Annotated in this window: 44 protein-coding genes and 1 pseudogene (2 of these 45 running past the window's edge); 9 read left to right on the top strand and 36 right to left on the bottom strand. The window is 45.5% G+C overall.

The features are described from left to right. From A6049_RS05205 to A6049_RS05190, 4 genes are all read right to left on the bottom strand, one after another. A protein-coding gene (locus A6049_RS05205) for a sugar O-acetyltransferase (RefSeq protein WP_063563581.1) crosses the window boundary here: on the bottom strand, positions 1-346 show its 5' portion. The gene continues 242 nt to the left of window position 1, outside the view; the window shows 346 of its 588 coding nt (coding positions 1-346); the start codon lies at positions 344-346; its stop codon lies beyond the left edge, outside the window. 41 nt (positions 347-387) lie between these two features. Next, the gene (locus A6049_RS05200; RefSeq protein WP_162842424.1) at positions 388-963 is read right to left on the bottom strand and encodes a sugar O-acetyltransferase; all 576 of its coding nucleotides are present in this window, start codon (positions 961-963) and stop codon (positions 388-390) included. A 241-nt stretch (positions 964-1204) separates the two neighbouring features. After that, positions 1205-2368, bottom strand: coding sequence for an MFS transporter (locus A6049_RS05195; protein WP_063563580.1), 1164 nt, complete (start codon positions 2366-2368; stop codon positions 1205-1207). Positions 2369-2474: 106 nt separating this feature from the next. Next, positions 2475-3233 (bottom strand): TrmB family transcriptional regulator, encoded by a 759-nt coding sequence (locus A6049_RS05190; protein WP_063563579.1) that lies wholly within the window; start codon positions 3231-3233, stop codon positions 2475-2477. A 210-nt stretch (positions 3234-3443) separates the two neighbouring features. On the opposite strand from A6049_RS05190, the gene A6049_RS32465 reads away from it, so the two are divergent. Further along, entirely contained in the window at positions 3444-3572 is a 129-nt protein-coding gene (locus tag A6049_RS32465) for a DUF4023 family protein (RefSeq protein ID WP_036664828.1), read from the top strand. A 133-nt stretch (positions 3573-3705) separates the two neighbouring features. Here A6049_RS32465 and A6049_RS05185 read toward each other — a convergent pair whose 3' ends face one another. Then, positions 3706-5742, bottom strand: a complete 2037-nt coding sequence (locus A6049_RS05185) for a catalase (RefSeq protein WP_371129217.1) — start codon at positions 5740-5742, stop codon at positions 3706-3708. A 233-nt stretch (positions 5743-5975) separates the two neighbouring features. Here A6049_RS05185 and A6049_RS05180 point away from each other — a divergent pair, with 233 nt between their 5' ends. Beyond that, a complete protein-coding gene (locus A6049_RS05180; protein ID WP_063563578.1) occupies positions 5976-6239 on the top strand; it encodes a hypothetical protein in 264 nt (87 codons plus the stop codon). A gap of 82 nt (positions 6240-6321) precedes the next feature. Here the strand turns inward: A6049_RS05180 and A6049_RS05175 are convergent, their stop codons facing one another. Genes A6049_RS05175 through A6049_RS05165 form a run of 3 tightly spaced genes read right to left on the bottom strand, consistent with a single transcriptional unit; the run spans position 6322 to position 9835 of the window. Further along, positions 6322-7935 (bottom strand): type 2 periplasmic-binding domain-containing protein, encoded by a 1614-nt coding sequence (locus A6049_RS05175; RefSeq protein ID WP_063563577.1) that lies wholly within the window; start codon positions 7933-7935, stop codon positions 6322-6324. Positions 7936-7974: 39 nt separating this feature from the next. Further along, a complete protein-coding gene (locus tag A6049_RS05170) occupies positions 7975-8871 on the bottom strand; it encodes a carbohydrate ABC transporter permease (RefSeq protein WP_063563637.1) in 897 nt (298 codons plus the stop codon). Between the two features lie 40 nt (positions 8872-8911). Continuing rightward, a complete protein-coding gene (locus tag A6049_RS05165) occupies positions 8912-9835 on the bottom strand; it encodes an ABC transporter permease (RefSeq protein ID WP_063563576.1) in 924 nt (307 codons plus the stop codon). A gap of 335 nt (positions 9836-10170) precedes the next feature. Between A6049_RS05165 and A6049_RS05160 the strand changes: the two genes are divergently transcribed. Beyond that, on the top strand, positions 10171-11922 hold the full coding sequence (locus tag A6049_RS05160) for a sensor histidine kinase (RefSeq protein ID WP_063563575.1): 1752 nt from the start codon (positions 10171-10173) through the stop codon (positions 11920-11922). Next, complete coding sequence (locus A6049_RS05155; protein ID WP_063563574.1) at positions 11903-13513, top strand: response regulator; 1611 nt, start codon at positions 11903-11905, stop codon at positions 13511-13513. The genes A6049_RS05160 and A6049_RS05155 overlap by 20 nt, the downstream gene beginning before the upstream one ends. A 71-nt stretch (positions 13514-13584) precedes the next feature. On the opposite strand, the gene A6049_RS05150 is transcribed toward A6049_RS05155, so the two are convergent. From A6049_RS05150 to A6049_RS05125, 6 genes are all read right to left on the bottom strand, one after another. After that, entirely contained in the window at positions 13585-15228 is a 1644-nt protein-coding gene (locus A6049_RS05150; protein ID WP_063563573.1) for an extracellular solute-binding protein, read from the bottom strand. A 118-nt stretch (positions 15229-15346) separates the two neighbouring features. Next, entirely contained in the window at positions 15347-17005 is a 1659-nt protein-coding gene (locus A6049_RS05145; protein WP_063563572.1) for a response regulator transcription factor, read from the bottom strand. Positions 17006-17009: 4 nt separating this feature from the next. After that, the gene (locus tag A6049_RS05140) at positions 17010-18761 is read right to left on the bottom strand and encodes a sensor histidine kinase (protein ID WP_091000676.1); all 1752 of its coding nucleotides are present in this window, start codon (positions 18759-18761) and stop codon (positions 17010-17012) included. Positions 18762-18837: 76 nt separating this feature from the next. Further along, the gene (locus A6049_RS05135; protein WP_063563570.1) at positions 18838-19728 is read right to left on the bottom strand and encodes a carbohydrate ABC transporter permease; all 891 of its coding nucleotides are present in this window, start codon (positions 19726-19728) and stop codon (positions 18838-18840) included. Positions 19729-19743: 15 nt separating this feature from the next. Further along, entirely contained in the window at positions 19744-20649 is a 906-nt protein-coding gene (locus tag A6049_RS05130; protein ID WP_063563569.1) for an ABC transporter permease, read from the bottom strand. Positions 20650-20816: 167 nt separating this feature from the next. Further along, complete coding sequence (locus A6049_RS05125) at positions 20817-24668, bottom strand: alpha-L-arabinofuranosidase C-terminal domain-containing protein (RefSeq protein WP_063563568.1); 3852 nt, start codon at positions 24666-24668, stop codon at positions 20817-20819. Between the two features lie 387 nt (positions 24669-25055). Here A6049_RS05125 and abnB point away from each other — a divergent pair, with 387 nt between their 5' ends. Then, positions 25056-27470 carry an arabinan endo-1,5-alpha-L-arabinosidase AbnB gene (gene abnB, locus A6049_RS05120; protein ID WP_063563567.1) on the top strand — a complete coding sequence of 805 codons (2415 nt, stop codon included), beginning with the start codon at positions 25056-25058 and terminating at the stop codon, positions 27468-27470. Positions 27471-27572: 102 nt separating this feature from the next. Here abnB and A6049_RS05115 read toward each other — a convergent pair whose 3' ends face one another. From A6049_RS05115 to A6049_RS05095, 5 genes are all read right to left on the bottom strand, one after another. Next, positions 27573-28280, bottom strand: coding sequence for an MBL fold metallo-hydrolase (locus A6049_RS05115; RefSeq protein ID WP_063563566.1), 708 nt, complete (start codon positions 28278-28280; stop codon positions 27573-27575). A gap of 15 nt (positions 28281-28295) precedes the next feature. Further along, positions 28296-29453 (bottom strand): FAD-dependent oxidoreductase, encoded by a 1158-nt coding sequence (locus A6049_RS05110; RefSeq protein ID WP_063563565.1) that lies wholly within the window; start codon positions 29451-29453, stop codon positions 28296-28298. A gap of 230 nt (positions 29454-29683) precedes the next feature. After that, entirely contained in the window at positions 29684-30775 is a 1092-nt protein-coding gene (locus tag A6049_RS05105; RefSeq protein ID WP_205411988.1) for a sensor histidine kinase, read from the bottom strand. Beyond that, positions 30772-31449: a response regulator transcription factor gene (locus A6049_RS05100; RefSeq protein ID WP_063563564.1), complete on the bottom strand. Its 678-nt coding sequence runs from the start codon at positions 31447-31449 to the stop codon at positions 30772-30774. Before A6049_RS05100 ends, A6049_RS05105 begins: the two co-directional genes overlap by 4 nt. 90 nt (positions 31450-31539) lie before the next feature. Next, complete coding sequence (locus tag A6049_RS05095) at positions 31540-32094, bottom strand: helix-turn-helix domain-containing protein (protein WP_063563563.1); 555 nt, start codon at positions 32092-32094, stop codon at positions 31540-31542. Positions 32095-32228: 134 nt separating this feature from the next. Here A6049_RS05095 and A6049_RS05090 point away from each other — a divergent pair, with 134 nt between their 5' ends. Then, the gene (locus tag A6049_RS05090; RefSeq protein WP_063563562.1) at positions 32229-32810 is read left to right on the top strand and encodes a LysE family transporter; all 582 of its coding nucleotides are present in this window, start codon (positions 32229-32231) and stop codon (positions 32808-32810) included. Positions 32811-32874: 64 nt separating this feature from the next. On the opposite strand, the gene A6049_RS05085 is transcribed toward A6049_RS05090, so the two are convergent. Next, positions 32875-33846: an MBL fold metallo-hydrolase gene (locus tag A6049_RS05085; RefSeq protein ID WP_063563561.1), complete on the bottom strand. Its 972-nt coding sequence runs from the start codon at positions 33844-33846 to the stop codon at positions 32875-32877. A 266-nt stretch (positions 33847-34112) separates the two neighbouring features. Here A6049_RS05085 and A6049_RS05080 point away from each other — a divergent pair, with 266 nt between their 5' ends. Further along, a complete protein-coding gene (locus A6049_RS05080) occupies positions 34113-35093 on the top strand; it encodes an alpha/beta fold hydrolase (RefSeq protein ID WP_240321308.1) in 981 nt (326 codons plus the stop codon). Between the two features lie 109 nt (positions 35094-35202). Here the strand turns inward: A6049_RS05080 and A6049_RS05075 are convergent. The 4 genes from A6049_RS05075 to A6049_RS05055 form a co-directional block, all read right to left on the bottom strand. Continuing rightward, positions 35203-36347 (bottom strand): IS3 family transposase gene (locus tag A6049_RS05075; protein WP_095205971.1). Its coding sequence is split into 2 segments (ribosomal slippage): positions 35203-36074 and positions 36074-36347, totalling 1146 coding nucleotides; the frame shifts between segments, so codons are not numbered across the junction. Positions 36348-36479: 132 nt separating this feature from the next. Continuing rightward, on the bottom strand, positions 36480-37133 hold the full coding sequence (locus A6049_RS05065; protein ID WP_063563559.1) for a protein kinase family protein: 654 nt from the start codon (positions 37131-37133) through the stop codon (positions 36480-36482). Between the two features lie 285 nt (positions 37134-37418). Further along, a complete protein-coding gene (locus A6049_RS05060) occupies positions 37419-38900 on the bottom strand; it encodes a DHA2 family efflux MFS transporter permease subunit (protein WP_063563633.1) in 1482 nt (493 codons plus the stop codon). Between the two features lie 63 nt (positions 38901-38963). Further along, entirely contained in the window at positions 38964-39551 is a 588-nt protein-coding gene (locus tag A6049_RS05055; RefSeq protein WP_063563558.1) for a TetR/AcrR family transcriptional regulator, read from the bottom strand. Positions 39552-39792: 241 nt separating this feature from the next. Here A6049_RS05055 and A6049_RS05050 point away from each other — a divergent pair, with 241 nt between their 5' ends. Further along, on the top strand, positions 39793-40722 hold the full coding sequence (locus tag A6049_RS05050) for a LysR family transcriptional regulator (protein ID WP_063563557.1): 930 nt from the start codon (positions 39793-39795) through the stop codon (positions 40720-40722). A gap of 49 nt (positions 40723-40771) precedes the next feature. Here the strand turns inward: A6049_RS05050 and A6049_RS05045 are convergent, their stop codons facing one another. The 8 genes and pseudogenes from A6049_RS05045 to A6049_RS05010 form a co-directional block, all read right to left on the bottom strand. Further along, on the bottom strand, positions 40772-41536 hold the full coding sequence (locus tag A6049_RS05045; protein WP_063563556.1) for an SDR family NAD(P)-dependent oxidoreductase: 765 nt from the start codon (positions 41534-41536) through the stop codon (positions 40772-40774). A 58-nt stretch (positions 41537-41594) separates the two neighbouring features. Next, complete coding sequence (locus A6049_RS05040; RefSeq protein ID WP_063563555.1) at positions 41595-43301, bottom strand: M28 family peptidase; 1707 nt, start codon at positions 43299-43301, stop codon at positions 41595-41597. After that, positions 43294-44547, bottom strand: coding sequence for a M20 metallopeptidase family protein (locus A6049_RS05035; RefSeq protein WP_063563554.1), 1254 nt, complete (start codon positions 44545-44547; stop codon positions 43294-43296). Before A6049_RS05035 ends, A6049_RS05040 begins: the two co-directional genes overlap by 8 nt. A 15-nt stretch (positions 44548-44562) precedes the next feature. Further along, positions 44563-45552, bottom strand: a complete 990-nt coding sequence (locus tag A6049_RS05030) for an ABC transporter ATP-binding protein (RefSeq protein ID WP_063563553.1) — start codon at positions 45550-45552, stop codon at positions 44563-44565. After that, complete coding sequence (locus A6049_RS05025; RefSeq protein WP_063563552.1) at positions 45530-46546, bottom strand: ABC transporter ATP-binding protein; 1017 nt, start codon at positions 46544-46546, stop codon at positions 45530-45532. The genes A6049_RS05030 and A6049_RS05025 overlap by 23 nt, the downstream gene beginning before the upstream one ends. After that, positions 46524-47447 (bottom strand): ABC transporter permease, encoded by a 924-nt coding sequence (locus A6049_RS05020; protein WP_371121291.1) that lies wholly within the window; start codon positions 47445-47447, stop codon positions 46524-46526. The genes A6049_RS05025 and A6049_RS05020 overlap by 23 nt, the downstream gene beginning before the upstream one ends. 16 nt (positions 47448-47463) lie before the next feature. Next, a pseudogene (locus A6049_RS05015) lies at positions 47464-48413 on the bottom strand (ABC transporter permease). A gap of 91 nt (positions 48414-48504) precedes the next feature. Beyond that, on the bottom strand, positions 48505-50112 hold the full coding sequence (locus A6049_RS05010; RefSeq protein ID WP_063563551.1) for an ABC transporter substrate-binding protein: 1608 nt from the start codon (positions 50110-50112) through the stop codon (positions 48505-48507). 255 nt (positions 50113-50367) lie between these two features. On the opposite strand from A6049_RS05010, the gene A6049_RS05005 reads away from it, so the two are divergent. Beyond that, complete coding sequence (locus A6049_RS05005; RefSeq protein WP_063563550.1) at positions 50368-51870, top strand: carboxypeptidase M32; 1503 nt, start codon at positions 50368-50370, stop codon at positions 51868-51870. A gap of 107 nt (positions 51871-51977) precedes the next feature. On the opposite strand, the gene A6049_RS05000 is transcribed toward A6049_RS05005, so the two are convergent. The 4 genes from A6049_RS05000 to A6049_RS04985 form a co-directional block, all read right to left on the bottom strand. Further along, positions 51978-53195, bottom strand: a complete 1218-nt coding sequence (locus tag A6049_RS05000; RefSeq protein ID WP_063563549.1) for an MFS transporter — start codon at positions 53193-53195, stop codon at positions 51978-51980. Positions 53196-53422: 227 nt separating this feature from the next. After that, the gene (locus A6049_RS04995; RefSeq protein ID WP_063563548.1) at positions 53423-53737 is read right to left on the bottom strand and encodes a hypothetical protein; all 315 of its coding nucleotides are present in this window, start codon (positions 53735-53737) and stop codon (positions 53423-53425) included. Positions 53738-53967: 230 nt separating this feature from the next. Next, positions 53968-57210 (bottom strand): bifunctional cytochrome P450/NADPH--P450 reductase, encoded by a 3243-nt coding sequence (locus A6049_RS04990; RefSeq protein WP_063563547.1) that lies wholly within the window; start codon positions 57208-57210, stop codon positions 53968-53970. 263 nt (positions 57211-57473) lie between these two features. Then, positions 57474-57671, bottom strand: partial view of an NAD(P)/FAD-dependent oxidoreductase gene (locus A6049_RS04985; protein ID WP_063563546.1) — the end only. 732 nt of this gene lie beyond the right edge of the window; only the last 198 of its 930 coding nucleotides appear in the window; its start codon lies off the right edge, out of view; its stop codon occupies positions 57474-57476.

Here is a 57671-nt window from a genome sequence, read left to right as displayed (position 1 = left end):
AAGGATGACCAGCAGTGTAGAATCCACAGTTCGGAGCAACAAAAACGTTGTCACCAAACCGGATTTTAGCTCCATCCAGCATAACTATATTATGATTGCTATAGAAGTTCTCGCCAATTTCAATGTTATAGCCGTAATCACATAAAAATGGCTGCTCAATCAGGAAACGATCCGTCGTTTTTCCAAGCAACTTTTTGATCAATACTTCTCTCTCAGTGATCTTACCTGGGTGAAGTTGATTATACTCGTAACAAAGTCCCTTCGCGTACAACCGCTCATCAATTAATTCTTTGTCGTAATTCGCATTATACAGTAGTCCCAGTTGTGATTTCTCTTTTTCTGTCATGAATTCTTATGCCTCCAACTCTTCTGTCCAAAATGAATAGATTAAAGCTCTATCTCTCTAATGATTCTAGCAGGATTTCCACCAACAATCATGTTATCCGGGACATCTTTTGTGACTACCGCACCGGAAGCAATAACGACATTGTTACCAATGGTGATCCCTGGATTAATGACTGCCCTGCCTCCGATCCATACATTATTCCCTATGGTTACTGGCTTGCCATATTCTGCACCTGTTATCCGTTCAAATGGATTCAAGGGATGAGTAGCGGTATATATGTGAACATCAGGTCCCATTAAACAGTTATCCCCAATGCGCACTTCACATACGTCAAGTATCGTACAGTTAAAGTTGGTATAGAAATGCTCTCCAACATGAATGTTGTATCCATAGTCAAAATGAATGTTCGGTTCCATGCTCAGGTGTTCACCCGTTGAACCCAATAGCTCTTTCAATACTTTTGTACGGAGCTCACCATCTGTTTCTGTAGTCTGATTGTACATGCGTGTCATTTTTCTAGCATGTTCCCTGTCTTCAGACAATTGGGGATCGGAAGCCAAGTACAGCTCACCATCGATCATCTTTTGTTTTTCTGATTTTGTTGTGATATTGCTCATGATTGTTTCCCCTTTACGTCTATATTAATATTCGAAACCATAAATTAAGATACTTTATAAAGCTATAATAATTATATGGGATAAGTTAAATAAATCAAGTTCCTTTGCAAATTGAATATAGAAATATTATGCCTAATGTTATTAAAAAAACCTCTGCGATCCAATAATTATTGGATCGCAGAGGTTTGCTGAAGTAAAAAAATATATAGCAGTTTGCAAAGACAACTTTTAAATCAACACATTATCCAGCCGCCTGAACCGTTTGCTCTTTGCGACTGATTGCATAAACGGCTGACACCAGACCCATCAGGATTAAAACTGATCCCACCCATCCTGTATACATAATGGATGAATGATCGATAACCACCCCGCCAATATAGGTTCCGAGAGCTATACCAGCATGTGCAATTCCTGAATTGGTGCTAATTAACGTTTCAGCCGTTGCCGGTGAGGTTTTGATAATCAGACTATTCTGTACCGGGGTAACGGTCCAGCTTAATGCACTCCAGATACTTAGCAGAATCAAGAAGGCAATTAAAGGCAACCCGGTACTAAATGGAATAACCGCCATGCTTATGATAAAGGGTATCAGCACGATGATAATGGCTTTGGCTGGGTGCAAGCGATCTGATAATATGCCGCCGATGCCGCCGCCTGCTACAGCAGCGATACCAAACATCATATAGATAAAGGTGACCATTGTTGAGCTGGCTCCCAGCGCTTCCTGGAGAAATGGTGTGAAATAAGCATATAACGTCAAGTGTCCTGCAAGCACAAGCAATGTTGTAACATGGATTGCCAGCATTTTCGGATTCCATAGAGCAGTAAGCTGCTTCTTCAGGGATACTGCCGGAATCGGCTGCACACGATCCATGGCAATGCCAATGGCAACCATGACTACTGCAGTCAAAATCGCGATCAACATAAACACTTCACGCCATCCTGCGATATTACCCACAAAGATTCCGAGAGGTACCCCCAGAATCAGTGATGCACTTCCTCCCATCGTGATTATTCCCACAGCACGCCCTTTATATTGGGGCTCCACAATACGAGCTGCGAGCGTCAAAGACAGGACAAAAATCAGCGAGCCCGTTGCAGCCCCCAATGCTCTGCCTGCCAAAAGAATATAGAAATTAGCACTGAACGCAGAGATGAGATTGCTGATTAGAAAAATGAATAAAGTGCACATATATACTTTTTTACGTTCGAATCTAGCCGTCATATTTAACAAAATAGGCGCAGATAACGCATAGACAAGGGAGAAGATGGAAATTAAATACCCGGCTTTGGCCAAGGTCAGATGAAGATCTGTTGCAATCAAGTCCAGAATCCCGCCTAAAATGAGTTCAACTGTACCAACCACAAAGGCCGCGATTGCCAGGACGTATACTTTTTTATTCATTTTTTAAATCCTCCTCGAAAGTTACAACTACGATAGTAACTTAATCGAGGGAAGATTTCAACACAAAAAAGCTATTCTCAGAAAGAATAGCTTTGGAATCATCATATTAATAAATTAATCGCGCCAGCAGACGTGCAATTTCTTCATCCTGAAGCAGCTGGTCACCGTATTTTTTGGTAATTTGAGTAAGAGCGACGTCATGATAGAAATAATCCGTCATTGCTTTAACAATCGGTTTGGATGTTGTCTTTATTGCCTTCCATGAATCATGTTCGATTCCTGCAAACAAAAGATAACCATGGTCAACAATAATTAGCTGCGAGGGCTCAAGATTACTGTCTTCAAGCATCGGAATTAACGAATATTTATGGGCTAGAGACGTCTGCAGTCCTCCTACAGCCAGGACCTCTACATGTACACCTTCAGCTTCTTTTTGCTCCAGAAGCTCCCGATACTTCTCCATTTGCTCGTTCCAGGCCAGAAAAAGGATAGATGAATCCGCTTCCTCAATAAGCTGTTCAATATTCGATGCAATAGATGATGCATCCTTCAATGTCCAGATATGTTCATCAGTGAATGTACGTTTGATTTTATACGTCTTTAATTCCTCAATATCCTTCTCAAAGTCAGCCCTAATTTTGAGGATAATGGACTGAAGATCAACCGCCATGTACAATTTTTTCTTCCCATGCATAGTTGTTAGGACGATTCCCTTATCAATAAGCCGATTAAGCACTTCGTATATCTTAGCCTTGGGTACATTGGAGTAATTAACAATGGATGTGGCATCGAGCGGTGAATCCTGCGCAAATATGGCCTCATATACCTGACTTTCATATTGTGTAAAACCGAATTTCTGCAACATGGTTCGATTCGGGCTCCTTCTTGTTTGTATCGTTCTATACAGTTTAGACGCCTGAACTTCCCATGTCCAGTTTATCCCACCGACGTTTCATACTAGTCGTAATGATATTACTGTAAGAGTGGAGCATCCAAATATAATGATCTTCCAATGGTTATATTAAGATTGATTCAGGCTACACATTTTGATTTTCTGAAGGAGGTTTGCTTAAACATGGAGAGCACCCATGATTTTGTAAAGAAAGTGAATGAGAACGCCGAAAAAGCACGTCATAACAAAAACAATGGTAAAGGTACACCAACAGATAAACTGCCGGCGAAGCAGCATAGCACCAATAAGTAAGACTAAAATCAATTGCAGCAAATTAGGGAAATAGCGCTCTTATTTTTTTCAAGCACAAGAAACAAGAAAAAGGATCTCTAGTGAGGTCCTTTTCTTGTTATTTGAGATCTACTCGTTGAAGACATTCAATCTGCTACGTTCGATCCCAAAAGCGTTGCTGGGTCATTGCTTGAATGAATTGCTCTGCAAACGCCGCTGGTTGTTGTTCCACAATGACGCCAGGTTTGCCGATAATACCGACTGGCTGGATCAGTGCCTCCCCCGTCGGTGTAGCTCCTACCGGTTTAAAATGATTGTACGTTTCAATGGCATAGGATCGGGTGTATTTCTGAAAATAATTATCTTCCTTCTGTCCTCCAACAATGAATAACCCATCATATACTAAAGGTGATCCGGTCAAAAAGCTGTCATCCACTTTCAATTCCACACCGCTCGTTCCATGGACCACACCTTGTCTTTCATGAACAATGACTGGACGAAGTCCCGCGCTCTTAAACTCATCCAAAATGTATTGTGTGCTGGGACCATCAAATCCTTCACCGACAATCACCCCGACGCGCAGTGTCTTGGGAGAAAATACGGTATTGGCCATGCTTAGCGCAGGGGAGGATTTTGTCACCGTAGATTCGGAAACCTTAGGTACAGCGACTCCAAGCTCGCGAGCCAGAATGGTTGCCAGCTCTGTGCTGATATTCCCTAACATATCGACGACCTGTTGGCGAATCGAAACATCTTTTACTTTCCCAAGCTCAAACGTGAGTGCCTGAATGATATGACCCTTCTCCACACCAGTCATGCTGTTCCAGAATAAACGTGCCTGTGAGAAATGATCCAGGAAACTAGCTGCCGTTTTTCGTTCCTTGAGACCTTGCACCGTGGAAGGATACGTTACAAACCCACCTTTTGTACCGGGCACAGTATAGGGAGAATTATTGGCAAGAGAGTTATCGTGATAGGCGACTCTTCCTCGATCAATGGTGTAGCGGGAAGCACCGTCTCTCTGGTTGTTATGTACAGGGCACACGGGACGATTGATCGGCAATTCCTGATAATTCGTGCCCACCCTTGCCAATTGTGTATCCGTATACGAGAATAGCCGGCCTTGAAGCAGTGGATCATTGCTGAAATCAATGCCACGTACAATGTTGCCAGGATGGAAAGCCGACTGTTCCGTTTCCGCAAATACATTCTCGACATTTTGGTTAATCGTCATTTTGCCAATGATTCGTACCGGAATGTCTTCTTCTGGCCATAATTTCGTTGCATCCAAAATATCAAAATCAAACTTGAATTCATCCGCTTCCTCCAGCACCTGTATTCCAAGTTCGAACTCAGCAAAGTTACCTGCATTGATATTCTCCCACAGGTCCCTGCGATGAAAATCCGGGTCCGCACCGCCCAGCTTCTGCGCCTCATCCCACACAAAAGAATGCATGCCAAGTACAGGCCGCCAATGAAATTTCACGAATCTGGATTTGCCTTCTTTGTTCACCAGCCGGAAGGTATGTACTCCAAATCCCTGCATCATTCGAAAGCTTCGCGGTATCGTGCGATCCGACATAATCCACATGACCATCGCTGCCGACTCCTGATTATTGGCGATGAAGTCCCAGAAGGTATCGTGCGCAGTGGAGCCTTGTGGAATTTCATTATTGGGTTCCGGCTTCAGTGCATGAATCAAATCCGGGAACTTGATCCCATCCTGAATGAAGAAGATCGGAATATTATTGCCGACCAGATCAAAGTTGCCTTCTTCGGTATAAAACTTCACTGAAAACCCACGCACATCCCGATTCGTTTCGTTCACTCCTTTGGAGCCTGCAACCTCGGAAAAACGAACGAATAGCGGTGTCTTCACACCGGGATCCTGAAGAAAATGTGCCATCGTTAACTCTTCAAGTGACTCATATAACTCAAATTCACCGTAGGCTCCATATCCCCGGGCATGCACAACTCTCTCCGGAATGCGTTCCCGGTCAAAGTGAGACAATTTCTCACGCATCAGAAAATCTTCAAGCAGCGTGGGTCCGCGATCCCCCGCTTTTAGCGAGTTGCTATCATCCGATATTTTAACCCCTTCGTTGGAAGACATCTCTTTTCCGTTATTATCCCGAAGAAAGGCATTTCGCTGTTCTATCTTTTTGTTCTCATCCATGGGTTCCTTGCTCATTCCAATCACCTCCAGCATTATATGTATGGGACTGGAAGTACACTTATGATTGACTGATACACCATACTTTGGTCCGAATCATGTGTGTGAATTACAAATATGAATTGCATGAACTTATCAATGGGTATAACTGGGGATTGTCCCATTTATGAAATATCGCGTCCTTTGTCTAGCACCTTCCTCATTTCCTTTTCATTTACTATAAAGAATCTAATAGAAAAGAGATGATGAGGATGGCTAGTGTAAAAGCTGTTCCACAACCGGATTTGGTATTGATCTACTGGTCCAGAAATCCGCTCGTTCCCGGTTCTGCACGCCGAATCAGAAGTGTACGTGTGATCGGGAACACATCCCCTTGTACCTTCACACTGGTGCGTGGTGCATTGCTGATTAATGCCTTAAACTGTTTGCTGGACAATGATATTGGTTTTAAAGTGGTGTATAGCAAAAAAACATCGAGCATCAGTGGCGTTTTATTGTTGAAACGCAGATCTTAAACGAACAAACAGGTGCCCTCCTTCAATAAGGAAGTGCACCTGTTTGTTATTTAATCAATGAATGATGTGACTGAACTCCACTCTATTTGACGTTCATATAACGTTCGAAGGCATCATTACGGATGGTCAGTAACTGTTCAAGTCCCATATCATTCAACTTTTTGATATAAGCATCCCAGCCGTCTTCGATGCCGCCTTTGGTTACCCACTGAGCTCGCATCGTCGCTACATAACCGTCAATATCCGTTGTCAGCGTTGGCAGCTCCTGGAACTCTTCAGCATTGTACATAACCTTCGGATAAGGTGTCGTTACATCTGCACTGCCCAACTGATCAATTTGCAGCTTGAGTCCGTCACCAGCCTTCGGATTAAGCTTAATTTTTTCTTCAAAGGAAGGGCTTACATATTTGGGTCCGAAATCACGCAGGGATTGATCCCAGTACCAAGCATCGGCGCTAGTGCCTGCTGGCGGGTCCATCAGCGTATATGTGCCATCATCATTTTTCTTGATTACAGTTCCAATCGCACCCCAGAAATTCTGAATGCTGGCTTCGTTGGAATAGAACTGATCAGCCCAGCGTGCCGCTACTTCTGGAACAGTACATGAACTTGTAATCAGCAGTTCATTACGGGCCAGATTCATACCGCCTGGATCACCTGGTTGATAACGTTTGCCATCAGGTCCGGCAATAGGCGCAATCGCTTCGTATTGGTCGCTCCACTTGCCAAACACCGCATCAGGTGTCCATTGGTTGCTGAAGCCGACGATTGGAATGTCTGCATTTTGCCATTTGGCTGATGTCATTGTATTGTCTTGTGTGAACAGTTCCTGATCAATCAACCCTTCTGAATACAGCTTATGTGTATAAATAAGAGCTTCTTTATAGGCGTCAGTCGTTGGGAAGAAGACCGGTTTACCGTCCTGCACAATCATACTGCTGGCATTAATGTCAGTGATTCCGAATGGATTGAGGAAATCCACATTCAGACCCGTTTCCGTGTACGGAATTTCGTCCTGTTTTCCATTTCCGTTCGGATCTTTTTCCTTAAACGCTTTCAACACCTGATACAGTTCTTCTGTTGTCGTTGGTGCTTTCAGCCCCAGCTTATCAAGCCAAGCCTTATTAATTACAGGCTGATTCCGGCTCTTCGGACGGGCAGGCAGTCTTGTTGGCATGGAATAGATTTTGCCATCAGGAAACGTACTGATTTTCTTCATGTCTGGCGTCTCTTGCATAGCCGCCTTCAAGTTGGGCATATACGAGTCAATATACTCATCCAGTGGACGGAAATAGCTCAGGTTGTTTACAATGTCCGAATCGCTGAACACCTGGTCACCCAAGATAATGTCCGGGAGTGTACCACTGGCAAGCATAATGGATTTCTGCTCCCCCCAGTCATTAGAGGACATGACCTGCCACTCAATTTTCACATTGGAATCCTTCTCCAAATCCTTGAGCCATTGGTTCTGTGTAAAGGTGTCGCCCATATTCCCCCAACGAACCGTCAGTACCTTGAGTGTGACTGGTTTATTGACAATCGGCAGACCTTCCTGATTAAAATCACTTGAAATCGTAGTCTCCGCAGGTTCACTACTATTTCCACTACTACAGCCAACAACGCTGACCAACATGGCCGACACGAGAAGCAGGCTGTTCATTTTGGTGAATAACTTCTTGCCTATCTTTTTCCCCATTTGGGAACCCCCTTGATTCGTAATGAATTTCAACCCGCCTTATTCCTTCACTGCGCCGATCATCACCCCCTGATTGAAATACTTTTGGATGAACGGATACACACACATGATCGGAATTGTAGCGATGATAATAACGGAATACCTCATCAAATTGGCAAGACGCAGGGCAACTTGTGCTGCTTCTCCTGTACCCATGCCAGACTGCATCTGATTCGTGATGAGGATATTACGTAAAATTAGTTGCAGCGGATACAGATTCGGATCTTTTAGATAAATCAGGGCATTAAAATATGAATTCCAATACCCTACAGCAATCCATAGTCCGAGGACTGCGATGATTGCTTTGGACAGCGGCAATACGATCAGTACAAAATACCTCAGGTTACCACAGCCATCGATCTGGGCAGCTTCCCATAAATCTCCCGGAATACTGGTCTGGAAAAATGTCCGGGCGACGATCATGTCGAAAACCACGACTGAGAACGGAAGCACCATCACCAGGAACGTGTTATAGAGATGGAAGTCGCGGATCGTCAGGAAGGTTGGAATCAAGCCGCCGCTGAAGAACATCGTAAAGATAAAGAACAGCGAGAAAAATTTGCGCCCGACCAGATCTTTTCTCGATAATGCGTAAGCCGCCGAAATATTAACGACAAGCCCGAAGAGTGTTCCCACCACCGTATACAGAATGGTATTTCGATATCCGATCCAGATATTTTCGTGTCGCAGCAGTTCCCTATACCCTTCAAGCGTGAAACCTTTGGGGAAAACCCACACCTGTCCGTTAGCCACAGATGAAGGATCACTGAACGAGGCGATGACAATAAAATAGATCGGATAAATGATAGCAATCAGAAAAAGAACAGCAAAGGCATACAGTACAACTTCTGCAACCGTAACACGTGGTCGACGTTTTGTACGGGGAGTTCTGGTCATTGCTGCCGGTTCCATAACGCTCATCTTGTTTGTCTCCCCCCTACCATAGACTGTTTTCACTGTATTTCTTGGACAACTGGTTGACCAGAATAAGCAAAATGAAATTAATGACGGTATTAAACAGGTTTATCGCTGAGGAGAAGCTGTATTGGCTGCTCAGTAACCCGATTTTGTATACATAAGTAGACAGAATCTCACTTGAGAGAATGTTCAGGTCATTCTGCATCAGATACACCTTCTCAAATCCTACGCCCAGTAATCCGCCTACCCGCAGAATAAGCAGCGTGATGGCAGTCGGCAGCAGCATCGGAATATCAATATAACGAACCTTGTGCCATCGACTTGCCCCATCAACCGTGGCCGCTTCATAGAGGCTTGGGTCTACGGCAGACAGCGCGGCAATATAGATAATGCTATCCCAACCGACATGCTGCCACACGTCAGACCATACATACACACTGCTGAACAGAGCTGATGAACCCATTAAGTCCGGTGCTTGTGCTCCAAACAGCTGATACATATTGCCAACGAGCCCTGTACTTGGCGAGAACAGGATCAGCATCAACCCAACCATAACTACCGTTGAAATAAAGTGAGGCATATAGGAGACTGTCTGAAAAAGCCTCTTGAATCTTCCGGCTCTCATCTGGTTCACCAGTAGTGCAAGCATAATTGGGATCGGAAAAGTAGCCAAGCTGTACAGACTGATCACAAGTGTGTTACGTATCGTATTGGTAAATTGATAGGAATGAAAGAATTTCTCAAAGTATTTGAATCCAGCCCAAGGGCTGTCTCCGATTCCCAACGCCGGACTGTAGTCCTTAAAAGCGATTAATACGCCGTACATCGGCTTGTAGGCAAATAAAAGTGTCAACAGAACCGCTGGAAAAAGCAAAACGTAAAGGCCCCAGTTTCGCCTGATTCTCTCCAACGTTCTTCCAATATAAAGTGGATTGGTCCTCATGGTTCTTCCTTCCCTCCTGTAAATATACTGATGCTGCTCTCCCGTAGGACCTGTCATCTCTGGAATAGCTTCAGTATAAACTGCTTCACATTGGGTTTACCGGACCGCTAAGGACGTTATTCGGACTTCTATGGTTCCATCCATGAACTTTACAAGTAACCAAGATGCTTACAAGCAAAAATCATATCGTTATCCAGACTTTCGTGTGTGTAATCCGGACTTCTGAATCAAAAGATGCAAATCTTTATGTTTTTTTCAAATAAAGGTTTTATACTATTCCTGAGATATTAAAGCGTATTCATAACCAAGCAATCAAGAAAGTGGTGCATTGTTCCATGGCAAACCTGAACACCATCAAACCCTACCCCATTCGGCATTATATCCGCATGATGTTCGTCATTTCCTTTGTCGTGCTCATCTTGGATCTCGTAATCAGCATTGCTTCCATCTCCATGGTCAAACAGCAATCCACCCAATACTTGCAGGATGCAGCCGATCTGTATATCAATCGCATTAATCACGATTTTGCGTACATTAATCATTTCATGGGGTGGACACTGGCCAATGACGAGAATCTCGACAACATGAATACATATGGCGTGAACAGTATTCCGTTCCTAAAGGCCAACGAGAAACTACATTTGCTCTTCGCCGAACTACAGCGAAACTACGGGCAGTCGTACAATTTCTTTTATTATTTGGAGAATAGTGAATATTTCCTCAACTGCGCGCCAATAAGTATCTCCTATTCGGATTATTCAGAAGTGAAGAAGCAGATCATTACGCTGACCCGTGATAAAGGTGTATATGAGAAGTTCTATTCCCATTGGACACCAATTCACGTGAACGGCACTTCTTATCTTATCAATATTGTGCCGTACTACAACCGTTATCTTATTGCCTTGATATCCGCAGATGAACTGATCGCCCCTCTACAGCAGATTAATCTGGGGGCCAACGGATACGCCTCTCTGGTAGACGAGAATGGAGTGCAACTTTCCGGACCTGCCGGCGGGAATCACATACCAGAAGAGAGACATTCATTTCTCGATCTGTTCCAGTCTCATAATATTGTCAGCAGCGACTTCTCCAATGCGGCATTCAGCGTGCGTATGGCCATCAAGTTTGGCGCATTCGAGAAAATTATGGTAGCTCAGCTGCTCATTATGCTGCTTTTTCTGATTGTGACCTCCACATTAAGTGCAATCATCATGTTTTTCAGGAGAAATCTGCTTGTTCCCATTCAGCGATTCTCCAAAAATCTGGCGCGTATTAACGAAGGGGACGAAGCGACAGACTTTAAGAGCAGCCGGATTATGGAACTGGAGCAGGTCAATGCACAGTTTAAAGAACTGGTAGCCCAGATTAAACGGTTCAAGATCGATCGCTACGAGCAGGAATTAGAGAAACAGAAAATACGATTGGATTATATGAAATTGCAGATTAAGCCCCACTTCTTCCTCAATTGTCTAACGAGCATGTACAGTATGGCACAGATGCAGATGTACGAGGAAATTGAGAGTATGGCCTTGGCTACGTCCCGATATTTCCGATATATCTTTCAAAGTGGGGAGAATTTCGTTCTTCTGAAGGATGAGATTGAACATGTGAGAACATTTCTGGATATCCAGAAGTCGCGTTACCGCGATGCTTTTTCCTACCGCATTGAACATCCAGATGTGATCACGGGCATCGCTGTGCCACCACTCGTCATTCAGACATTCATCGAGAATGCCGTCAAATATGGGGTCTCCCGAGATCGGGAATTATGCATTACTTTATCCGTAACGGAACAACGACAGGAAAATGGCGATCATGTGCTGATCCGGATTTCGGATACAGGTCCAGGATTCAGCCCGGATGTTCTTGACGCACTGATGCGTGGAGAAGCGCTGGAACAAACCGGTGGTAACCGGATTGGCATTATGAATACCATACAACGTTTGGAGTTGTTATATCGGGATGAAGCGAATATTACCTTTGCAAACGATGCAAGTGGCGCCCTGATCACGCTTTCCTTGCCTAAAATGATACTGAATTCAGATACTTCGGGAGAGGTGACAAACCATGAATGCATTGCTGGTTGATGATGATTATTTTGTAGTTATGGCTTTGGAAAAGAAAATCGATTGGAAGGCCTTGGGGATTCATACGATATTCACAGCCTACAATATTGCGCAGGCCAAGGAGGTTTTGCAAAATCATCCTGTTCAAATTCTCATATGTGATATTGAGATGCCCCAGGGCAGCGGGCTGGAATTACTCGCATGGGTCCGGGACGAATCGCATAATGTACAGACGATATTTCTGACCAACTACGCCGATTTCAATTATGCCCAGAAAGCAATTGAGCTGCAAAGCTTTGATTATTTTCTGAAGCCTATTGAGTTTGACAAGTTAACGCTTATTATTCAAAAGGCGGTTGCCAAAGCCCGAGACCAGCAGTTCATTGAGAAAGCCATTCATGAGGGTGAACTGTGGCAGAAAAATCGGAGCAAACTGATTGAGGATAGCTGGCGCAGGCTGATCTCTGGTAAAGCCTTTCCTTCCGGCCCTGCCGACGTCTCTGCCTTTTTGACAGAACAAAACCTGCCTTATGAAACAACAGATCTGTTTCTGCCTATCCTGGTTAACCTGTTTCCGTATGATCATACGCTGGGCAAGACGGACAAGAACCTATTCGATTACGCTTGTTTGAATGTGATGGTTGAACGGTTTCAGGACACTCTCTTCTCCATTGAAGCCATTACCGAGATCAAGGATCATAACTGGATGATTATTCTAAAATGGAACGGAGCGCCGGATGCACAGCTGATCGAATCCATGTGTGGTTCGTTCATTCCGGAGGTTAATAACTACCTCAAGTCGGATGTCTGCTGTAGTATCGGGTTCTCTCTACCGCTGGGTCAGATTCGTCATACCATCAACGAGTTGTTGCTTATGAATGAAGAACGAATCAAACACCGCAACCAAACCTTTTTACTGGAAAACTATAATAGACCTGAATTGAATTACACACCGCCTGATCTGGGATTGCTGGAGAAATTGTTGAATGAAAATCGCTTTCAGGCGTTTCTAGATGAAACGGGGCGTTATATGCATCAACTTGTCCGTGAAGAGGTGGTAGGCACCGCTGTTCTAAGTCTGTTGCGTCTTGATCTGGTGCAACTTGTGTATGCCCAATTGAAGAGTAAGGAGATCGAAGTGCACAAGCTGTATATGGGCAAAACGAATGATCAGTTGTTCATGCAATCTCTGCATTCTATTGAAGACATGCAATCCTATATTGCCTACCTGGTCAATACGGCTGCGGAATATCTGAATGTTGCCGAGCAGCCCAAGTCGGTTGTACATGAGATTACCCATTATATACGCACTCACTATGGAGAAGATCTAACGAGGAATAACCTGGGGGAGATGGTCTATCTGAATCCAGATTATCTAGCAAGACTGTTTAAGAAAGAAATGGGCATTTCACTGGGCCATTATGTCATCCATACCCGTCTTGTGGCGGCCCGACATTTGCTGGAGACCACCGCACAATCGGTGCATACCATTGCTGGAAATGTCGGTTATACCAACTACTCTCACTTCACCAAACTGTTTAAGCAAGAGATGGGCTGCAGCCCCAATGAATATCGCAAGAAGCAGAAAGAGAACTCTCATGAAACAGGATGACCTTTCTCCTGTAATACAAAATGCCACCCTGCGGATCGCACGCAGAGTGGCATTTTCTGTTTTAATATACCTTATTTATTCGCATTAATGACTTCATTCACTTCCTGAGTGATCTGGTCTCCGCCAAGCTTTTTCCAATTTGCAACAAATTTATCGAACTCGTCAATAGACAGGTTGCCATAGATGATTTTCAGAAACGTCTCAGCGCGCAATTTATCCAAGGTTGCCTGTTTGGTGTTCATGGTTCTCGTCGGGGCGTAGATAAATTCATTCATGACAATGAGGTCGTTATCCCGATAATATTTAATGACACCCTGCGAGCTTTCCGGTCCAAAAATACGTTCCATATGCCACTTATCCAGATTTCCATTGCGGTAATCCATAATATCATCGTAGAATAGCTTTGCTTCGAGCTCTAATCCGGAAGTATCTCCCGTTTTGAGCGCCTGCTCGACTTCATCTTGTGCTTTTACGTTTTTGTTGGCAGGCAGATTGGATACGGTCGCATTCTGAAAACCGAGTCCGGTTACCCCGTTCAAATATGCAGCACGCTCTTCCTTGGCTGACTCACCGAACATTTTCTCTGCTTGGAAATTCAGCAGCTTGATTAAGGCTTCCGGGTGCTCGTATCCTTTACGAACGGCGAATATGCCGCCCAAGCTAAGGTGGTTCTGCGTTTTGGCAGGCTGATCATCAATAGATTGAACCGGATAAGGCAGCCAGTCCACGTTCTTATCCTTTTTGATCATGCTGCTGACTTGAAATGGTGCCCATTGTGGGAGGAAGAATATGCCTGACTTACCCCCGTTGACATCCTCCATCATTTTTGCAAAGTCCTTCACTCCAAACTCAGGATCAATAACGCCCTTCTGGTACAGATTTTGCAGTTCTCGCAATCCTTCCTTCACTTCAGGCTGAATGGTTCCATTCACAACCTGACCTGAAGCATCCTTGATCCAGGTTTCGAGATAACCATGATAGCCGAGCAGGAACGCATTAATTGGCAAATCCTTGTTGAGTGCAATACCATACGTATCATCTTTACCATTTCCATCCGGATCTTCAAAGGTAAAGGCTTCCGCAATCTTAATGATATCCTGCATAGACTTTGGCGCTTCCAGTCCCACTTTCTTCAGCCAGTCCTGACGAATCCAGACCATATCTGAGGAATCAAGTGAGCCTGGGAAACTCACCATCGCGTAAATTTTCCCATCCTTGGTTACCGGTTTCAAGCCTGCTCCATCCTCAGCAGACATAAATTCCTTGACCAGATCGGATGCATACTTATCATAAACCTCTGTCAAATCTTCCAACATCCCAGCTTCGTGCAGTTGTTCGAACTGCACAGCACTTACTTTCAATACATCTGGCAAATCGCCACTCGCCAGGGTGACGTTCATTTTATCGTTATAATTGGCATCTGGGACAATCCAGTCATAGGTGACATCGATCCCAAGCTCGTCCTTGTATCCTCTGGTCCATATGTTATTGGCGTGTGTATCGCCTTCGGCGAGCGTTTCTTTCCCTGTTTCATTCATAGTTGATGTTAATTTGATGGGTGGATCATATTTCGTAAGCGGGCCTCCCGCATCCTGCTGTTTGTTCGGTTGCGCTTCATTCTCAGCACTACCCGTACCCGATGAACAGGCTGCAAGCGTGGTTGCCAGAACCATGGTTAACGTTAACAATGAGAATTTCTTTAATGACATGTTCATGCGAATCCCCCTTTTTATTCCCCCGTGAGGTATAATTTTATTGTATAAAGAAAGCGCTATCACTTCGAGTGTACCCCGTTGACATCTGGTATCTTTGATTTACCATTTCAGAGTTGATCTAACTTTTTTGATCCCGATATTCCTGCGGCGTGCAGCCGGTGGCTTTTTTGAAGAAACGATAAAAATAATGCTGATCACTAAATCCGACCTTGGCGGATATTTCATGCATTTTGCAGGTGGAGCCGAGAAGTAATTCCTTGCTTCGCTCAATGCGCCGGTCATGGATATAGTCGGATATGCCTTTGCCTGTTATGCGCTTGTACCAACGGGACAGATATGACGGATTAAGGGAAACCTCCTGTGCAATTCGGGTTAGCGATAGGTCATCCTCCAGATGGTGCTTGATATAATGATGAATCGTAATTAGAATCTGCGACTGATCATGGATACGTGTAACACTTCTTTTGGAGATAATCCATTCATATGCCGATTGATAGAAAACCACCAGATCAGACCAAGGCGTATGGATGTCAAAATGAAGCATACGAGATAACGCAATTTCCTCCATCGCTGATTCGTACAAGCCCAGTTCATGAAGAAGCTCGATCAGTCCATTACCTGCTCCTGAATAGATCTTCATTCGAAAGAAGGGGTCCTGAAGTCCTTCTTTTGAAACCTCTGTCCATTTGTGAAACGACTCCATCCACTCTCTGTCACCTGCTGTAACACGCTGCCTGATCAGATCCAGATGAAGAGCTGCAACACTCTGCTGATTCAGACTATTGTGGGTGTATGGCGAATCATGCTGCACATTGACCCGAAGAAGCTTCTCCATCCCAAGTCCAGGGCCCTCATGGATCGACAGGCGCAGCTGTGCAATCGCCTGACTTAACTCCATCCACTCCACCGCCTGTTCGCTCACCATAATGGAGACGGACAGATTCAGACAATCCGCACAGGATTGCTGCACAGACTCCAGCGTTCCATAGACGAAACTCAGTGTCTGTTCCCACTTCTCCTGCTGTCCTGTATGGAAGCTCGATGGCTCCACCTTTGGCTGAACAAAGCAGGCGATCACCTGATAATCCAGATCAATAGCCTTGACCTTGGCCTTATCCTGAAGCAGCTCCTCCGCAACGTTGGCAACCGCATAGCGAATTAAACTCCGGTCCGCCTGGGATTGATAGTTGTTCCACTCCTCAACCCGTATAATGACCGGGATTACAGGCTCGTTGGACATGAAAGGTAACTGGACCGCATCCAATTCTTCCTGAAGCGAGGCGGTATCATGTCTTTCCGTTCGTTTTAGGAGATCCAGCAGTAACTGTCTCTGTAGCTGCGGCAGCGCTCTGGGCAGCTTGCTGCGGAACCAGGCATGCTGGTAACGGAAATCATTTTCCTCCGATATTTGTGTTAACGCCCGCTCTACCGCTGCGCGAATATGACTCATGCCCTCTGTCTTTAACAGGTAATCCACAACACAAGGGTTACGTATTGCTTGGTGTGCATAATCAAATTCGTTATGACCTGTCAACAATAGCACTTTGCATCGTGGCCAGCGATCCATAATCTTCTCGATCAGTTCCATGCCATCCATGCCTGGCATACAGATGTCGCTGAGCACGATATCAATTTTGACAGAATTCAACCACTCGATTGCTTCAAAGGCAGAGTATGCCTTAATGATCTCCATATCCTGAAAATCCGCTTTTTGAAAGAATGCATAAAGACCATCCAAAATAACCGGTTCATCATCGACAATTAACATGCGCTGCATACGATTACTCCCGTCTCCATGGAATATTTAAAATCATGCATAAACCGCCCAACTCACTACGCTGCGCACAAAGACCATAGCCCGTCCCGAACTTGATCCGTAAACGTTGATTCACATTCATTAGTCCCGTAATCTCTTCATCCCCATGTCTCGGGTTTGCAGATTCCTGAAAGGATGCTTGCAGGCTGCTCAGGATTTCATCTGTTAATTGATCGCCATCATCTTCTATCCGAATGGACAACTTGTCGTGTTCCACTTGATAGGATAATTTCAGAATTCCTCCCTGACTGCGTTTGGCAAGGGCATGTTCGAATACGTTCTCCACAATCGGCTGAATAATGACTCGGGGAATGGCGATGTCTCGATACTCCCTACTTAGTTCCTCCAATTGCAGTTGGACTCTTGAGCCAAATCGAATTTTCTGAATAGAAGCATAGACCAAGGCATGGTCCACCTCTTCACCGAGCGATACCTCGGAATGAGAATCCCTGGACATATACCTGAAATATTGACCCAAATAGTCGGTGAATTCCTGAATTAATTCAACATTCTCGACCTCGGCCATTTGCTTGATGCTGAACAGACTGTTATATAGAAAGTGAGGCTGAATCTGGGACTGCAAATGTTTGAGTTCTGCCTCGCTGGTTCGAATCCGGGCAACATAATTTTCATCAATCAAAATATGTAAGCGCTCTATCATGTGGTTGAAGCGAGAGTATAAATAACCGAATTCATCGCGTCTGGATTGCGGAATATGAATATTTGTCTGGCCCTGCTCCGCCATTCTGAACCCGCGAATGAGCACAGATAACGGCTTGTGAATTGACCTGTAGATCGAAAAGGAGAAGATCATAATGATAACAATTGAAATAAGCGTCAACGTCCACAGCCATAGGTTGTATTGTTCCAGCGGAGCTTGGAGCACATCATTAGGGATGCTGGCTGTCAGCGTGAACGAGTGATCGGGATCATAAAGCGAATAATACAGATATGGATCGGATTGAAATCTCGTCACTTGCATGGATACAGGTGATACAGGTGATACCCGTTGCAATAATGCCGCCGACGTAGGTTCGTCTGAAGAGGAAATGGCGACATTGTGCTTCTCTCCGAAGCTCAGCGTAATATCACTGCCTCCTGTTTCCGCGAGCTGCTGTAATCTGTGCTTCAGTTCTTCTGCAGACAAGCGTATGCCTAATATAAAATTGGGTGGTTCTTCATGATTCATGTTATACGGATTGCTTTTGAGAAAATAAAGATTGTTATCCGAATAAGACAACTCACCATTCAGATTCCCCATAGTTTCCAGCAGATCCTTCCATTCTGTATCCTCTACATTGCGAATTCCGTCCACCGCGCTTACTCGTTTATGCAGAGCCGGAACGTAATACACAACATCGCTGATATAGGGACTCGTCACCATGATCTGCCCCAGCTTGTTGTGGATATTATTGAGACTGGAAGTCACCTCATATCTACTCATAATCGCAGCTCGTGTACTTAGGGTGGACATCGTTTCATCGAACGAAAATTCGGTAACAAGCCCACTCATTCTCTCCAGTTCGAATTGCAGATGATTGTGGTAAAAATAAAGCTTTGATTCATGCGCCTTCTCCACTTCCGTCTGCATTTGCTTGGAGCTGGTATGCGTGATCATAATGCTGATCCCATATAGGGGCAGGATGACGAGTACAAAAGCAATCATCAGTTTGACGACGATGGATGCATTTTTCCAGGTGCCCACCGCGAATCTCATTTCCCTTTCACTCCTCTCCTCAACGGCAAAAAGGAGCCGGAAATCGGCTCCTCCCATTGGTTTTCCTCCATCGATCTTATCCCTTTACACTACCGACAACAAGTCCATGAACGAAATACCTTTGCAGGAACGGATACACCAGCAAAATGGGGATAACGGACAAAAAGATTTGGGATGCCTGGGTCGTTCTATCCGACACCTGACTTAACAGAGTTGCATCCTCCAGGGTCATCATTTCACTCTGAATCATCGTCACTTGCTGGAGCATCGATTGCAAATACGTGGCTAGCGGATAACCTTCCGGACTTTTCATATAGATCATGCCATCAAACCAGGCGTTCCAGTGTCCCACCATGGCAAACAATGTAATGGTTGCGATACTGGGCAATGAAATGGGAAGGTAAATGCTCCATAGCGTACGGAAATGGCCTGCGCCATCCATCCAAGCCGCCTCTTCCAGCTCCTTCGGCAAACCCCGGAAGAAATTCAGCATAAGCAATACATTAAAGATCGGAACCGCTCCCGGTAATATCAGAGCCCAGATGGAATCCAAAAGGCCTGCTTCCTTGACGATCAGATAACCCGGGATTAATCCTCCACTGAATAGCATGGTAAAGACAAAAACCCACGCATAGAACGTTCTGGAACGAAACTTTGCTGCCTCTTTGGAGAGCGGATAGGCTACGAGAATCGTGAAAATCAGGTTGGTCGCAACTCCGAGTACCACACGGAGAAGACTTGTACCGAATGAATTTAGAAACTGCTGATTTTCGAGAATGTATTTATACGAGGAGAAGGTGAAGTCCACCGGCCAGAATGTGACACTCCCCGCCTTGACTGCATCACTTGAACTAAACGAAATTGCCAGAATATTCACAATAGGAAACAGACATAGCAAGGCAAGAAGGGTCAGGATGACATAATTGATTCCCAGAAACCAACGGTAGGCTCTTGAAGCGTGATGCATGTTCTTGCCTCCTTTCTAGAAAATCCGATAATTGGCTAATCGATAGGCTAGGAAATAACCAAGCCCGATAAAGATAAACGAAACGACTGACTTAATGAGACCCAATGCGGTTGATACCGAATACTGCGCATCTTGCAGACCGATCCGATAGATCATCGTATCCAGAATGTCTCCGGATTCATAGACCAGTGGATTGTAGAGGTTGAACACTTGGTCAAAACCACCGTTAAGCACGTTACCCAGACTCAGTGTAACCATTAGAATCACGATGGGACGAATGCCAGGCAGCGTAATATGCCAGGTCTGCTTCCATCTTCCTGCTCCATCCATGACAGATGCTTCGTACAGGGATTTATCAATGTTTGTCAGTGCGGCCAAATATATAATCGTGCCAAATCCGAATTCTTTCCATTGGTCCGTAATGACGAGTATGTAAGGAAACCATTCGTTACTGGCCAGGAATTGAACCGGCTCTACACCTACTGCTTTAAGCAGCATATTTACGATCCCGGTACTGGGAGATAATACATCCACAATGATTCCGGCCAAAATGACCCAGGAAAAGAAATGCGGCATATAGATGACCGTCTGAATCGTTCTTTTAAAACCTGTTTTGCGCACCTCGTTCAGCAGCAGGGCCACAAGTACCGGAATGACCAAACCGGACACAATTTTCATCGCGGAAATAAATACCGTATTCCATACGACCTGACCGAACCCCGGCAGATCGAATAGATACCTGAAATTGTCCAGGCCGACCCAGTTCATATTTTTGAATCCGGCAATGGGAGAGAAATTCTGAAAGGCAATGGAGAGTCCCGCCATCGGAATGTAACCGAATACAATAATAATGATCAATCCAGGCAATATCATGAGATGAAGCGGAACGTTTCGTATAAATTGTTTGTAGTTGGAACGCATGAGCTGTCTCCTCCTTCAAATTCATTATAGAATCCGTCAGGAATCGGCAATAGTGTAGGCTATTTACTTTAGGTATCTTTTGTTGACCCTCTTCGTTGAACGCCAAAAAACCGCTAGTGTCGCGGTTCTAAGGCTGCATCAGGTTACTATTGAAATATTAAAACTTATTAGTTCTGGACATCCATAACCAATACATTGACCGAATGAGCAGGAAGCTGCAAAACAACCGAATCCTCCTGCAGATGAATCACTTGTTCTTGTGGAACAATTTTCTCATCATTCTTCTGGTTCACATTAGGAACATGTAGCAATTCTTCATCTCCGCCAAGTGTTATCCATTTCGCAGAAGAGGTAACGTTTAGATTTTGAAGGTGAATTTGGGTTGCTTTGTCCACCCCATCTGCGTTCACCAGCTTCACATACACATGCTGCGCATCTCTCGTAACGGAATGGAATACATCCCGGTTGTACGCTTCCAACTTGTAATCCAGAATTCTGCTAGTAGTGTGACCATCGGTATAAGAGCAGATCAGATTCTTCCCTGTATCGCTACCATAATTGACAGTAATCGTATAATTCGTATCGTTCGCCAGCGGTTCATAGTTGGTTGCCCGGAGATTCCCCGCCGCTGAACTGGAAGAATAATCACCCAGAGTATAGCCTTCTACACCTTGCTTATATACTTTGACTCCTGTTGCATTGCCGCCATAACCGATTGTGTATTCGATGACATCCTTTTTCTCAGGTGATACATCCGTCAATCCAACACCGATGGTGAAGCCATCCTCACCCGCTATACGCTGAGCCTCGACTTCCACTTTATAATTCGACCATTCATCGTTCAGAAGGAATAATCCATTCAGTCCGCTTGACTGGGCTTTCAAAATCAGTCCTTTTTCCTTCTCCAGCGTGTATCCTGCCGATCCCGGAATCGAATTCCATGCCTCATTCAGAGCTGTCCGCTCCCTGAAATCTTCTGTAAACAGCACGCTGCCATCCTGGTTCGATGTGACCGTAATCCGTTTCACCACAATATCGGCATTGCCTGTCGCAATCTCGATGCCGCCACGTGGAATGAGTTCCATCGGTTGACCCTTGCTGTACGTTGTAAATGAAGTGCCCAGCACCTGCTCACCCACATACTTGGCAAAAAGCTGCTGCACATAATAATTCGGTGTATACCACACCGTTTCATCATCAAACCAGATGCAGTCCGGCGTCCAGCGGTAAGTGCCATCCGTCAGTACTTTGTTGAACAGCGGCGCATAGGCAGCCAGACGAACAACGTCCGCATTATTTTCAAAACCGGTCATGACTGCAGCTTCTGCGATCGCACCTGCCAGTGTATTTTTGTCCGTGGATGCATATTCTCCCACAAATACCTTGGATGTCTCTGTCCAATCCATACTGCCGTCTTCATGATAAGCCCGCTCATAATAGTTGTACCGATCCACGTTGTTCAGCAAATAGTCATTGGAGCGATAGTAGTGCTCATCCGCAATGGTATCCATATAGTTGTCCTGGTTCTCATACCAAGTGACCGTCTCCTCGATGACCTCTTTGCCATCTGCAAAAGCAACCTGAGCTGATCCGGTCAGATTGCCGCTCAGGAATTTCCAGCCCTGTTGGTACGCATCATCGTCCGCCTGGGCGCCGACTGTCGAAATGATATGAAGCTCATGATCAGGATAATTACGTTTCATATACTCATCAATTGACGTCTTGAATACTTCAAAGTTGGCAAAAAATTCGGTTCCCCAGTTCTCATTACCTACGCCAAGATAACGTAGATCGAATGGTTCAGGATGTCCCATGCTGCTTCGAATGGCAGCCCATTCATTATGTTCAATATCCGTGCTGAGCGCGAAATCGATCAGGTCTGTAAAGTTTCGGATATAGTAATCCCTCAAAGCGCCACCCGCCGGGTGTGCGTAATCCGAACGAGCCTGACACAGAACGCCACAGGCCATGACCGGCACCGGAGCAGCATTCAAATCTTCTGCCAGTTGGAAATACTCCATATAGCCGAGACCCATCGTCATCATGTAACCCCAGACGTTATAGTTCTCTTTGCGAAGCTCCACCGCTCCCACCGAATCCTTCCAGTCATACACATTGTCCCAAATAAACGAACCTTCGGAAATGCATCCCCCCGGAAAACGCAGAAACTTCGGATGCAGATCAACAAGGGCTTGAACCAGATCTTTCCTAAGCCGATAGTTCGGATTCCCGGTGTAGTTGGCATGTGCTGAAGCGGATACTCCCTGCTCTTTTGGATCGGCTCCCCATACATCCTGCGGAATCAACGACACCATGTCTATGGAAATGTCTCCTTCAAAGGAAAGTACCAATTGCCCAAGCGCGGTCTCCGTTCCGGTCAAGGCCACGTTGGAATTGGTGATGTTGGGAGAATTGTGGTGAGTCAACACATGGCTGCCACTTGCATGACCGCTGAATTCGGCATTAGCCACAAGGACACGGGTATCGGAATAGGTGATCCCGTACTTCTTCCATGTGTTACCGCCCTCAACTTGCAGGGTAACAGAATCGCTGATGGCATCACCGTTCCCGTACTGCAATTGAACCGTAATCGTTCCTGCGGATACTGCCTTGGCCCAGACGGTAAAATCATATGCCTCTCCTTTCTTGATGGACATGGCACAATGCTCATTGGAATCGGAGAATCCGCGATTTCGAATGGTCGCACCCGTCTGAACCGTTACATAATAAGCGTTCACTTCCGGGTCTTCTACGTTAAGATGAGTGTTTATTCCATCGGTATGCTGTACGATCATTTTCTCGGTATCCCCTGACCAGGCAAACAAAGGATCACGGTTCCGGCCTGTCGAACAACCACATTCGCCAGAGTCATGCGAGTACGTATCGAATGCAAAGGATTCGAACGAACGGTTCTGAACTAACTCCGCATAGATTCCCCCATCTGCTGCATTGTTGATATCCTCGTAGAACAGGCCGTACATCACTTCACTAATATCCGCCACATGCTGGTCCCCATGGATTGTAACGGTATAAGGCGGAAGATGTTCTGGCACAACGGACACATCAAAACTTTTGTTCAGCGTATTTCCACCTTTGGTTAAAAGTGCGTTCAAACGAATCTCCTGTGCTGAGCTCAGGGGTTGAACTTGTCCATTCGCTGACAGAACTTCTGGCTGACTTGATTTCCATTGAACGTTTACCTTGCCCCCCAGCAAATCTACAGGCAATGACACGTCTTTGGTAATAATCCGGGCTGGAGCAGACAAATATTTATCTCCTGCCAGCTTCACAATCTCTTCATCCGTCAGGGACTCGCACATGACTTCGATCACTTCATCCATGGACAGAGCCGCCTGATAAATCCGAAAATCAGACAGTGAGCCTGCAAAATCCACATCTGCCGCGTACTGAGAACGTCCAATATAATTGCGGCTATAATTCGCAGGATCCACGAACGAATCAAACCATCTGCGCAGCTTGGCATAGTTGCCACTAGACGTCTGACTGATGGAGCCATCCGCTACTTTCTCTCCATTCACATATACAACCGGACCCGCGCTGCTGCGTGTGCCGCCCTGACTACCTGCTACTGACAAAGCAACATGCATCCATTCCCCACTGGCAAATCCACGTCCCGGGTCTACAACCAGATCATCGCCTGCATATAACGTGCCTCGCATCTGACGAGTCAGAAATAAATAGGGGCCCTTTTCTCCTTTGCCGAAGTCGAAAATCCGCTCCCACACGTTCGATCCCTTGCCTAAATGGACCCATGCTGCAACAGTTACTCCAGTGTTGTCGCTTACATTTTGCAGCAAATTCGAAGGCAATTCCATATAGGATGTTCCGTTCGATCCTCCAGTAAAAGTAACCGCCCATCTGCCATTCACTTCGGAAATGTCGGGTATTTTCTCTCCTGCGGCGCCTCCAACGTGCCCATTTCCTGAACTATCCTTGCCAATGTCGGCTGCATCTTCAAACTTGTAGTGTGCAATTAGTTGATTATGAAATGTATTCATGTTCATTCCTCCTATGTAGCGTAAATTATCGTAGATAAGCTTTCTTTAATTCGTATAAATATAAATTGATTGATAAATATATAAACACATGATCTAATCGTATAGTATCTTATTCCGAGTAAAGATTTCAATCCCAAAATTACAAAAAATCCGTTATATCATAGGAATTATTTCGAATACATCGACCTTTTGCTTATCTCCCTCTCCATCCTAAAGTCACCCTAACCCTGATATTTATGGTTTACAAATATATAAATTGATTGATAATATAGCAAATGAAAGCGCTTGATAATTTATGAGAACCAAAAGGAGGGCTGTCAGAGCAAATAACGTTTGCGGCAATGAATAGGGTGATTTTTCATTTCAGGTATTGGAAAGGGGAAACGTATGAAACGTTATTGGGTAAGCGTACTTAACATTTCTTTACTGAGCTCTGCATTACTTACGACAACAGCTTTGGCTCCTGTCTCCGTATTCGCGGATAGTCCGGGGGCAATCCGTTCCAACCCGCAAGTTTCCACATCCATTGAGAATGCGGTTCCAGCATTCAGGAATGTTTCCGTTCATGACCCTTCCGTTATTAAGGTGGGTGATACCTTTTATATTTTTGGTTCACATCTTCAAGTGGCAAAGTCCAAAGATTTGATGAATTGGGATTCGGTCGCCTCCGGGGTTACGGATGACAACCCTGTTGTCCCTAATGTAACCAAGGAATTCGCTGAAGCCCTGCAATGGGCGCAGACCGATACGTTATGGGCAGCAGACGTCATCCAGTTGGCGGATGGAAAATTTTATATGTACTACAATGCATGCAAAGGGGACTCTCCCCGCTCTGCGTTAGGTGTTGCTGTGGCAGATAACATTGAGGGCCCTTATAAAGATCAGGGTATTCTGCTCAAATCCGGCATGTGGGATGAGATTAGTGAGGATGGCACCATATACGATGCAACCATACATCCAAATGTGGTCGACCCTAATGTATTTTTCGACAAAAACGGCAAGCTCTGGATGGTATACGGTTCCTATTCCGGGGGGATTTTCATTCTGGAGATGGACGAAACGACGGGGAAACCTCTCCCTAATCAGGGTTATGGCAAAAAACTGACCGGAGGCAATCACAGCCGAATTGAAGCACCTTATATGCTCTATAATCCCGAAACCGACTATTATTATCTGTATCTGTCCTATGGCGGATTGGGTGCTGACGGGGGATATAACATTCGGGTAGCTCGCTCCAAAACACCGGACGGCCCTTTCCTCGATGCTGAAGGAAACGATATGATCAACGTCAAGGCGGACAAGGACAAACCCTTGTTTGACGACCGTTCGATCGAGCCATTTGGCGTCAAATTACTAGGAAACTTCCTGTTTCAAAGACAGATCGGTGACCCCGGCACAGGTCAAGGTATCGGCTATGTATCACCAGGACATAACTCCGCTTATGTTGACGCTGAAACGGGAAAACAATTTCTGATCTTCCATTCCCGCTTTCCAGGACGCGGCGAAGAGCATGAAGTCCGCGTCCATGAGATGCATATGAACTCGGAAGGATGGCCTGTTGTTTCTCCCTATCGCTATGCGGGCTTAGAAGAGGATACTGCCGCATTGAAAACCCAGGATATTGCTGGTCAGTACAAATGGGTGAATCACGGGAAGGAAATTACGGCCGAGATCAAATCTTCACAGACCGTTCAGTTCACAGCAGATGGGCAGATTAGTGGTGCGGTGACGGGAACATGGAGTCTTGATGCAGACAATCAGGTGCAAATCACATCGAATAATATTGTGTATAAAGGTGTCTTCACGCATGAATGGGAGCCATATTCCCAAAAGACGGTTCTGACCTTTAGCGCTCTCTCCTCGTCTGGCGTGGCAATCTGGGGAAGTCAGATGGCTGCAATGAAGGATCAGGATATTGTTAATGCGGTGAAAAAGGATCTGAGTATCGGCGACACAGGGAACATATTCTTCAACCTGTCCCTCCCGACCAAGGGAACTCGTGATGCAGAGATTACATGGAAATCTTCCAACACCTCTGCGCTGTCCGCTACCGGAATAGTGAATCGTCCTCGCACAGGTAAGGGAGATGCCAAGGTAGCATTAACGGCAACGATTCGCAAAGGTAGTGCGGTAAGCTCCAAAACGTTTAACGTTATCATTCCACAGCAAGCGGTAAGTCCACTGCTTGGAGAATATACTTTTGATCAAAAGAAACTTGCAAAAATCGCACAGGATTTCAGCAAAAATGAATACCATGGCCAAGCTTTTAATGTGGCGACTTCTGCTATTAGCAGTAAGAATCAGGCTGCTGCTTTTAATGGAACCGACAGCTACATCCAAATGCCTGGTATCATTACCGATACGACGGATTTCACCTTTAGTGCATGGGTCAACTGGAGTGGCGGGGGAGCCTGGCAGCGAATTTTCGACTTTGGAAATGGCCTGAACAGACATATGTTCCTTACTCCCGCCCAACATACCGGAGCACTGCAATTCACCATTCATGATCAGGGACGGGATCAGAGCCTGATTGCTGCTGAACCGCTGCCCTCCAATCAATGGGTGCATGTCGCTGTTACCCTTCAGGAAAATACCGGCACGTTGTACGTGAATGGAAAAGCTGTAGCAAGCAGCACGGAAATCACGTTTAACCCGAAGGATCTGCAAGTGACGGAAGCTTATTTGGGCAAAAGCCGCTATACAGCTGATCCTTTCTATAAAGGCTCAATGGATAACGTAAAAGTATATGATAAAGCGTTAACCTCTACAGAAATTCAGCGTCAGGCAAAAGAAAAGCCTTAATCAGGATACCTGCCGGAGGTGTTGGATCTATAAAACAAATACCAATAAAGCAGCCGATTTCTCAGGCTGTTTTATTGGTATTATCATTTAAATCTTCTGTATTTATTCCTGTGGTCCGGCTGCTGCAATTTCCGCAATTCGTTCGTTTACATTCCCTTCATACCAACCACCGTGATAACAGAGGATTTTTTCGATGTCATATGCAGCAAATTTGCTTAGCGATTCGTAAGCTTGCTTCAAATCCGGTGTCTGCACGGGGTTAGGTCCTTGCAGTTGTCCCCCGCGAATTAACATGGCATCACCAGCAATTAATGTTTTGGAAGCAGGTTGGTACAAACTGATATGCCCAGGTGTATGTCCTGGCGTCTCAATAACAATGACTCCGCCACCGAATGCCAATTCGTCGCCATCTTCAACAGTATCTGTAACGACAGCTCCAGACACTAAAGGGAAATGGGACGTTTTGAGCTGCACTGTTGGAGGCATTTGTTTTAGAAGGGGAAGCTCTCCATCGATATAAGGACGATCAGCAGCATGTGCATACACCTTTTTACCCGGATAGGTCTTGATGATTTCGGTTAGATTGCCAATATGATCCGGGTCCTGATGCGTGAGCAGAATACCTGTTAACTGTTCAATGGAATATCCAGCTTCCTTCAACTTGGAGGATACTTCTTGCACCATTCCCGCCACGCCTGTGTCCACAAGAATAAATTCATCTTCCGAATATAACAGCGAAGGCGTGAATGTCCACATGCCTTGCGGAAGCTCAATACCGAGTTCGAGAGAAATTACACCTGATTTTTTCATTTTTATGATCTCCTTTTACGCTTGGATTGTGAGTTCATTCATTAGTTCACATAATGCTTCAATGGCATTGTCCGAGAAAAACAATTCCATGTTGGACTGGGTAACGGTTGCCGTTTCCGCCGCGTACTCAAACATCTTGGTTTCATATTCCTGCACGGCTTTGTCAAGATCAGCATGATTTATAATGGAATTGGCAAGCTCGGCAGCATCCAGCATCGCCAGATTGGCCCCTGCTCCCGCAAAGGGAGACATCAGGTGGGCGGCATCGCCTATCAGTGTAACGCCAGATTTATGTTCCCACTGGTGAGGGACAGGCAGCATATATATTCGTCTGGGTGTGATTGCCCCGTTAGCACATCGGATATAACTCTTCAGTTGTTCGTCCCAATCTTCAAATAACGGCAATATCTCTTTCTTAGCTTCTTCCAAGTTCTCAAAAGGAATATTGCTCTGTTCCAGCCAATCTCGTTCCACCTGGAAACCCAGGTAAACCCGAATCCGTTTGTCACCATTCAGCTGTGCCATAATTCCTTTGTGATCGCCCAAGGCATACATACTTCCCATCCCATTAAATGCTGCAAGTTCGGGAAACTGGGCTGCGGCATTCAGGATGTTAAGTTCAATCATGCTCACACCCGAATATTCTGCGGTTGCATCACTGACCAATGGACGAACTTTGGAAAAAGCACCATCTGCTGCAATGACCAGATCAACGGTTTCGGTAAACCCATTTTCAAACCGCAGTTCATGTTTTCCCTGATCAAGCGGTACAGCCTTCAACAATTTATACCCCCATTGAATGGAATTCGGCTGCAGCGAGTCAAGCAGCATCGTCCGCAGCACGGAACGGTCAATTTCAGGACGGTCATGTTCTGTAGGATCAAGGTCTCCCTGGGCATCAAGCAGAATGTTTCCTCTTTTATTCGAAAGTTTTAATGCCTGTCCTTCAAAACGGCAAATGGCATGGAACTGATCGAGTAGTCCGGCCATCTGTAATGCTTTTTGACCGCTCTCCTGATCCAAATCAAGTGTACCTCCTTGTTCGCGAAATGCAGGATATGGATCACTTTCATACACGACAGGACTGTAACCAGCCTGCTGCAAAATTCTTGCCAAAGTGAGTCCGCCAGGACCCGCTCCAATAATAGCGATACGTTTATGTTGATTACTCATAGCAATCACTCCTAGATTTATTATTTAATTTCATGTTGTTTCCTGTTCACAAACTTATCTTAGCGCTTGAAGTTAAACGGAATTTAAATGGATAAAGAAATCAGCATATTCATCTTCTCGTCAGAATGTTTCACATCTGAAGATCTGACGAAAAACCAAAAAAGCACCAGTCGTTAAACGACTGATGCTCCACTAAATCCGATCCCATATTCCACACATTCAATCTAATTTCAGGATTTTTCAGTGATCAGGGGTAAACTCACAACAAATTCCGATCCCTGTCCCAGCTCACTTTTGGCAGTAACTTGTCCGCCATGCATCATCACAATTTTTTGGACAAGAGACAGCCCAAGTCCATTGCCTCCCCGGGAACGGGTTCGAGCTTTATCCGCCTTGAAAAACCGTTCAAAAATGTGCAGCTGATCTTCTGGTGAGATGCCCACGCCATTGTCCGTGATTGCACATACGACCTCATCTTGATGACAATCAAGTTTTACCCCAATAGTTCCTTCTTCTGGTGTGAATTTGATTGCATTATGCAGAAGATTGATCCACACCTGACTTAGCAAATCCTCGTTCCCTATAATCGTAGTCACAGGCAGAGATACATCCAAATGAATTTGTTTTTCAGCCCACTGGGGTTCCAGCATAAGAAGGATGTTCTCAAGTTGTCTGTCCAAACGATAAGCTTTCTTCTCCATGGAAGTATAATCGGACTCCAATGCGGAAAGACGCAACAAATTACCACTCAGCTTGGATAATCGCTTACTCTCCGTTTCAATAATATCTGCATATAACACGATTTGCTCTTGATTCACACTTTTATTTTTCAGCAACGAGGCATACCCACTGATGGAAGCGAGCGGGGACTGGATCTCGTGAGATACATTGGATATAAAATCCTGGCGCATCTTTTCCACCGAGCCAAGTTCTCTAGCCATGGTATTTACGCTGTCCACCACCTCCTGATACGGGCCCTGTTCGACCTCCATCTTCACAGATACATTGAAATCTCCCTTGGCAATCCTGCTCATCGCTTCAAGCAATTCTGTACGTTGTTTATTGAAAATGAATCTGCGATCCTTCCGTTCTTCGCCACGGATCCATGCCCACACGTAACCTACCAACGGCATAAGAGCCAAGCCAACAATCGCAGTAAGAAGATGGGCAATCAGTTCCGGGGGTTTCCCAGTCACCTTATAGATCCACTGCATTAGCACATATCCAACACATAGAGATACACAGAAGAGCACCAGGAAGAAAATCGTTCGCCTTATAAACATATCCATCTCCGCTCGATTGAAAGCCCCTTCTTTCTTCAAGGTGTCTCCTCCAATCGGTAACCCAATCCTCGAATGGTTGTAATCTTGAAACCTGCCGTCTCCGGTTGATAACGTTCTCTCAACCGATTGATATGTACATCCAATGTGCGTTCATTTCCTTCAAAATCATACCCCCATAAATCCTCAATCAACTGATTACGGGAGAGTGTTTTATTGGCATTACCCGCAAGCTTAAATAACAATTCAAACTCTTTCATAGGAATCGTATGAGTATTCCCCTCCATAATGACGGCATAACTGCTTCTGTCTAGCGTGATTCGTCCAACGGTAACCGATTGGGAGGCATTTATTTTATAACGCTTCAGCAATGCCTTCGTACGGGCTATCAGTTCAGCAGGTTCAAACGGTTTGGTGAGGTAATCATCCGTACCCATTTCAAATCCTTTGACTTTTTGAGTGATATCCTCCTTCGCAGTTAGCATTAAAATCGGAATATCCTCATGATAGCGCCGAAGCTCGCGACACAATTCAAAACCGTCCATATTTGGCATCATAATATCTATAATGCAAAGGCTTGGATTCACTTCTGCTACTTTTTGCAGCGCATCATGTCCATCAACCGCTTCAATTGTAAGAAATCCCTCCTGTTTCAGGATCGTACTTACAAGTTCGCGGATATAAACATCATCATCGACAATTAGAATTTGATTCATTACCGGACCCCCTTTCACTCATTCAGGAAGATCGTACGACACGAATTTAAACAAAATATAAATAGCGTAAAATCTATTCGTATGACCATCTCATTTTGAATAATGGATGACCATGCTTAATTTATTCGCAGAGGCACCCGAATTTTTATAGCCATGGGGTTTGTCCGCGCGAAAACGGATCGACTCCCCTTGTTTTACCGTATAATCCTCTGCACCAACCCGAATCGTAACTTCCCCTTCAAAAACTGTAATAAATTCCTCTGCTCCTTCTATATGTGGTTCAGCATTCAAAGAAGACTCTTCATCCATTTCCATCATGTACATTTCAAAACGGCGCCCCTCTTCGAAGGGAAAATGGGGATATATCCGAATCTTTCCCTCATCCTCCATCAATGCTTGAATATCACTGCCCGTTACAACTGTAGTGTCCGACTTTGGCTCGTGGATTAAGGCAGTGAACGAAATTTTCAGGCCATTCGCAATTTTCCATACCGTCGCTATTGTAGGGTTGGATTCACCACGTTCTATCTGACCCAGCATCGTCTTGCTAATTCCAGACATTTCGGCAACCTTGTCCAAACTAAGCTTTCTTTGTTCCCTAAGTTGCTTCAAATTCTGAGCCAGAACAACATTAATGTTTTTCAATATACAGTCACCTCTGATTTAAAAGATTATATTGTGCTATATAGCGTACATATTGTACAATTATAAAGAACGTACGTTATATCGCACGTTTCAGTTAAATATAACATACAACAAGAATGAAATGTGGAGGACTTATGAATATCATTCCGTTACTGACTTACGCAATCGTTGCTTCATTCACACCGGGTCCCAATAACATCATCGCCATGACTCACGCAAGAAACGAAGGATTCAAAAAAATTATTCCGTTTATTGCCGGCGTAGCAGCTGGCTGCCTGCTTATTATGTTCCTGTCTAGTTATTTCAACCTTATTCTGCATCAATACATCCCTAGGATCAAACCGGCCCTGAACATATTGGGGTGTGTATACATGATCTATTTGGCGATCAAAATCATGCGAAGTAAACCTGCAAATGCCAAAGATCCAAAGGTGAATCGTTTTACGTTTCTCTTTGGCTTCACCCTGCAATTCATCAACCCTAAAGTCATTCTGTATGGTCTTACGGCCATCTCGGTATTTGTTATGCCTCTCGGAGACTCTCATGTTCATATGATCGTATTTTCGTTACTTCTAACCATCATTGGCATTAGTGCCAATATGACTTGGGGGTTATGCGGTATGTTATTTCAGAGCTTTTTATTGAAATATGAACGTCCTTTTAATATTCTAATGGGTGTTTTGCTCATCTATAGCGCCCTATCGATTTTAAAATAAATGCAAGAGAAAAAGCGCCCTCCCATCTAATGGCTGGACGCTTTTATGTTTATTTCAAATTACCTCAGTTTGATCTCCACCACGGTTGGCTTGGGTAAGCTCCCGTATGCAGCACAACCTTCTCACCGATTTTGGGTGTTGCAATGGTGACATTCAGGGCATGTGCAGCCTTGGTGATCCGTTCAATCGGCTCGTTCCAGGCATGATAGGCCAGCGTAAATGCTGCCCAATGAATCGGGATGAGCAGCCCTCCTCTTACATCCAAATGAGCCTGTACCGTTTCTTCCGGCATCATATGAATGTTGGACCAACGCTCATCATATTGTCCGCATTCCATCAGGGTCAGGTCAAAAGGTCCATACTTACTGCCGATTTCCTTAAAATGAGGACCGTATCCGCTGTCGCCGCTAAAGAAAACCTTCGTTTCTTGTCCAGCAATAACCCACGAACACCACAGTGTCGAATTGCGGTCCAACAACCCTCTGCCCGAGAAATGCCGCGCCGGCGTGCAGGCTAATGTCAGACCTTTGAAGGATAGCTCATCCCACCAGTTATGTTCGGTAATCTGTTCCGAGGGCACACCCAGTTGAATTAGTCTTCGACGCACGCCAAGTGGGACGATAAACCGCTGTGTTTTATTTTTCAATCTGCGGATAGAGGAATAGTCCAGATGATCATAATGGTCATGCGATATAATGATCGCATCCAAGGCTGGAAAGTCCTCGGGTTGAATTGGCAGGTTAGTGCTGTATCGTTTCGTACCCGCCCAAGATACAGGAGATGGACGGTTGCCCAGCATTGGATCAAAGAGCAATCGGTGTCCTTCGATCTCAAGCAAAAAAGCCGAGTGACCGAACCATGTTACCTGCGGATGATCGGATACATTTAACGATTCCGCTGGTTCATATTTTTCTACGGGAATGTTACCCGCAGGTCTTCGCTCTATACTTTTCCGCATGGAATCTTTCAACATGCTCACGAGGGAGCTGAAGCTCATACCTGCGGATGTCGGAACCTGATTTTCGTATTTTGTCATTATTCATACCTTCTGTTCTCTATAATCAATCATTCGAGCGATCATTCAATCTTGAGTAAAACAGGAGCAATATTAGCCTTTATATTAAATCATTGCTCGTTTATAATCAATTCGCCTTCGGTTATCTGAATGTAATATTTCAATTAACTTCATTTCAATGGAGCCAATGGACCAATTCGAAAATTAAGGTGGAATTAAGACTCTGTTTTCTCTCCAATAAGATTGGGCATATATGATAGAGAAAATACAGAGAGAGTATGTGAGAGATGATGAAAAAATTTCGCAGAAGATTATTTAAGACGTTTATATTCGGAGCAGTGGCTTTACTTCTCCTTCTGGTTACGGGCTTGATCTATCAACAAGTGAGTACCCGTCAGGATCAGAAAACATTTATTCCGCCTGGCAAGCTCTACAGCATACATGGTGACAATATGCATTTATATACGGGTGGTCAAGGAGATGCAACAGTTGTCCTTGCATCCGGGTGGGGCACAGCTGATCCTTATGTAGACTTTTATCCGCTCTACGAAAAGCTTGCACCCTATACGAAATTCGCGGTTTACGATCGCTTTGGTTATGGTTATAGCGATATGACCGATAAGAAACGCGATGTCGATACCGTGGCAGATGAATTGCACGAGTTATTAGAGGTATCTGGGCAAAAGCCACCATACGTTCTGGTGGGCCACTCCCTCGGTTCGCTGGAAACACTCCGGTTTGCGCAAAAATATCCGGATGAAGTTCAAGGTATTGTCATGTTGGATGGGGGGAGTCCGGAATATTACGCCAATGACACTGACGATATAGCAAGTGTGATTGGTGGCTTCATGAACCAATTCCGGATCAAAACGGGTTTGTTTCGGTTGACTTTACAGTCTGACGCTGTTGTGGAAGCTTCCAATGCCAATCGCAACGGCCTGAAGTTTGTACCAGATGATCTGAAGAAAATAGATACCACGGCTCTATTGCTTAACTATGGGAATGCCAACACCGTGGATGAGTTGCGTGAAATGACAGCCAATGCCAAGGTTGTCGTCGACAACAAAAAGCCCTTCCCGTTTCCACTTACCATACTGACAGCAGATTACTTCGGAGCCAGTGAGCCGATATGGGATAAAACCCAAGCTGAATTTACGTCCTGGTCGGAACATTCCAAACATGTAACTGTTAAGGATACCGAGCATTATATTCATCAATATCACCCGGATCTTGTTGCCAATGAAATATTGGAACTGGTCAAGAAGTAGATTCCCTGAACAAACGCTAAACAAGCAGTACAATTCGTTTCAAAATAAAACCCTAATGATTCTGGGACTGCACCCCTTTTGTGAGACAGGGATCAAAACACCTTGCAAGTTAAGTAGCCAGTCTTCGGAAATCCATCGGAGACTGGTTATTTAGTTTTGTTTGAATTCGAATTGAGTTATAGTAAGTAATGTAGTTTCGAACGGTCTGTTCAACGATGGCCGTCGTTGTAGACATCAGATCTTCGAGGTAGAACGTTTCAGACTTTAGTGTGGAATGAAACGACTCTATGGGGGCATTATCAGCGGGCGTTCCTTTTCGGGACATGCTCATGATAATGCCCTTTCCCTTTACTACAGCCTGGTAATTCTGGGACGTGTACACGCTACCTTGGTCGCTATGGAGCAGCATATTGCTTCGCTCTGGAAGTTGATTCAATGTATCCAGAACTAAGCATGTGTCCTGCTTGTCCGCTATACTGTAAGCGACAATTTCTCCGTTGTACAGATCCAAAATGCTTGAAAGGTACAACATTTTGTTACCAAACGGCAAATACGTAATGTCAGTCACCAATTTTTGCAACGGAGCTTCTGCATGAAACTTTCGTTTAAGCAGATGTTCCGCTGGTTGTGCCGGTTGCCCAGTCGTTTTTCGCTTCTTGATCCTCACTCGGCATTGTAATCCCTCGCACTGCATGATTCGCTGAACTCTCTTGTGATTAATTGGACCTTCTGATCGAAGTAAGGCAGTGATCTTTCGATACCCATACCGAAACTTGTGTTGAGTGCAAAGTTGGATGACTTTCTCCACTGTTGGATCTGGGCGCTTCATCTCAACGGCTGCCTTCCAGCGGTAGTAGGTCGCACGAGCAATTCCAAGCCATGTACAAGCCTCAGATATAGTTACTTCTTCTCGAATGGATTCAATCCAGGCGATGACGACCTCAGCTTCCACCTCCGTTCCAATTCCTTGTACTTTTTTAGCAGTTCCAATTGTTGCTTCAGGAAACGGTTTTCTGCTTTAACTTTTTCGAGCTCTGTGGAGTGACCTGGGCCTTTTCCATAGCTATATTGCTTGCCTACGGGTTGCTCCAGGCGATGAACTTCTCCTTTTCGATACCACCTCATCCACGTTTTCAGCTGTGATTCATTCCGTATCCCCAGCTTCTCCATAACTTCTTTTACGGGTACTTCTGCTAATCTCATTTCTATGGCTTTCATCTTTAGTTCCACGGGATAACTTACTCTAGTTGCCAATGAAAAACACCTCCAAGATGATCTCCTTATCTTACGACAAGGTTTCATTCACTTGAAGGTGTTTTAATTTGTCTCTCGTTATGGGGTCAGTTCCTCTGGTAATCGTCAGGGTTTTTTATTTCGTTAGTGCCGTTACTGTGCTAGTGCCATCCTCGGTGTTAGCGATCTGAAATGTGCTAATGCCTCTTGGACCTCCGTGGTCGTGAGACCGTGTCGATCAAAATAATGCACGATCTCCCCCAGGTCAGCTCCATCACCGCTGTATATCCGCTCAATCTTTCGAATAATCTCTTGTTGTAATCGCTCTCGAATCCGCAGGCAACTAACAGGTTCACATAGCCAAAAATCAGTTCGTTTGACCTCCCCTATGTCAGTCCATAGCAAATTCTCATATCGAATGACATCCCAATCACGATAACCTGCCTGAATCTGCTGAAGTTCTGTTGAAAACATATCATATATTAGATTGTGCGGTAGGTGTCCATACGTTGCCCGATACTGTCTCAGATTGAATCCTTCGATCCATTCTGTCAGCACAAAATTCCCAGGAGCATACGCATACAGTTCGGGAACATGAAGGTTGTTTTGCAATGACAAGAGCGCCTCACATTCCAATTCTCCATCCACTTTTCCACGAGGCGTATATACCTTAAGGCAGTACTCTTGTAAACGATAAACAACCGACTGCTTTCCCATTAGTGAAGCTTGCATGGTCAGATGACCATTTTTCTCATAACGATCTAGCAATTGTTCAATATTCGCAGGAATTGATTTAACGATTCTCATAAAGACGTCTCCTTGATTATAAAATACATTTCTAAAACGTTTTACGTTTTCCTCTATCCGTTATCATTCATTAATCCACTCTCTATATTATCTTTAAAATTCCATATGAACATATACAATTTCACCAGAACATGAACTATTTGCTTCCAACATCGAGATTTATTCTTTTCGACTGTCAGGTTTATTTTCACTCTAATGGATGGAACCCGTTTCATGTCAAGGTACAAAAAAACGATGCCCTCTATTGAAGAGAGAGCATCGTTTCATTTCTTATATGACTTTTAATTAATGCATAGGACCTTGTTGGCCCTGCTGAGCACCGACCTTAACTCGTTTTACGAAGAGTGAAGTGATCAGACCAATGATAGCAAGTACCAGTGCGAAAATAAATGCATTTTGTACACCGGATGTGAAACCTGCCAACTGATTCTCTGGGCTCTCAGGATCCGTCACACCGCTCAAGAAGCGGGTCTGACCTGCGCTCAGTATACTTACCGCAACAGCTGTACCAATAGCTCCGGATACCTGCTGCAATGTATTCATGATCGCCGTTCCGTGAGGATAGAAATCAGGTGGCAATTGATTCAAGCCGTTGGTTTGTGCAGGCATCATAATCATTGAAATCCCGATCATCATGAAGATATGCAGCGTAATAATCTTGCCCAGAGTCGTTGTCGGAGTGATTCCAGTGTACAAGAAGAGTACAACAGTTACGATCGCAAGACCGATAATCACAAGCCACTTCGGACCGAATTTGTCAAACAGACGCCCCATAACCGGGGACAAGAATCCATTCAGCAAGCTGCCCGGCAGCAGAACCAGACCGGCAGTCAGAGCCGTAACCGCCATACCTTGTTGCAGGTACATCGGCAGGATCAGCATGGATGACAACATCATCATCATACAAAGGAAGATCAGAATCAAGCCAACTGTAAACATTGGATATTTAAATGCCCGCAGATCCATCATCGGCTGTTTCATTCTCAATTGACGGATGCTGAACAGCAGCAAAGATAATACTCCAATAACCAGTGTGGCTACAACGATAGGACTGGTCCAGCCACCGCCACTTTCCTCATGTCCTCCTGCACTACTGAATCCGTACACGATACCACCAAAACCAAGTGTGGAAAGCACAATGGAAAGAACATCAATTTTGGGCTTGGTCAGCTTCGAGATATTCGGTAAGAACAGCAAGCCGCATACCAATGAAATAATGAAGAACGGCAAGGAGATCCAGAAAATCCAGTGCCAGCTCAGATTGGCCAGAATCAGACCCGAGATACTCGGTCCACTTGCTGGTGCAAACATGATAACCAAACCGATCAATCCCATGGCAGCGCCACGCTTTTCAATCGGGAAGATAACCAATATAGTGTTGAACATTAGTGGCAGTAACAGAGCTGTACCTATAGCTTGCAATACCCGCGCCACCAACAGAATTTCAAAGCTCGGTGCAATAGCAGCAACTATCGTTCCTGCAATCGAAAAAATCAGAGAAGTCGTGAACAACTGTCTCGTCGAAAACCATTGTAACAGCATACCGGAAACCGGCACCAAAATACCCAAAACGAGCAAATAACCTGTAGTTAACCACTGAATGGTAGTAGGTCCAACTTCGAGCAAGCCCATAAGCGGTGTCAATGCCACATTTAGTGCCGTTTCACCGAACAGACCAATAAAGCCGCTAAGTAACATGGCGAATAAAATCGGAAATACTTTATATTGTTTTGTTTCTTGTTGATCCTGTACAGAACCAGCCTTCATGGAAGCCTCCACGATCCCATCCTCCTCAAACAATCTGACAATTTCTATTTCTCTTTACGAAGCTTATTGCTTCTCTTTTGCATTCTTCGCCACAACGGACAAATAATCAGCAGCCGTCAGCAAAGGCTGTTTGTCCTGGTTGGTCAGGCTGATAATTAATGCGCCCTCCATTAAGGAAATGACGAGTAGTCCCATCTCTTGTGCTTTCTTTTCACCTATGCCATCCAAAATCAGATGTTTCGTAATGATTTGCTGCCATCCTGCAAACACGTCCTGACAGGCAATTCGCAATTGTTGACTGATGCACGAGGTCTCCACGGCTGCCCAGAAACTAAATGGAAGAAAACCCGTAAAACCTGCCGCCTCCGTTTCAATGGCTAAGTCATGAATAAATTGCTGAATGGCATCCCCCGTATTGTCATGAGCGGCAAACACTTCTTCAAACTTCTGCAGAATGTTTTCATTGGCTTTTTGAATGCACTCATGAGCGAGCTCTTCTTTGCCATGTGGGAAATAATGATATAACGAGCCTTTTGGCGTACTGCTCTCCTTAATAATCTGATTTAGACCGGTCGCATGATATCCTTGTGAAAAAAACAGTCTGGCTGCTGTGCTGACGATTAGTTCTCTAGCATTAGACTTTTCACTCAATAAAGCCACATCCTTAAATGAATTATAACAATCGGTCTATATAATTAAAACCGTTTCGAAAAACACTGTCAACCCTTATATTTCGGCCAATATTCGTGATAGCGCTATCAATTCAGTGCACGGAAAGAACAGGGAGCAAATTATCCTTGATAACATTTTAAAAACATAATATCCTATTGGGATAGTATGCATTAACCATGATATACTGATCATTACAATAATGAATAGAAAGGTGTTTGCCATGGAAATGCGAATGATCAAGACCTTTCAAACGATTGTAAAGCTCGGGAGCTTTCAACAGGCAGCAGAAGCTTTGCAGTATTCACAACCCGCCATTACACTGCATATGCAGAAACTTGAGGCCGATCTGGGTATGAAATTACTGGATAGAGGCAAAAAGATTAAATTGACGGAAGCGGGGAAAATATTTTACGCCAGAGCCGATCAACTTCTGAAGGAATACGAGTATTTGACAAATACGATCACCGACATTCAACAGGGACAAGCGGGGTTTGTACGAATTGGAGTATCTGAGCCAACAGCCAGCCATCGACTTCCTGCTATTCTGTCTTCTTTTGTTAAACAGAATCCCAAGATTAAGCTCAGCGTGCGCATCGGGGACAGCAAGCTTCTTAATGAACTGCTAATTGATGAGCAGCTTGACTTTGCCGTCTGCCCTTCTCCTGAGACGAGTATGGAAACCGAGTTTCAACCGCTGCTTTTTGAACCGATGGCATTGCTGTTGTATGATTCACATCCATTTGCTCAGGATGATGAAATCCATTTGGCAGATCTGAAAGGACAACAATTCCTATTCACACCCCCTAATTGCCCGATTCGCATCCGCATTGAGCAGTTATTGGCCGAGAAAATCGACAGCGATTATCAGGGAATCGAAATAAGTAATATCCGGTCTCACAAGTATTATGTACAAGCCAAATTAGGCATAACCATTGCTCCGATTGCAACAATCTGCCCAGCCATTCCCGGTACTGTTATCCAAAAAATTGCCGATCTCAAGGTTGGGCCCATTGCAGGCATTTTGCGTAAGCGAAATATACCGCTTGGTTCCGCGAGCGAAAAGCTGATGCTCGACATTCGAGCTGCGCTGCTTCAGAGCAATTTATATGTTCCTGAATTTGAACTCCCTTCCCAGCTGGCTATGCCATAGCATTGACTCACCAGCTGCCATTCTATTTTCTTTTTCAGGGCGCAAACTACTACTTGAGTCTGCCTGCCGTGCGTCCACCATCTACCGTTAATATGCTGCCTGTAATAAATGAAGCCTGGTCAGAGGTCAGATACAATATCGCTTGAGGAGCGTCATCCGGACCTGATGTCCGGCCTAGCGGTGTAATGTTGATCATATGTTCTGTATGCTCCTTCGTCATCACACTAACCTCGCTGCCGGGTGCATAACCCGGCACAACCGCATTTACCCGAATGCGATAGGGGGACAACTCCAGGGCAAAGGTTTTGGTCAGCATCTCGATTCCTACTTTCGAAACCGAATAATTCCCCATGCCGACACCTGCGGTGGAAGCTGCCCCAGAGCTTATATTAATGAAGGAACCCTCGACCTCGACCGCAATCATCTGTTTGGCAAAATGCTGAGTAAGCAAGAATGGTGCTGCCAGATTTAGATCCATCGTCTCATTCCAATGTTGAAGCGTCATGTTCATGAGTGTGCGGTATGGATATATTCCCGCATTATTGATGACGATATCCGGCGCTTTCCATTGCTGTTCGACCACTTGAACCAATTCATTAATGGACTTTTCATCCACAAGATTCGTTACATGCCAGTGAACATCCACTCCCTCCTGCTTCAGCTTATCTACTGTATTCCTTAGGGCATCCTCCCGGATATCGGACAGATAAAGGCTCGCGCCTTCGGCGGCGTATGCTTGTGCAATCCATTGGCCAAATACACCTGCCGCTCCGGTAATGACTACCCTTTTCCCTGCAAATGTTCGTTCCGGCATGACAGTCGCTCCTCTATACCATGATGTTCTTGCTGTAAACAGGCTGCTTCACCTTGGATTAATTCCAAACGAGATTCTTTTCGGCCTCCACGACAAGTCGCACTGCCTGCTTTATCTCATAACCAATTCGATTCACCTGACGTATAAGTGATGTTTGGAGTCTGAAAAAGGCTTCACTGCCTACTTCGGCTACCGCCAGAAGTTCGATGTCTGACAGCGCAGGCACAAGTGTATGACTGCCTGCCGCATCATGATCATACCGGCTGCCTCGAACATAATTGATGGGAACCAGCCATCTGCTAAGTGACAATATCGTTCGGTTCGCTTCTGTAACAGAAGCATCCGCCAGGGACGAGGAACCTATCCGGTCATAGAAATGGTCTGTGGCATTCTGTAGCTGCTGGACCCTGCTTGTTAAGCGCGAAAGATCAAGCTTGTCTCCGATAAGCTCTCTATAATAGCCCATTCGTTCGGAAAGGGTTCGGATCGCGTGTCTCTGATCAATTGGAATAATGGGAGCAGAGGCAGCATTATAGACGGCAGCTACGTACACTTTGCAATCACGGGCCAGATAATCTCCATCAATTTTATCCAGCGTATCCTCTGTCGTATGCCACCACCAGCCAAACCAGCCCTCAGGCTGATAGGACAGCCCCATAAAAGCAGACGGAAGTCCAGCACCCCAGAAAGACTGATCTCCTGACCTTCCAAACGGAGAACCGCGAAAAGGTTCATCCGTTACGGTGCGTATGGCATCAGCACATAGTGTCCGTGTCTCTGACATTGTATTGGCTGCACCGAGGTGACTCGCTCCCTTGGCGCCCACGGAATCAATATTGATATGCAACACCCCGTTTTCGTGCAAATCTTCCCAATGAAGATCGCTGTATAATGCAGAGCCGGCATATCTGCCGTGGGAATGGCCTGACCAAAATGCGAACCGAACGGAGCGCCGCAGCGTGTTACGATGCAATGATAATACCCGTGCCGTCTCCACCATGTCGGCATTGGCGGAGCCGTTATCCATCGCCCCATAATGCCATGAATCCACATGTCCGCTAAACAACACAAAGGATTCTGGTTCTTCCGTCCCCTTTATCTCAGCAATCAAGGTCGGAATGTTCACCCAGTCTGTGCGCACTTCCGCGGTCAACGTAATCTCTACATTCTCTCTTTCTTCCACGGCGATTAAAGACTTGATCTGCTCTCCATCTGAATGGTTGACCGACAGAACCGGAATAGACGGATAGCCATCATCCTCTGGTGTCGGATTTCCCCACACGGAGGAAACGATCATTTCATGCGTGTACGGACCGCTATTGATAAATATGACCGCTACTGCACCCAACTGCTGCAAACGATAAATCGTGGGCCCATTCGCAAGCCCATGAACGACCACCGCATGACCTGTCACTTGATTGGCCCAGTCGGTCTGGTCTATATCCATTAGCTCAATGAATCTCAGAAGTGTGCTCAACTGTTCCGTCTTGGCTGACATGGAGTGCGTAATAGCTGCAAAAGAAATGCCGCCGACCTTAAGTTCTGCTCTGACAGGGATACTGATGTAGGCTTTGTTAAACGTAAGCTCGGTGATCAACCCAAAATCCTCAAGCTGTTCCTTAATATAATGGAAAGCCCGTAGTTCCTCTTCGGAACCCGACAAACGAATCTCCTTCGCAATCTGTCTGTTATATTCAAGCAGGAGATCACGGTCGATCTCATGCAGTATGGAGTGCACCTCCGACTGTTGCTTCAACTCAGTCATGTCGATTCCCTCTCTCCTCATTGCCTGCTGCAACACCCAGGGCAACCCTTGATTCATCATCACTGCTCTGGTTCAAATAACGGATGGCTGTTTCTCCAAGAACCGATATTCCTGTAACAATCGCTTGCTCATCAAAAATAATGGAATCACTGTGAAGGGGAAGCTCTGAACGGGCATCTTCTTCTGTTATTGTGCCGAGTCGGAATATGGCACCCGGCACAAATTCGAGATACGCACCAAAATCTTCGGCGCCCATGGATGGCTCCTTCAGATACACCACGGCCTCCCGGCCAATAGTATCTTCCGCTGCCTGTTCAATCACATCGACGATATAATCATCGTTTATTACAGGAGAACCGCCGCGGTAGTAATCAAATTCCGCTTTACCACCGAACCCTTCGGCAATGGCCTCAATGAGGCGCTTCATATATACTGGCACAGCTTCACGCGTCTCAGGATTGTGCGTACGAATGGTACCTCTGAGTTGAACCTCCCCAGCGATAACGTTATACGCATTGCTATTGCTTTGCAGTTTCGTAATCGAGATGACGGAAGAATCAAGTGGAGACAGGTTTCGGGATACTACCGTTTGCAACGCAGTTATAATCTGGGCAGCAATGATGACCGGATCGATGGTTCGATGTGGATAGGCAGCATGTCCACCTTTTCCCGTCACTCGAATATCAAAAGCATCTGCCGCTGCCAGCATGGCCCCTTTTCTCAAACCAATCTTGCCAGCAGGCAAATCCGGCCACACGTGGAGCGCAATGATCGCATTCACTTCCGGATTATGCAAAACACCTGCAGCAATCAGATCCGTTGCGCCTCCCTGAACTTCCTCTGCAGGCTGGAATATAAACTTCACTGTTCCCTGAAGCTCATCCCTGTGCTCACTTAATGCCGCTGCTGTTCCAAGAAGAATGGCAGTATGCACATCGTGCCCACAAGCATGCATCACCCCTTCGCGAACGCTGGCAAACGGCAATCCTGTCTTCTCTACGATAGGCAGTGCATCCATATCGGCACGAATTCCAATGGTTTTTCCCTCGCGTCCACCTTTCAAAAGCCCAACAACCCCTGTGCCGCCTACACCCGTCTCTACTTCGAGACCAGCATCCTCCAAAAATTGAGCAACCAGCTTGGCTGTTTCAAACTCCTGGTGACCAAGCTCAGGATTCTGGTGAATATGGCGGCGAAGCCGTATAGCCTCGTCCTTCCACTTTTCGGCTGAACTACGAAAACTCATTGTTTCATTCCTCCTCTATTCATCGTATAAATGACACTGCACTTCACGGTCTGGAGCGACGAATCTTTTCTGTGGAACGACCTGTCGGCATGTCTCCATAACGTATGGGCATCGGGTATGAAAAACACAGCCCGCAGGTGGATGAAGTGGCGATGGAATCTCACCGCTTAATACAACTCTTTCCCTTTTGGCACGGGGATTCGGGATCGGTACCGCAGACAATAATGATTTGGTATAAGGATGCAGAGGATCGGCGAACAAGGCTTCCGCGGGCCCCTGCTCCACCATCTCGCCCAAATACATCACACCAATACGGTCGGCAATATGGCGTACAACGCTAAGGTCATGTGCAATGAATAAATAAGAAATGCCGAGCTCTTCTTGGACCTCTTCCAGCAAATTAATGACTTGGGATTGAATCGATACGTCCAGCGCTGATACGGGTTCATCACATATAATGAGCTTCGGTCCAAGGGCCAACGCTTTGGCGATGCCCAGCCTTTGACGCTGACCACCTGAGAATTCATGGGGAAACCGCTCATAATGTTCTTCACTGAATCCAACTTTGCGCAGCAATGACATGGCTGTTTCCATTCTGTCCCGTTTGTTGCCCTTCTTGTGGATTAATAACGGTTCTTCAATGGAATATCCAATGCGTTTACGAGGGTCCAGCGAGGTGTACGGGTCCTGAAATACCATCTGCATATGCTGCCTGTAGCTTCGCAGTTCTTTTTTGCTTAACCCCAGAATATCCGTGCCCTCATAAAATGCTTCCCCTGATGTTGGCTCAACAAGTCTGAGAATCGACCGACCGAGTGTGCTTTTACCGCAGCCGGATTCGCCCACCAGGCCAAAGGTTTGTCCTGTGTGGATGTCAAAGGATACCCCGTTGACGGCCTTGACTTGCCCCTTGGTTCTGCCAAAAGAAGATCGAACAGGGAAATGTTTGTTCAGATTGCTAACCTGTAGCAGCGGCTTCGACTCAACCAATGATTTCGAGTTCATGTGTCTCCTCCTGAATCGTTGCTATTCCGGGATACCAGCAGCGTACCGAATGGTTCTCGTCCACCTGTTTTAAGGAAGGCGCTGCCCGTAAGCATTGTTCATCCGCATAAGCGCATCTTGGAGCGAATCGGCAGCCTGTTGGAACCTGATGCAGCGCGGGTACCGTTCCCTCAATGACGTGAAGCTTGCTGTGCTGTTCGCCATCAATACGAGGAATGGATTTCATTAAACCTGACGTATACGGATGCTGGGGATTGAAAAATAAATCGTCCACGCTTGCCTCCTCCACGACCTGTCCAAGATACATGACAGCCACTCTTGTACACGTCTCCGCGACTACACCCAGATCATGTGTAATCAGTATGACACCAAGTCCCGTCTTCGCTTGCAGACTTTCAATCAGCTCTAGGATTTGCGCCTGAATCGTCACATCCAGTGCCGTCGTCGGTTCATCTGCAATAAGCAGTTTCGGATTACAGGCAAGCGCCATGGCAATCATGACCCTCTGTCGCATCCCTCCGGAGATTTCATGCGGATGTTCATCCACCCTCTTCTCCGGTGAGGGAATACCTGTCATACGCAGCAGGTCCACGGCAGCCAGACGCGCCTGTCTGCCATTCATGCCTTGATGCAGCTTCAAGCTCTCGGCAATTTGTTTGCCAATCGTCTGAACCGGATTCAGGGAAGACATGGGGTCTTGAAAGATCATGGAGAGTTCATTGCCACGTATGCGTTCCATTTGTCTTTTGGACAAGCTTAAGAGATCGGTACCTTCGTAGAGGACTTCACCCGAGTAATCCACGTAATCTTCATCAAACAGTCTAAGAATGGATTCGGCGGTTACGCTTTTCCCGCAGCCGGACTCACCTACGATGCCCAACGTCTCCCCGGCAAGGACGTGGAAGGAAACACCTTCCACCGGGTGAATGGTTCCTTTTTCGTTTGAAATGGACACTTTCAGGTCCTTCACCTCAAGCAGCGGTTGTTTTCCCACGACGTCTCCCCCTTTTCACCTTATTCGCATGTGGGTCGAGCAGATCTCTAAGGCCATCGCCGAACAGGTTCAGACCCAGTACAACGAGCACCAGGAAAATACCCGGGAAAACAGTCATCCACCAAGCGTTGTAAATCACCGTTTTTCCGTCAAAAAGCATATTCCCGAGACTTGGGGACGGGGAAGGTATGCCTGCTCCAAGAAAACTTAGAGAAGCTTCCGTCAGGATTGATACGGCAAAAATAAAGCTGGATTGGATTATGAGCGGAGACAGCGTATTGGGCGCCATATGAATCCAGATGATGCGCCAGCTGCCTGCTCCCTGTGCATGTAATGCTTCGATATAAGTTAATTCCCGAATGACCAGCGCCTTGGAACGAATAATTCGGGCCATCGATGGAATGAAGATAATACTTAGAGCGATAATGACATTGCCTGGATTCGGGCCAAGAGCCGCCATAATGGAGATGGCAAGCAAAATGGACGGAAAAGCAAACAAACCATCACAGATGCGCATAAAGATATGATCCAGTACCGAATAACTTGCAGATAACAGCCCAACAATCATGCCGATCAATGAAGATACAACCGTAACAGCAAAACCAACCGCAACTGAAATACGCAAACCGTATACGGCGCGAGTGAATACATCACGTCCAAAGTTATCTGTGCCAAATATGTGCTGCCCGTTGGGGCCTTTGAGTCGATTCACCGGATCAATCTGTAACGGCCCGTATGGTGTAAGTATCGGCCCCATGATTACCAGAAGCACAACAACAAGCAGAATTCCCGCCCCTGTGGTTAACAACTGATTATGCATAAAGCGTCTGAATACGATGCGCCTGTTCTTCCTTTTGTGAAGTCCTGACGTAGCGATGGTGGTATCCGGATTGGTTATCAAGTTGTCTCCACCCCCTTCATTTCTTGCTTAATCGAACTCGTGGATCGACCAAACCATACAACAAATCAACGATTAGATTTACAAACACATAAGCTACCGTGACTAGCAGCACAGAGCCCTGAATAACCGAGTAATCTCTTCGACTAATCGAATTGACGATGAGCTGCCCCACTCCCGGGATATTGAATAGCATTTCTATAACCGCAGCACCAGTAACGAGCCCACCGAACGATTCACCAATAACTGTGAGAATAGGGATGAATGCAACGCGTAACGCATGTGTATATACGATCGTTTTTTCTCTGACACCCTTGGCTTTGGCGGTTTTGATAAAATTGCCGGACATCACATCCAGGACGGAGGATCTTGTCATTCGGGTAATGAGCGCTGCCTGAATGATGCCGAGCACGATGCCAGGGAGCAACAGGTATTTGATATGCTGCCATAGCCCCTCACTTAACGGTTGATACCCTGCAACGGGAAGCCAGCGCAGCTTCACGCTAAAGAACATGACCAGCAGTGAACCCAACAGAAAACTCGGAATGGAGATGCCCAGCATGGAGAAACCCATCACCGATTGGTCCACGATGGTCCCTCTTCGCTTGACCGCTGTAATGCCGAGGAACAAGGCAAGAAACACACCAATCACCTGGGCAATGATCGCAAGGGACAATGTAGGCGCCAGTCGTTCAAAAAAGCCTCTGTCACAGGCTTGTCCAGAAAGATGGACTCCCCCAAATTGCCGGATAACAGCCCCAGCAACCAAATGCCGAATTGCTCATAGATTGGTCTGTCCAACCCCAGCTTGCTTCTTAGCTCATCGATATCGGCTTTGCTCGCCTCTTCACCCAGTAGAATCGCAGCGGGATCACCAGGTGTGACATGAATGATAGAGAACACAACGATTGCCACCACAAAAAGGACAGGTATCAAGGACAATAACCGACGAACAATATATCCACCCATATGAGGGCCACCTCACTTTCCAATGGCAAACGGAAAGGCGTATTCCTGTGGAAGCGATTCTACGCCTTTTCATCCGTTGCCTTCCTTATAACTACTTGTTATTGGTTGTATTCCAGAAGATCGGGCCCAAAATGTTCTGGAAACCACTGATATTTTTCGATAGCGCTGTAACCTGTTTGGTATGCCCGATCTGAGAGAATGGAACTTCGGTCCATACAAATTGCTGCAATTCGTCAATGAGTGGCCTTGCGGCCTCTACTGAATCGGACGTCCGGATTCCTTGAAGTAGCTCGCTCAGTTTCTCGCTTTTTAGCAGCCCTGCACCGCCTCCCCAAAACGCATACTGGTAGAACGTAGGCCGGAATGCATAACTCATCGGGTAGATATCCCACCCTGTGCCTGTCCCGAGTTTTTCTTGCAATGTTGGCCAATCATAGACATCCAGCTTAACCTTGACGCCAATCGACTCCAGCTCCTGCTGCAAAACAACGGCTACGTTATATTGATCCACATAATCTCTCGTCGTGAAAATTTTGATTTCTTCGCCGTTATAGCCTGCTTCTTGAAGCAATTGCTTTGCTTTATCCGCGTTAGCCTGGCTGTACGATTCCTTACCTGCTTCTGAATACCAATTCGGATATTCGGGTAGAACCAGAGAGGATGTCTTCACATAAAATTGTGGATCACGGAATGCCGATGTAAGTATGTCATCCACATTCTGAACGGCATTGACAGCCTGCCGAAGTTTGACGTTCTTGAACAAGCCGTCATTACTGTTATAGAAATATCCAATCATGCCTCCCGGACTGAGAAAGGTTTGCAACTCGGGATTGTCCGCGATCTGCTGTTCATTATCCACAGAGATATTCAGTGCAATGTCATATTCCCCGGAAGTAATCCCGGCAAGGCGGGTTGACTCGTCTGTTACGAATCGGAAGTACAGGTCATCGACCAACGCTTCCTTTTTGCCGCCTGCTCCATCACTCGGCTCGGTCCGGGCGGAGTAATCATCATACTTTTTCAAATGAATATACTGATCCTGCTTCCACTCCTCCAATTGAAACGGACCTGTACCGATGAATGATTTGATACCTTTATCATCTGCTTTATCAACCACTTCTTTCGGATAAATCGCCGCAGCTGGAATCGGATCAGCAAGAAGTTGCAGTGTTAGCAGAAAAGGTGTTTTCAATTGAAGTACGACAGTATACGGGTCCGTTTCTTTGGCCTTGGCACCCACAAAGTTCGCTTTACCATGACTCGACAGTTTGATCCAGCGATTCAGGGAAGCGACAACGTCCTCCGCTTGCAGTTCCTTGCCATTATGAAACTTCACACCTTGGCGCAGATGGAATGTATAGGATAACTTGTCGTCGCTGATCTCATAGGATTCAGCCAGCAGCGGAATAACCTGTGCATCTTTATCCAACGTTACCAGCTGCTCGTAGATCTCGCGTGAAATATCCTTAACCGCTGTATTGGAAGACACATGTGCATCCAGTGTGACCGGTTGTGTTGGATAGCCAATGTTCAGTGCCCCGCCTGTCTTGCCTTCTTCCGATGTCTGCTGTGCTGGAGTTTCACCGGTTGTTGAAGAGGCCTGTGTATTCTGCTGGCCTTCTCCACCTGAAGCGCAACCTGCCAGAAGCAGGAATGCCAGAATCATCATTAAAGCAGGCTTGGTATGTTTTCTCATCATGTAACCCCTCTCGCTCTCATGCATAATGTTAAATCCAATTTCACTGTCCTAAATGATATACAAGTGTTCATGTCGGATTAGTGAAAATTGGTATTTTCAGGCTAAGGGAACAGAGGTCTTTTGTAAAATAAGCAATCGTAATGTGTTGATTCATTTTTTGTAATCTACGAAAAAGCGTGATTCTCTGTACTTCCAACTATTCCGATGGTAATATACAACTTAAATTTCATCCTTTATCTGGAAGGAGTCACGAACATGACAACGATACAACGCTTGGATGCTGCACTTGCGGCACATATCGAGAAGGTTGAACATTATAAACAGGTACAAACCCTGCTTGCCTGGGATGCTCGCACAGGGGCACCTCGAAAGGGCGCATCCTACGCCGCACGAGCCAAAGCAACATTGGCTGGAGAACTATTCAAGTTACAGACCGATGCTGATTTCGGTTTGCGACTAGAGGAAGCAGCACAACAAGAGGACCTTGATGAGCTATCCAAGCGAATTATTGCAGAGCATTGGAAAACGTATAAACGCTGGAGTGCCATTCCGATAGAGGAATATCAGGCATTTGTACAGCAGCAAGGTTTTGCAAACGCCGCTTGGCTGGAAGCCAGGGCTGCCAATGATTTTTCCATTTTCGCTCCGCATTTGAAACAGATCTTTGATGCAAGCTTGAAGTTTGCCGGATACTGGGGATACGAGCAGCATGCATATGACCCACTCGTGCAGCAGTTTGATCCTGACCTGGATAAGGTAACGTTGGATCGCATTTTCAGTGAGCTGAAATCCGCTCTAATACCGCTGATCCGTCGTGTCACCTCTTCCGCTAAACAACCGGACACATCCATATTCAACCATCCCTTCCCAATTGAACAGCAGCGGCAGCTTGGGATCGAGCTGTTACAAGCCATTCGCTACGACTTTGATGCCGGGCAATTCGGTGCAACCGTGCACCCATTCAGTTCTGCCATCAATCCGTACGATGCACGTCTCGCAGCCAAATTTGTTGAAAATGACGTTCGCGTTTCCTTGTGGAGTGCTTTACATGAAGGAGGCCACTCGCTCTATACACAGAATATTGACCCCAACCTGATACATACTGGACTTGGGATCTTCACTTCGTACGGCATTCATGAATCCCAATCGATCTTTTTCGAGAAATTCATTGGCAGACATAAAGGCTTCTGGGAAAACAACTATTTTATTTTGCAAAAAATCAAACCTGAAACGTTTGGCCATGTGAGTTTGGATGACTTTTATTTTGCTTTAAACGCAGTAAAACCAACGTTTAACCGTTTTGAGGCCGATGAACTTACCTACAACCTGCATCTCATTATTCGGTATGAGTTGGAGCAAGCCATTATTGCTGGAGAAGTGGATTACGAAGGATTGCCTGAAGCATGGAATGATAAATATGAGGAATATCTAGGGATTCGTCCCCCGACTCATCTGGAAGGCATTTTACAGGATGGACACTGGAGCGCAGGATTTGGATTATTCCCTTCCTATACACTCGGGTTTGTCTATGCAGCACAAATACACAAAGTCATCCGCCGTGAACTTCCCGATTATGATCATTTGATTGAATCAGATCATATTGAGACAATTACCGGATGGCTAACAACTCATATTCATCAATTTGGTAAATCAAGATCGGCGGACGAGCTAATCAAGTCCATCACCGGAAAAAGTATTGATACCGCTCCATTGATTCGTTACTTAACGGATAAATACGAGCAGCTATATGAACTGTAATGATTCTGTGATTCTGCACACAACAAAAAAAGCGAGAGTAGTTCCTCGCTTTTTTGTGTATCATTTTTTAAATGGAATGTTGTATGGATTGTTGCCCCCTACCAGCTCTACCCATTTAAAATCCTTTTCTTCAAAATACGATTCACTTGCTCCGAGCTGACCAGCATCAGGATAAGGAAAACAAGTACAACCATCGGGAAAAATCCGATATTGGTTTTCGCAGCGAGAACGCCAAAAAGCGGAGGAAGCAAAGTCGTTCCTGTGTACGCCAGTGCCATTTGGTATCCCATCAATCGGGCAGAATTCGCTTTGCCGAATCGAGTTGGAGTTTCATGCAGAAGTCCGGGATAGATGGGTGCAAGCCCCAATCCAATTAGCATAAATCCAGCCAGTGCAAACGAAATCGATAATGGAAGCAATAAAATGATTCCACCCACAATGGCGGTCACTTGACCCGCCAGAATTAACACTCGATTTTTTATTTTTAACGTGATAAAGCCTGTTATCAATCTGCCTATCGTAATACCACCGTAGTATAAGGAGATCCATCCTGCAGCCGTTTCCGCCGAGATGTTTCTTGCTCCTACCAGATAGCTGGCTCCCCATAAACCGACCGTCGTCTCCACGCCACAATAAAACAGAAATGCAATCAGTGAGTTTTTGACTCCCTTAATCTTCAATACATTCCGTTCGGGTCTGTTCTCACTCTGTACTAACGTGTTGTCCGCTTGCACAAGATCTGATTCGTTGTTCATACTTGTACTCTCCCGACTTGCAGCAACACGCTTCCACAACGGCAACGTGGCAAACAAAATCAGGACGAGACAGCACTGGACGACGGCTACAGCTGTATACCCGCTTCTCCAGGAATGATGTTCCGCAATGTAATACGACATAATGATAGGCCCTGTCGTCGCGCCCACACCCCAGAAACAGTGCAGCCAGTTCATATGGTGTGCCTTGTAGTGCTCTGCTACATAATTATTCAGCGCAGCATCAACGGCTCCAGCTCCAAGACCCAGAGGAATGGCAAGAATGACGAGCCATACCAATGAAGGTGCGAAGGAAAATCCAAGGAGTGCTCCGGCAGTCAGACAACAGCTAATTAACGTAACCTTGCCTGTTCCCCATTTTTGAATAACCGTGCCACTGGCCAAGCTTGAAACGATGGTTCCCGCTGCAACAACCATTGACAGAATTCCTGCTGACCCAAACGAAGCGCCAAGTTCAGGCCACATGACGGGCCAGGCTGAACCTAGTAGGGAGTCCGGAATCCCCAGACTGATAAACGCAAGGTAGATAATGATAAGAAACCAAGTTGCCATAAATAGATCCCTTCCCTGCATATAAATTAAAAGTAAATGAAACACAATAATGCTGATTAAACTTCTTTATTTATATACTTTATAAAGTTCATTTATTATATTGCGTCAAAAATTTTTCTTTGTCAATAGATCGTATCAGCCAAATTAAAACAGCCGCCGATCTGGATGAGAAACTCCAGATCAGCGGCTGTTTTTCGGATAGGTAGCATTATTCAATGATTAATTGATTAATAGGTGACATAGCCCTCATAGGTAACAGTCCACGTATAGCCTGTCTGACCATCGACTGATTTTAATGTAAGTATTCCCCTGTACGGATCAACATTATAACTTGCTGTCACCGGGATATCACCAAGCGTTGGGAATTGAGATTTGGGTAGAATGGTCTGCCAGGTTATATACTTTTGTGCGTAAGGAACTACTTGTGTACTTTCTGGTAAACTACTTGTTGAAGTTGAAGGTACACTAGCTGCAAAAGATGTAGAGCCTAGCGTGAAACATGCAACGACAGTTAAAAGACCGACCATAAGTTTCTTTTTCATCTTCATCATCCTTTCGTTTTGGAGTACAGTTCTATCATATAAGACAGGCTTCTATTAAAATGTAATATTTGTCATATAGTGAAAATATTTGATGTAAAATGTGTGAACTATTATTTGATTTTTAAGTATATAACTTAGTTAATGTGAACACATACTGATCTTTTCTCTTCTCACATCATCCAACAACAGAAGAAAAAGGCGGCTTATCGCCGCCTCCATTTTAACGTGTCTCAACATACAGGAGCTTTAGCCGATTCAACGGGTCTTTTACCTGCCCACACGTCCTGAACGTAACGGCCCTCCGCCTGGAGCTGATTGAGCCAATCTTTTGCCTCCTGAAGGGTTGCACCTTTCGCCTTCTGGTATGCTTGCCTCAAAGTCTCTTCGACGGCGGGAGCCATTTGGCTTCCGTCACCACATACGTAGATTCTCCCTTTTTCATCAAGCAAATGGAGCAACTGCCCCCACTCCTGATTCATCAGATGCTGCACATACGTTTTGGGCTTATCCTCCACACGTGAAAAAGCTGTGTGCAGCTTGACGATGCCTGCCTGTTCGTATTGTTCAAGTTCTTGACGATATATGAAATCCGAATCATTCCTGCAACCAAAGAACAAATGTGCTTCACTCAGTGGCAATCCTCTCTCTTTTAGCACAGATCTGGCCTGGAGGAAACCTCTGAACGGTGCAACACCCGTCCCTGGACCCACCATAATAATTGGAACATCCGGCTCTTCTGACAGCTCAAATCCGGGTTCTGGCGTACGTACAAACATCGAAATACTCTCTCCCGTCTGGCAGTCTGCCAGATAGGATGAAGCCACACCACGGAATTCACCGTTGCCGCTCCAAGCAGGCTCTTTCACAACGGACACTGTGATGCTCGCCTGCTTGGCATTAAAGTGTGGAGAGCTGGATATAGAGTAATACCTGGGTTTGAGTGGAGACAGCAGTTCAAGAAATCTTTCGAACGGCAGTTCACAGGCCTCATACTTTTCCAGCAGTTCCAGCATGGTAGTTCTGTTTTCAAGTATATGTTCCCTGTAGTTGTTCTCTTCGAGCATCGCCTCCAGCTCACGCTTATGAGGTGGGCACACCGTATTGTTAGCTAACTCCCGCAGCTGCGTTCTTGTAACAGGTGCTTGCAGCTCAACACAGGAACGGAGCAATTCATTCACTTTGACAGGACGGTTCAGAGGAAGATGTGTCAACTGTGTCTCGTTCGAAGTTAATTGGATCTGAACGTCCCCTTTTAATCCGAAACGGTGCAGGATGCGATTCACGATTTCATCTGCATTTAGGGGCAATACGCCAAGATGATCGCCTTCTTTATAGGTCATGCCTTCAGGAAGCAGTATCTCAATGTGACGTGTACTCCGCCCACTATCTATGGCCTGAAGCTCTTTATTTACCACTATAGTGGCATAGCTGGCATTGTAGGTTCGTGCAAGTGGCAGATCGGCTTTCTCGCGAACAAATTCCATTTGAATTGTACTTCGTGAGGAGTGCTCCATAGATTCCTCGCTAATCCCCAACGCTTTTAACATTTGGGGCCACAACATCCGCTGCCACTCTTCCACTTGTTTCTCCATATCCCCGCCTGCATCGGCTTCTCCCCGAGGTAACAGCCTGTTGCCTCCCAAGCTCGCAAGCTTCTCATCGACCAATCGAGGAATGCTCTGGTAGGTACTGGACCAGCTCCGATCCCCGCAGCCCAGAACTGCATAGGTCACACCTTGCACCTTCTCTGACTCGGCTTCCTTTAACCACTCGATAAATGCCGCTGCATTTTGCGGAGGTTTACCATTATACGAAGCTGTCACGATGAGAACGATCCCCTCTTTGGGCAGACGGCCAATCCATTCATTCAATGTTGCGGCTTCGCTTGGAATTCCATAGGAACGAGCTTTATCTGCAAAAGCTCTGGCAATGCCTTCTGCCGTCCCCAGGTTGGAGCCGTATAGAACCAGTATGGTTGGATTGGCATTTACGGAAGTCGTCATCGATTCCTTCATAGCACTATGACCAGCTACATTTGTATGCATACCCTGATCCTGATTCGGCTTTTCATCCGAGCGAGCAACAGATGTACTCAGTTTCGGTGAAACGGTCCGTGCTCTCACCTGTATTCGAAAATCGCCTGGTTTTAACGTTAACGTTTGTTTCACATCCAACTGATAGTTGCTATAGTCTACCAGTTCAAAATGTTTAAGTACCATACCGAGTACAAGGGTTGCTTCATATAAAGCAAACTGCATGCCGATACACGCTCTCTCTCCATTGCCAAACGGTTTATACGCATGGTGAGGCACTTGAGTCGTATCTTCAAAACGTTCCGGGCGGAATAGCTCTGCATCCTCTCCCCAGGCGCCTTTGTCACGGTGAAGCTGAGGCAGAAGAATACTGCAGCTCTCCCCTTTTTTCAGTGGATATTTGCCACCTATGACGGTGTCTTCTTTGGCATAGACGTCAAATCCCGGGGCGGTTGGCCATAGACGTAGCGATTCGCTAAGAATCATGCGGATATAAGGAAGCTGAAGGATTTCTTCGTACTGTGGTGAGTCACTCACCAATACCCGGTCTACCTCATCATAGGCCTTTTGAAGTGCTTCTGGATTGTTCAGCAAAAAATAAAGGGCAAATGATAACAAACCACTCGTCGTTTCATGTCCGGCAATGAGGAACGTAATAATCTGATACCGAATGTTCTCATCGTCCAGCGCTTCTCCGGTTGCCGGATCTTTGCCATTCAGCATACGAGCGAGCAAGTCAACCTCTTCAGGAGCAGCACTTGCTTTACGTTCCTCAATAATCTGATCAACTAATGAGAACATCGTTTGGATGTCTTCCTCGAACTGTCGTTTGGTTTTCACCATCAGCAGATTTTGGATTTTCAAACGCGAGCTTTTCTGCATAGCTTCATTTAATGCACGGACCATACTTTCGATAAAAGGACTGTGGTCCTGTCTGTAAAAGCTGTTAAATCGATAATTGAAACCGCATAGTCCAATAGTATCCAACGTAAGTCGTGTCATGTCGTCTGCTACATCAATGGTGTCGTTGGAATTCAAACGTGCCCATTTGTTTATCAATTGTTCGGCTATGTCGACCATCATCGGATGATAACCCTTCATCGCCTGTTTACTAAAGGTGGGAAGCAAAATATTATGTGCCTTTTTCCAGTTCGGCTCGGATGTTCTGCTTGTAAATAAACCATCACCTCCAAAGGCACGTACATTTTCGAGTTCATTGTATACAAATTTATCAAAACGAGACACGTCACATAACTCAGCCACCAAATCTGGGCCAGATACAATCAATCCGGAATAACCAGGAACGGTCAGTCGATATATCGGTCCATATTCCTCAGCAAGCTGTCCAAGGGACAATGTTGGTTTCTCTTTATCAATCAAGGGCAGATTCCCGAGCGGTCCGTACATTTTGGGCTGTGGAACGTTAGTTGCAATGCTCATTTTAAACACCCTCTCCCAGAGTTTAAAATGATAGTAATATCTATCATTTGATAAAACTATAAACCATTAACGGATGAAAATCAAATATTGGGCTTATGCCAATAACGGACGGAACTAGTCCAACTTAGTGACAGAGAAGACCTAGTAAAAGATCTACTAAACACAAAAAAGGAATCGCGTTTGCAATCCCCTTTTTGATCTGATCTATTTTGTTGACTTATCGTTTGTGCAAAGTACTGGACAAGAAACCGTACATCGTTATTCTACGGGTTTAAATGTTTACCGCGCTCATCCCAAGCTTCCATATTAAGCTCACTGTTAATCGTTACAGCGGTTAATGCACCAAGGGATGCCGCAGTAATGGCCTGGTACAACTCCGATGCTGCATCTCCAGCGCTGAACACACCCGTTACGGTCGTTTTGCCGAAATCATCTACAACGACCGTACCCGCATCCGTAAC

It is taken from the genome of Paenibacillus sp. O199 (assembly GCF_001636635.1).
Taxonomy (GTDB): Bacteria; Bacillota; Bacilli; order Paenibacillales; family Paenibacillaceae; genus Paenibacillus; species Paenibacillus marchantiae.
This window is presented reverse-complemented; position numbering and strand designations above follow the sequence as displayed.

Excerpts from the sequence above, each read along its gene's own strand:
- A6049_RS05200 (WP_162842424.1), bottom strand. The coding sequence starts at position 963 with ATGAGCAATATCACAACAAAATCAGAAAAACAAAAGATGATCGATGGT.
- A6049_RS05195 (WP_063563580.1), bottom strand. The coding sequence starts at position 2,368 with ATGAATAAAAAAGTATACGTCCTGGCAATCGCGGCCTTTGTGGTTGGT.
- A6049_RS05190 (WP_063563579.1), bottom strand. The coding sequence starts at position 3,233 with ATGTTGCAGAAATTCGGTTTTACACAATATGAAAGTCAGGTATATGAG.
- A6049_RS32465 (WP_036664828.1), top strand. The coding sequence starts at position 3,444 with ATGGAGAGCACCCATGATTTTGTAAAGAAAGTGAATGAGAACGCCGAA.
- A6049_RS05185 (WP_371129217.1), bottom strand. The coding sequence starts at position 5,742 with ATGAGCAAGGAACCCATGGATGAGAACAAAAAGATAGAACAGCGAAAT.
- A6049_RS05180 (WP_063563578.1), top strand. The coding sequence starts at position 5,976 with ATGGCTAGTGTAAAAGCTGTTCCACAACCGGATTTGGTATTGATCTAC.
- A6049_RS05175 (WP_063563577.1), bottom strand. The coding sequence starts at position 7,935 with ATGGGGAAAAAGATAGGCAAGAAGTTATTCACCAAAATGAACAGCCTG.
- A6049_RS05170 (WP_063563637.1), bottom strand. The coding sequence starts at position 8,871 with ATGACCAGAACTCCCCGTACAAAACGTCGACCACGTGTTACGGTTGCA.
- A6049_RS05165 (WP_063563576.1), bottom strand. The coding sequence starts at position 9,835 with ATGAGGACCAATCCACTTTATATTGGAAGAACGTTGGAGAGAATCAGG.
- A6049_RS05160 (WP_063563575.1), top strand. The coding sequence starts at position 10,171 with ATGGCAAACCTGAACACCATCAAACCCTACCCCATTCGGCATTATATC.
- A6049_RS05155 (WP_063563574.1), top strand. The coding sequence starts at position 11,903 with ATGAATGCATTGCTGGTTGATGATGATTATTTTGTAGTTATGGCTTTG.
- A6049_RS05150 (WP_063563573.1), bottom strand. The coding sequence starts at position 15,228 with ATGAACATGTCATTAAAGAAATTCTCATTGTTAACGTTAACCATGGTT.
- A6049_RS05145 (WP_063563572.1), bottom strand. The coding sequence starts at position 17,005 with ATGCAGCGCATGTTAATTGTCGATGATGAACCGGTTATTTTGGATGGT.
- A6049_RS05140 (WP_091000676.1), bottom strand. The coding sequence starts at position 18,761 with ATGAGATTCGCGGTGGGCACCTGGAAAAATGCATCCATCGTCGTCAAA.
- A6049_RS05135 (WP_063563570.1), bottom strand. The coding sequence starts at position 19,728 with ATGCATCACGCTTCAAGAGCCTACCGTTGGTTTCTGGGAATCAATTAT.
- A6049_RS05130 (WP_063563569.1), bottom strand. The coding sequence starts at position 20,649 with ATGCGTTCCAACTACAAACAATTTATACGAAACGTTCCGCTTCATCTC.
- A6049_RS05125 (WP_063563568.1), bottom strand. The coding sequence starts at position 24,668 with ATGAATACATTTCATAATCAACTAATTGCACACTACAAGTTTGAAGAT.
- abnB (WP_063563567.1), top strand. The coding sequence starts at position 25,056 with ATGAAACGTTATTGGGTAAGCGTACTTAACATTTCTTTACTGAGCTCT.
- A6049_RS05115 (WP_063563566.1), bottom strand. The coding sequence starts at position 28,280 with ATGAAAAAATCAGGTGTAATTTCTCTCGAACTCGGTATTGAGCTTCCG.
- A6049_RS05110 (WP_063563565.1), bottom strand. The coding sequence starts at position 29,453 with ATGAGTAATCAACATAAACGTATCGCTATTATTGGAGCGGGTCCTGGC.
- A6049_RS05100 (WP_063563564.1), bottom strand. The coding sequence starts at position 31,449 with ATGAATCAAATTCTAATTGTCGATGATGATGTTTATATCCGCGAACTT.
- A6049_RS05090 (WP_063563562.1), top strand. The coding sequence starts at position 32,229 with ATGAATATCATTCCGTTACTGACTTACGCAATCGTTGCTTCATTCACA.
- A6049_RS05085 (WP_063563561.1), bottom strand. The coding sequence starts at position 33,846 with ATGACAAAATACGAAAATCAGGTTCCGACATCCGCAGGTATGAGCTTC.
- A6049_RS05080 (WP_240321308.1), top strand. The coding sequence starts at position 34,113 with ATGATGAAAAAATTTCGCAGAAGATTATTTAAGACGTTTATATTCGGA.
- A6049_RS05065 (WP_063563559.1), bottom strand. The coding sequence starts at position 37,133 with ATGAGAATCGTTAAATCAATTCCTGCGAATATTGAACAATTGCTAGAT.
- A6049_RS05060 (WP_063563633.1), bottom strand. The coding sequence starts at position 38,900 with ATGAAGGCTGGTTCTGTACAGGATCAACAAGAAACAAAACAATATAAA.
- A6049_RS05050 (WP_063563557.1), top strand. The coding sequence starts at position 39,793 with ATGGAAATGCGAATGATCAAGACCTTTCAAACGATTGTAAAGCTCGGG.
- A6049_RS05045 (WP_063563556.1), bottom strand. The coding sequence starts at position 41,536 with ATGCCGGAACGAACATTTGCAGGGAAAAGGGTAGTCATTACCGGAGCG.
- A6049_RS05040 (WP_063563555.1), bottom strand. The coding sequence starts at position 43,301 with ATGACTGAGTTGAAGCAACAGTCGGAGGTGCACTCCATACTGCATGAG.
- A6049_RS05035 (WP_063563554.1), bottom strand. The coding sequence starts at position 44,547 with ATGAGTTTTCGTAGTTCAGCCGAAAAGTGGAAGGACGAGGCTATACGG.
- A6049_RS05030 (WP_063563553.1), bottom strand. The coding sequence starts at position 45,552 with ATGAACTCGAAATCATTGGTTGAGTCGAAGCCGCTGCTACAGGTTAGC.
- A6049_RS05010 (WP_063563551.1), bottom strand. The coding sequence starts at position 50,112 with ATGATGAGAAAACATACCAAGCCTGCTTTAATGATGATTCTGGCATTC.
- A6049_RS05005 (WP_063563550.1), top strand. The coding sequence starts at position 50,368 with ATGACAACGATACAACGCTTGGATGCTGCACTTGCGGCACATATCGAG.
- A6049_RS05000 (WP_063563549.1), bottom strand. The coding sequence starts at position 53,195 with ATGGCAACTTGGTTTCTTATCATTATCTACCTTGCGTTTATCAGTCTG.
- A6049_RS04995 (WP_063563548.1), bottom strand. The coding sequence starts at position 53,737 with ATGAAAAAGAAACTTATGGTCGGTCTTTTAACTGTCGTTGCATGTTTC.
- A6049_RS04990 (WP_063563547.1), bottom strand. The coding sequence starts at position 57,210 with ATGAGCATTGCAACTAACGTTCCACAGCCCAAAATGTACGGACCGCTC.